We start from the raw sequence: 55744 nt of genomic DNA, 5'->3' as shown, positions 1-55744 counted from the left end.
AGGCTCTTCCAGACCACGGTGGCGATGGTGTCGTAGATCGGAATGCCGAGTTCGCGTTCCAATCCTTCCACCAGCGGGGCGGCGCGCAGGTTCGTGCAGACCACCGCGATGGCCTGAGGCCCCTGCGTCGCGACTTCGCGGATCATGGTCGAGATCTGATCGCTGGAGACGTCGGAGAACGAGAAATTATCCTGCAGGCCGAGATGCCGCTCGCCTTTGCAGGCATGGCCCAAGGCTGCGTAATTGCTCAGAATCCGGCTCTGTACCTCGTCCAGATAGGGGGTCACGAACCCGATGTCGCGGACCTCTTTGCGCTTCAGGATTTCGTTCAACGCCAGCATTGACGTTGTGGACTTGATGCCGGTCGCGGCGGTGATGCGCTCGCACAACCGCTCGTCCGCCTCGAAGCCGAGCCAGCCGGAGGATGTGCCGTTCCAGGCGATCACCTCCACTTTGGCATGCGCGAGAAGCTCCGCGGCGCGCAGGATCTCGTTATCGTCGAACTGGGCAAGGGCACTGTCCGACAACGCAATCTCGGTCACTTTGAAACGCCCGAAATGGGCTGATACCTCGGGCAGTCCGGCCACCATGGCCTGGGTCACCGGCTCCAACACCGTGTTAGACGAAGGGGTGAGCATGCCGAGGAGAACGCGTTGACTCATGATGGGTCCGCAGCTTCGAGGGGGAGGGAGGCGGCCGCCGGCTCATGCCGCAGGAGGTCGAGGATATGGCGCTTCACATCGTTGAAGCGCGGGCTGGTGATGTCGCGCGGGCGCGGTAGATCGAGCGGGATGATCTCGGCGATACGACCGGGGCGTGCCGACATGACGGCAACATGGGTGCCGAGCGTGAGCGCCTCGTCGATGCCGTGGGTGACGAAGACAATGGTACCCTTGTGACGCTCCCAGATCGAAATCAGCTCGTTCTGCATGTCCATGCGGGTCTGCTCGTCCAGCGCGCCGAACGGCTCGTCCATCAGGATCACGGCCGGGTTCATGAGCAGCGCGCGGGCGATGCCGACACGCTGGTTCATGCCTCCGGAAAGCTCGGCGGGAAAATGGTTCTCGAAACCGGTCAGCCCCACGAGGTCGATATAGCGCTGCGCCTCGTGGCGCCGCTGGGCCTTTTGAGCACCGCGCAGCTTGAGGTGGAACGCCACGTTTTCCCACACCGGAAGCCAGGGCATGAGGTTCGGCTGCTGGAACACCACGCCGCGGTCGGCCCCGGGCGCGGCGATAATCTGGCCGTCCACCTTCACAGTCCCCGTCGTCGGCTTATCGAAGCCGGCGATCATGTTCAGCAGCGTGGACTTGCCGCAGCCGCTGGGTCCCAGCAGGCAGAGAAGTTCGTTGCGATTGACCGAGAAGCTGACGTCGGAGAGCGCGGTGACGTCGGCCTTGCGCTTGGTATCCTTGAACACCTTGGAGACGCGGGAGATTTCAATGGTGGCCATGGTTATCCCTCCACGCCCTGGAGGGTCGTGCCTTGCTGCCACCGCAACATGTGCCGCGCTACCGCCTGGATCATGAGATCACTGAGAAAGCCGAGCAGGCCGATCGACGCCATGGCGGCGATGACGATGTCGTAGCGGAGGAAATAATAGGAATCCCAAAGGACGTAACCGACTCCGCTCTTCACCGCGACCATCTCGGCGGTCACTGTCAGCATCCAGGCCGAGCCGACGCCGATGCGCAGGCCAGCGAAGATGGAGGGCAGGGCGGCCGGCACCACGATGAACCGCAGCAATTGATGCTGACCGCCACCGACCATGGCGCCGGCGCGGATCAGATTGCGGTCGCACGTCTTCACGCCGTGGATGGTATTGAGAAGGATCGGGAAAAAGGCGCCGAGGAAGACCAGAAAAATTGCCGGCTTGTCGGCAATGCCGAACCATATGATCGCAAGCGGTATCCATGACACCGGCGGGATCGGGCGCAGGGTCTGGAGCGTTGGCTCGATCAGCACTTCGATGAGCCGGGACCAGCCGATGGCGACCCCCAGCATGACGCCCATTGCGGTGGCGATGCCGAAGCCGGCGGCGACCCGCCAGAAGCTGGCCATGACATCGAAAATCCAGCGGCCGCTATAGCTCTGTGTGTTGCCGTCGATGCCGAAGACCCAGTCGAGCCAGGCCCATGCCACCGCCGAGGGTGCCGGCAGCAAAGCCGGAGGCAGGGCGCCGGAGCGGGAAAAGGCTTCCCACCCGGCGAGGATCAGGACCGGAACGATGAACCGTTCCGGCCGAACCCGTCTCAGAATGCCGTGCATCCCACCGCCCTCAATAGCCGAGTTCGGTCTTGGGCTTGCCAGTGACCGCCTCAAGGAAGCGGTAGTCCATGTTCTTTTCAACCGCCGCGGTGACGTCGGTGTTGATATACTTGAGGTCTCGCATCATCACCGCAATGGCGACGGCCGAAGAACGGTACATCTTATAATCGGGATAGAGATTGCCGACCGCGCCTTCGGCGATCGCCTTGTCGAGACCTGTCACCTTGCTGATGACATCGACCCAGAGCTGCTTGTCGCCGGCGATCTTGTCGTCGACCTTGACGATGGCGCGCACCGTTTCTTCCACGGCTTTGGGGTTTGCGGCGATCACGTCCGAACGAGTGACGATGAGGTTGGTCAGCTTTCCAGCCGCCTGATCGTAGGGATAGGTGAAGAACTTGGCGGCCTTGGCCTGCAGGATCTGGGTGGCAAACGGCTCGGTGGTGCAGATCAGCTCAACCTCGTTCCGGCGCAGCGCCTGGATATGGTCCGAGGGGTTGGGAATATTGATGAACTGGACATCCTTGTTGACGTCGATGCCCTGCTTGGCGAAGGCGCCGCGCATATGGATGTCCTGCGCATTGCCGCGCGAGGCCGAAATCCGGAACGGCTTGCCCTGGGCCTTGTAATCCGCAATCAGCTTCTTCAGGCCGGCCCAATCGTCCGCGGCGAGCGGCAGGTCGTTCTGTATGACGCACGCGGACCCACCGTTCACCTGGCCGGAAATGGCAACGACGTCGAAGCCTTTGTCGAGGGCGGTGGCATAATGCAGGTAGGTTACCTGCGCCACGTCGATGCTTTTGGAGACCAGAGCCGTGAGGACATCATTACCGGTGTTGAAGCCGATGACATCCAGCTTGATCCCCTTGACGTAATCCGGGGTGAGCGTGAGGGGAGTGCAGTGTGCACACTTGGCAAAGCCGAGCTTGATGGTGGGCTCGGACTGAGCTGCCGCCGTCGATACGGCACCGGCGACGAGGGCCAGCGCCAGGGCGATGCCGGACAAAAATCTCTTCATGACCTTGCTCCTCTGGAAGACCATTTGAGCCGATCGCCTTTTCGCTGCAGGCTAGAAGCATTCGGTATGCAATATGGATTTTTGTGTTTATAAACAGTGTTATAAGTCATCATATAATGTTCTTGAAAGCCGATTTTGTAGGCACGGAGCGCAAATAAATGACAGAGTCGGGTGCGCCATTTGAAAAGGGGGGCGGGAGCAAGCCGCGCCCGCGCCTGGCGGCGCGCACCCGGTTCAAGCCGGCGCGGCTGAAACTATCCACGAGCGACGCCAAACAGCCGCTCAACACCGCGTCTCTGCACGACCAGCTTGTGCTTCGGCTGCGCGAAATGGTGCTCGTGGGCGAGCTTCGCCCGGGAAGCCCGCTGCCGGAACGCATGTTGTGCGAGACCTTCGGTGTTTCCCGCACGCCGATGCGCGAAGCGTTCAAGGTCCTGGCCTCCGAAGGCCTGATCGAGCTCAGGCCTCACCGCACGCCAATGGTGATGCCTGTTGACCGCCAAGACATCGCAGCGGTGTTCGAAGTCATGCTCGTACTCGACCATCTTGCCGCGGGCCTAGCCTGCCTCAGCGCCACGACCGCTGAAATCGATACCCTGGATGCGATGCATGCGCGGCTCGTCGGGTATCACCATTCCGGAGCACGCAGCGAATACTTCCGGCAGAACCAGGATATCCATGCCGAGATCACACGTCTGGCTGGAAACCCGGTGCTTCTTGCGACCTGGACCGCGCTCGCCGCAAAGATCTTTCGCGCTCGGGCCCAAGCCAATTACGACAGCCAAAGATGGGATGAATCCCTTCATGAGCACGAAGGCTTCATGGAGCTTCTGCGCCGCAGGGACGCGGAACGTTTCGCGACCGCCATCGCGGACCACACGCGCCGCACCGGCAAGGCCGTGCTTGCCTCGTTGGACCTGCTGGCAAAAGAGGCAGCCCAACCGGCTTGAGGGATCGAGAGCAGCATCGCCCGGTCCTGCTGATTGAAGAAAAAATCATAGAGGTGTCGGCATTGCCAAAGCCGGCACGTCCTTGCCCCTGACGGATCGCGCCGGGCGCGGCCGCCCGCGTCGGCCAGCCACGGCGGCGCGGAAACCCGGGGAGAATGTGATGCTGGTTCAGCCCTATCTGACCTTCGACGGCAAATGCGAAGAAGCGCTTGAGTTCTATAAGTCCGCCCTCGGCGCCGAAGTGATCCTGCTGATGCGCTACAGCGAAGCCCCTGAAGCTCCACCGCCGGACATGGTCGCCCCCGGCTCGGAGAACAAGATCATGCACGTGAGCTTCAAGATCGGGGAGAGCATCATCATGGCGTCCGACGGTGGATGCCGGAATGCAACCAGCTTCCAGGGCTTCTGCCTCTCCCTCGCGGTCGGCAGCGAAGAAGAAGCGCATCGCTTTTTCGATGCCCTGGGCGTGGGCGGCCAAGTGCAGATGCCCCTCTCCAAGACATTCTTCTCGCCCTGCTTCGGCATGGTCAATGATCGGTTCGGCATCGCCTGGATGGTCAATCTCATGGTGTGAGGGAGCCCCAGATTTTAGCAGCTTGGGGAGAAGACGATGACGCAGAAAATCCTTGTGTTGGTGGGTACGAAGAAGGGCGCCTTCATTGCGGAGAGCGATGCGAACCGCGAGGGCTGGGAGGTGCGCGGACCCTATTGTGAGACATGGCCGCTCAACCATGTGATCGGCGACCCGCGTTCGGGCGTGATCTATGCGGCGGGCGGCAACGAATGGTTCGGTCCTGCCGTATGGAAATCCACCGATCTCGGCGCGACCTGGACCCATTCGAGCCAAGGCCTTGCCTACGAGGAGGGCGACCAGCCGGTGAAGACCGCCTGGAGCCTCGCCCCGGCCGCCGACGCGCTCTACGTGGGCGTGGAGCCGGCAGGGCTATTTCGCAGCACCGACGGCGGGACAAGTTTCGTCCATCTGCCGGGGCTGCAGCGCCATCCCTCGCGGGCGGACTGGCATCCCGGCGGGGCCGGATTGATCCTGCACTCGCTGGTGTTGAACCCGCGCGACACTGCGCAGATCTGGGTAGGCATATCCGCAGCTGGCGTGTTTCATTCGGCGGATGGGGGAGAAACGTGGGAGCCGCGAAATCGTGGCACGCGGGCGGATTTTTTGCCGGAAGGCCAGAATTATCCGGAGTTCGGCCAATGCGTGCATTGTCTCGTGATGGCTCCGGGACGGCCGGAGCGGCTCTACCAGCAAAACCACTGCGGCATGTACCGTTCCGATGATGGAGGCCGTACCTGGGAGAGCATCGAGGCGGGCTTGCCCTCTTCGTTCGGCTTCCCGGCGGCGGTTCATCCGCGCAACGACGAGGTGCTCTACCTTATCCCGCTCAATGGCGACACGGCCGGCCGCTTCATGCCGGATGCGAAGGCTGCGGTATGGCGCACCGGTGACGGAGGGCGGACCTGGGACAAGACGATCCAGGGTCTGCCGCAGAAGGGCGCCTATTTCAATGTGCTCCGTCAGGCGATGGCGACGGATGTCATGGAACCAGCCGGTGTATACTTCGGCACCAATTCAGGGGCTCTCTATGGCAGCGCCGACGAAGGGGGGTGCTGGACTTGCATCGCAGAACATCTGCCCCTCATCACTTCAGTCGAGACATTGGTGGTCGAAACTTAGGCGAAGGGCGGAGACGGCTCATGGAAGACGCGCGGACCCACGCGGCGGGCCCCGGGGGTGACAAGGCGCCGGAAGTGTTGGTACGGCTTCCGGCGCATCTGGTCGCATTGTTTCCGGGGGCGGAACGTCGGCTGTGGCTGCAGGCCAACACCGTGGCGGAGATGGTCGACGCGCTCGACGCCATGTGGCCGGGAATGCGCGATCGCCTGTGCGACACGCGTCCTGCGGTGCGGCGGCATATCAATATTTTCGTTTCCGGCCGGCGGGCGACCCTGGCGACGCGACTGGCCTCCGGGCAGGACGTTTTCGTGCTCACGGCCATCAGTGGCGGCTAGGTTCGTTAACCTTGTTTCCCGTATAGTGTCCTATCGGTCGTACGAGGGCCTTTTTTGGAGGATCGGTTGGGCTTCAGCTTCGAGGACCGTCTCAGTATCCGTGAAGACTTTTACGCGCGCCCCCCGCGTTTCGTGCGGATGTCGAAGGGCGTCGTTTTGTTGTTCCTGTGCATCGCAATTCCCGCAGGCTGGGTCTATTTCAACGAGCAACTCAGGCAGCAGGACGTCGAGCGAACCATCCCCTATGCCGCCCGCGACATGGTTGGGCTATTGCGATCTCTCAAACATGACGTCCGCGTCGAACGCCTGAGTGACGGGAAGCTGATCTATGCGGTCGACGGGCAGGCTCCGGCGGATATCAAATCCCTGGCGCGTGCTTATCCCAAATACGAGCTTCTGCGCTTTTCGGAACAGCCGCCGTCCCGCTATCTCGGGCCGAATCGCCATTAATGCTGATAGTCAGATGTAATCCACGAACGATCCCAGTTGATCGTTCGAGAGGTCCCGCATCTGCGCCAGCGTGTAGGTGTCGAGAATAGTCCCGATGGCATCGCGGACGCGCACCATCAGCAGGCGCACCTCACACGTGGCGAGATCGCAGTCTTCGCAGGGCACATATGCGTTTCGGCTGGCACAGGGCAGTGCGGCGAGAGGGCCATCGAGCGCGCGGATCAGATCGCCGACAATGATGTCTTCGGCCGATTTTGCAAGGCGATAGCCGCCGGTGCGGCCCTTCTTGCTCGACAGCATGCCGGCGTTGCGCAACTCGCCGAGAATGACATCAAGGAACTTCTTGGGGATCTGGTTCGCCTCCGCGATATCGGCCACCTGCACCGATTCCCCGGGGGCAAGGCGCGCGAGGTGTACCGCCGCTTTCAACCCGTATTTTCCCTTTTTCGTCAGCATGCCCGCTCCCCTTGCCCCCTTTTGGGTCGTCCGTGCGCGGGGGTCAACCTTGCCGCCTCATGGCGCCGCATTTTGGGCGACAACATAAAGCCGGCACGGAGCGACCGAGCGGGGCGGCCGCCATCGTGGGATATTGGTCGCTTTCAGCGACGGCGTGCGGGGATGCGAACCGGCACCGGTTGCAGCACCGCCAGCCCTGATACATGCGCCTTGCTGCCGCCCCTCGGGGTCGGTTGCTGCGGCTCGTCTTCGGCGAGCAACATCACGGCGACGCCCATCTGCACGCTGGCGAAGGTGAGGCCCATCACAAAGGTCAGAATCGATGCTGGCAGCCAAGCGTCATGGCTCCCCGCGAGCAAAGCGCGCAGATGCCCAACGTCAAGCGCAACCAAGCCGCCGACGAATGCTGCTGCCATGACAAAACCAAGCGCCGCATGCTTGGCAAGGAAGATCACGAGCTTTGGCATGTGCCACTCCTCGGCCTGCCCGTAGCAAGCCCCAACTCATTTCAAGCACACAATTACGTAAGATAATCCTCCGTGGCTGGAATGCCAGCCCTGCCTTTAGCTGACGCAGCACCCATATTCAAAGGCATCGCCGGCAGCCAAAGCGGTTCTTACGCTGTGTCGAGGTGTGGTGTATAAGCCGCCATTCCGGCATCGCATCATGGGATTGGCCTTGTCCGCGACAGGCGGACAAGGCGCCGGACGACCAGATGGAGAGTATCATGACGACCCGCCTCGCATCCGACCGCAACCCTGGCGCCGAGATTTCCTCTCGCCGCGCCGAAGGCTGGCGTCCGGATTCCTGGCGATTTTATCCGGTCGTCCAGATGCCTCATTATGCGGACGCAGAAGGCCTGAAGGAGGTGGAGCGTAAGCTTGCCTCTTATCCGCCGCTCGTTTTTGCAGGTGAGGCGCGCCGCCTGAAGGCCGAATTGGCCAAGGTGGCAAAGGGAGAGGCCTTCCTTCTCCAGGGCGGCGATTGCGCCGAAAGCTTCGACGAGCATTCGGCCGACAATATTCGCGACTTCTTCCGCGTGTTCCTGCAGATGGCCGTGGTCACGGCATTCTCTGGCGGTGTGCCGGTGGTGAAAGTGGGCCGCATTGCCGGCCAGTTCGCCAAGCCGCGCTCCTCCGATATCGAGAGTGTGAACGGGGTCGATCTGCCGAGCTATCGCGGCGACATCGTCAATGACATCGCGTTCACGGCGGAAGCGCGCGCGCCCGATCCGCGTCGGCAGATTGAGGCCTACCGTCAGTCGGCGGCGACACTGAATCTGCTGCGTGCGTTTGCCACCGGCGGCTATGCCAATCTGTCCAACGCGCATCAATGGATGCTGGGGTTCGTGAAGGACAGCCCGCAGTCCCATCGCTACCAGGAACTGGCGAACCGCATCACCGAGGCGCTCGACTTCATGCGCGCCTGCGGGATCGATCCCCAGTCCCATCCCGAGATGCGGACCACGGACATCTTCACCAGCCACGAGGCGCTGCTGCTGGGCTACGAACAGGCGTTGACCCGTGTGGATTCCACCTCGGGCGACTGGTACGCCACTTCCGGTCACCTGCTGTGGATCGGTGATCGCACGCGCCAGCCGGACCATGCGCATGTCGAGTATTTCCGCGGCATCCGCAATCCGATCGGCATCAAGTGCGGGCCTTCGCTGACGCCGGACGGGCTGATCCGCCTCCTCGATATTCTCCAGCCGGATAACGAGGCCGGGCGCATCACGCTGATCTGTCGCTTCGGTGCGGACAAGGTGGGGGAACATCTCCCCGCCCTCATTCGTGCCGTGGAGAAGGAAGGCCGCACCGTGGTGTGGTCGTGCGATCCCATGCACGGCAACACCATCAAGGCCGGCTCGGGCTACAAGACCCGCCCGTTCGACCGCATCCTGTCGGAAATCAAATCCTTCTTCGACGTGCATGCAGCCGAAGGCACTGTCGCTGGCGGCGTGCATCTTGAGATGACCGGCAAGAACGTCACCGAATGCACCGGCGGCGCGCGGGCTATCTCGGACGAGGATCTGCGCGATCGGTACCACACCTATTGCGATCCCCGCCTCAATGCGGAGCAGTCGATCGAGCTGGCCTTCTTGGTGGCGGAATTGCTGAAGCGGGAGCGGCAGGCCCGTGCCCGCCCGGATGCCGCCGCCGCCGAATAGGTGAGGCTGACAGGTCCAATTGCAAAGTCGACGCCCTTGGAGAGATCCAGGGGCGTTTTCATTTGTGGATGTTTGTCTCGCCAAGCCAACCTTGCCGACCCAGAAGATCAGAGCGGCGCTCCGCGCGCCGGTCCGCTGACGCCTTCGAATGCGCCGGGCTGAAGCTCCGCCACCAGCAGGCGGCCCGGATCCACCGGACCGGGCAGGCTGACGCGGCCGTTCGCAACCGGCTTGAAGCCGAACCGCTCATAATAGGGCGCGTCCCCCACCAGCAGGACCAAGGTGTGTCCGGCGTCCCGTGCGGCCGACAGGGACACATCCATGAGCCGCGCCCCGATGCCAACCGACTGGAACGGCGGCTCAACCGTCAAGGGACCCAGCAGCAGAGCCGGTGTGTCGCCGATCGCGATGGGCGTGAGGCGCACCGATCCCACCATCATGGTGCCGAGATAGGCAACGAAGGACAGCGCCGGATCATGCTGCGCCTGCTCCCGCAGCCGGAAGGCGGTACGGGCGAAACGGCCGGGCCCGAAGGTGCGCCTGTGCAGCTTTTCGATCGCCTCGGCATCGGCGGGGGACTCGGACGCAACGGTGACGGGAAGTTCGGTCATGGAGATGGAACCAGGCAGATGCGAGGGGCCGTGCCGGCGGCGGGCCGGTCACGCAGGGCAGGCGTCAACGATCACGCGCCGGCGCGGCGCGCACCCAGGGATCGTCGTCGCTGCTGCATCTGCCTCATCGAATGCTGGCCTGACCAAAAGGAGGCCGGCGGATAGCACGGTCGGACCGCCCGGTCCAGCGTCGCCCCACGCTTCGTTCCTGCTTTGGCGCGCGGGGCCAACCCGATGGCAAACTCAGCTTGCATTCATGCAATGTGTTTGGCGTTGAAGAAAAATCGGCTTGTCCTATTTCAAGGAGGACAGAATTTTCGCTCACAGGAGCTGACCATGAGCACCCACGGTATTCACCACGTTACAGCGATCTCCGGCCCCGCCCAGCGCAACAAGATCTTCTATACCGACACGCTTGGGCTGCGACTGGTGAAGAAGACGGTCAATTTCGACGATCCCGGCACCTATCATTTCTATTATGGCGATGAGGCCGGCCAACCCGGCAGCATCCTCACCTTCTTCCCGTGGGAACACGCGGCGCAAGGCCGTCTCGGGGTGGGCGAGACGCAGGAGACCGTGTTCCGCGTTCCGGAAGGCGCGATCGGCTATTGGGCACATCGTTTTGTCGAGAAGGGCGTTGTCCACGACGCCCCCGCCAAGCGCTTCGGCGAGAGCGTGCTGAGCTTCCGCGACCCCGACGGCACCCGCCTCGCTCTTGTCGGCGTCCCGGGGGCCGAACGTGAGCCGGCTTGGACATCCGGGGAAATCCCCGCCGAGGTGGCCATTCGCGGCTTTCATAGCGTCAGCCTGCTGGTGGCGGATTCCGCGCCGACGGGTGCGATCCTCACCGACGTGTTCGGCTTCGCGGAAGCGGCCCGTGAGGGGAGCCTTGTGCGCTACAAGGCGGATGCTGCCATCGGCGGCATCGTGGATCTGCGTGTGGCGGGCGATTTCCTGCGTGGCCGCGCCGGTGCCGGCTCGGTGCACCATGTCGCCTTCCGTGCCGCGAATGATGACGCGCAGGCGCAGATGGTGAAGCGGCTGGCCGAGAACCACGGCATCGCGACGACGGAGCAGAAGGATCGCAACTACTTCCGCTCGGTCTATTTCCGCGAACCCGGTCACGTCCTGTTCGAGATCGCGACCGATGTCCCCGGCTTCGCCGTCGACGAGCCGGCGCAGACCCTCGGGGAGGCGCTCAAGCTGCCGGCCTTCCTGGAGCCGCGCCGCGAGGTCATCGAGCAGGTCCTGCCGGTTCTGGTTTGACCCAACCCCTTTCGCGCCCGCGCCGGTCCGGCGCGGGCTATTAAACGAGGTCTGACATGACCAATCCTGCACATCATTCCGCCGATGCCCTCGCTTATGTCCATCGTTTCGAGCCGGCTCTAAATCCCGGTGCTGCGCCGTTGCTTCTTCTCCATGGAACCGGGGGCGATGAGAGCGATCTGCTGCCGCTCGGGCGCATGCTCTCGCCCGATGCGGCCCTTTTGTCGCCGCGCGGAAACGTCCTGGAGGGCGGCATGCCGCGCTTCTTCCGCCGCCTCGCGGAAGGGGTTTTCGATCATGAGGATGTCCGGCGCCGGTCCGACGAACTGGCGGGTTTCGTCGTCGATGCCCGCAGCCGCTATGGCTTGGCAGCGCCGATGGCTGTTGGTTTCTCCAATGGCGCCAATATCGCCGCGGCCGTCCTGCTACGTCATCCCGGGGTGCTCGCGGGCGCCGTGCTGCTTCGGGCCATGGTGCCGCTTGAGGAGGCGGGCATCGGCGATCTCGCCGGGACGCCCGTGTTGATCCTTTCCGGCAGCATGGATCCCATCGTTCCGGCGGCCAATGCGGCGACCCTCGCCGGCATGCTGACGGCGGCAGGGGCAGCGGTGGAGCATGTCACGCTTCCGGCCGGTCACGGCTTGACCCAGGCGGATCTGGCCAAGGCGCAGGCGTGGTTCGGGGCTGTTCAAGCGCAGGGAAAAGTCGCCTGAGGCGCAAAAATGTTTCGTGTGAAACATCGGTTTGCGGAAGAAGAACAGCGGATTCAAACGGAGTCATTCCGAGTTTCCGGGGTGATTCCGCGAAATTCCGTCAAAATTCTCGCAACGATTTCGGGCCCGCGTCCGAACGGTCGGCGCACGCGCGCCCGACCTCAGGGCCGCAGTCCGGGGTCGCGTTGCGGGGGAGCAGCGGGGCAGGGGACCGGCGCCAGATCACCGATCCTCTGCGCCGGGACCGGGAGCACTTCCGGAAGGGTACCGGTTTCCGCTGGCGACTCGACTTCCGCCAGTGCCTCCCGGCCCCCGGCGATCATCATCGCGAAGGCGGAAGCAAAGAAGGCCTCGATGCCTGAACGCAAGGCAGGGGCGAGGAACACACCGCCATCCGGGCCCGGCTGACGGTATACGAGATTCTCCGCCTCGGCATCGCGCACCAGCTTCAGCACATGGGCCCGCGAGACGTGGCAACCACGTGCCAAGGCGGAGATCGAAATCGCGAACGGCCCCACCTCACCGCTGCCCTGGCCGTCGTTGGCGGACATTAGAAGAAGGAAGGCCAGCATCAGCCCGCCGTCGCGATCAGCGAACAGCGCCATCGCCGGAGCGGCGTCGGTGAGGCGGGTGCCGGAGATGAATCGCCGGCCCAGATGCCGCACCAGGGCGCCGAACACTTTCGGGTTGTCCAATTGTGTCAGCAGGCGGCTGCCGATGGGATCGATGATCGCCAGCGCCCCGCACATATTGGTCCAGCGCCGGGTCTGTTCGGCGATCAGGCGCTGGGTGGGGACGAGCGGACGGATGCGCCCGCTCGTCCCCAAGGGATGGGGCGGCCGCCCGGCCTCCAGGAAGCCGGCCCACTGCATCAGAAGGACCATTGCCTTGGCCCGGCCACGACTGCAGACCCCGGTTTCCTGGCACAGGTTGGCGAGGCGGGTCACGGTCAGGCCGACGCCGGTGGAATCAGGCGTGTGATGCAGATAGAGGGCGTACATCGCCAGCGCGAGACGGCCGCGATCGTTGAGGATGCGGTTGGGAAGCAAATGCCCACGATAAAGCGCCACAAGTCCGCGCGCGGCGCGGTCCACCGCATGGGCGAAACCCGCGCGCTGGCGCAGCTCCGACAGTCCGACGACCGCACCCTCGGCGGCCGCCGCAGGCGGCTTTGCCGGAGATCCGCCGATCGATGGTTCGGGAGAGTCCATTCCGCGTCTTGGCCCCAGGTGCCGGTCGTTTGGTGAAAGCTGCAATGTTTCCGCTGTTTATCACGTCTGTGTGGCGGGCTGACACCTTGTCCACGATCTCGTTCTCCCGGATGCCATTCCGAAAGGTCAAGAATCGCCATTGTGATGCGCAGACGCCACGCCTAACCCTTAGCGCCAATTTATCCGGGAGTTGAGACATGCCTCGCGTTGCCGTTACGCTTTCCGCCGCGGTCCTGGCGATGCTCGCCGCTTCCGCCCTGCCCACGCCCAGTCAGGCGGTGGTGTATTGCAACGGTCCGGGCGTGCCGGTCGGCTGCGTGGTGCGGCCGGCGCCGCGCGTCGTCTATTGCACCAAGCCGGGATATCCGGTTGGGTGTGTCGCCAACGGCACCGGTGTCGGGGTTCGCCCCGGAGTCGGGGCCGGCGCTGCCGGTGTCGGCGTCACGCCGGGTGTCGGTGTCGGTGCGCCGGGCTACGGCGCGAATGCGGGTGGTCCGGTAAACCGACTCGGCGTGCGCTGATTGGAAGCAACGCCATCATGATGGAGAAGCATGTGACCTTCAGAACGATTGCGGCTTTGAGCCTGTGCCTTGTCTCGACCTCGGTCTTCGCGGACCGTCCGGCGGCCAACAAGTGCGCGGCCGGCCTCACGACGGATTCCCAGGCCATCTATGCGGCCGTCGCCCCGCAGATGAAGCCGGGCGTCGATGCGCGCGCCGTCGTGACCGCGCAGACCAAGTCCCTTGCCATGTCCGGCAAGATCAACGGCGCCATGGCCCGTGATTCCGCCGAAGCCGCGGCGACCTGCCTGAAGATGATCAATTCCTGATCTCGACGGTCCCCCCGCCGAGGCCATCGGCGGCGGGCCATCGCGCGGCACGGCGCATTGCAAGCGCGGGCGCCGCGCGATAGAAGCGTTCGAACCTATGAAGCGCGCCGACGCGGCCGGTTGACGGCAAGCGCCGTCGCGGTCCGGGTCGGTATCTGGCAGGCGGGAAATTCGGGGCAGGCGAGCAATGGTGGCACGCATCTTCAAGCCGGCACGCAACGCGATGCAGTCGGGCGTCGGCAAGACCAAGCACTGGGTGCTTGAGTACGAGCCTGAGCATCCCCGCTCCGTCGAGCCGCTCATGGGCTATACCAGCTCGGCGGATATGAAGAGCCAGATCCATCTAAGCTTCGACTCCAAGGAAGAAGCGGTGGCTTATGCGGAGCGTCGGGGCATTCCCTACCAGGTGTTCGAGCCGCACGAGCCGGTGCGCCGGAAGATGGCTTATTCCGACAATTTCGCTTTCCGCCGTATCGGCCAGTGGACCCACTGAACGCGGTGATCGTGGATGAGGGCGCGGCGCGGGGCGAAACCTCCGCGCGTTCATGGTAGAACGGCCTCCGCCGGCCCCGTAGCTCAGCTGGATAGAGCAGCCGCCTTCTAAGCGGCAGGTCGCAGGTTCGAGCCCTGCCGGGGTCGCCAAGGCGATGCCCGTGGTACAGCCGATGCCCGTTGTGCACAGGCGTTGCGGGCGTCCCATATGACGAGCGCGGACACCTTCCGATGAAGATCCGGCACGGCAGCATCATCCATATCGGCTTCATAGGACCGGAACGACCTCGATCCAGCACGTGCTGGGCCAGAGCCGGAGCGATCTGCTGCGGGCGGGATGTGCCTTTTTTATTGGCCGCCACACGCCTGACAATCACGTCGAGCTACACGCAGCTGCGATGCGTGAACACAGGCTCTCGACCTTTCGCCTGAGCCACGGGGGGATCTTCGACGCAGCCCGGGCTTTTTCGACGCCCTCGCGTTACGCGCGGTGCTGACACCGGACCGATGGGCCGGGGTGTTCCTCAATGCGGGGGCGTGAGCGAAACGCTAGGATTGCCCGCAGTTCAGGCGCTATAATGGCGAATGATCTGTGCTGAATGCCCACGGTGCCGCCGCCGCTCCATCATCTCGTCTGAAACCCAACGCCTGCCTACGCCGGATCAGGCGGGGGAGGCGCAGGCCGTAAACCTGCGATGTGACCTGTGCGGCAGCAAGAATGTGCGGGTCTACAATTTCGCATCCCCGATCGAGGCGGTGCGCTTCATGGCCAACCGCGGCTGACGCGCCGCATGGCAGGCTCAGGCTGCAACGATATTCTCGTTTCCCGCCGGCCGTGACCAGGCCAGCGTGACCGGTTGCGGCGTCGACACGTCCACGCCCATGGTCATCAAGGGGAACTCGCTGAGAAGATTGCCGTCCTCGCCGAGGGCGAAGATCGCCACACCGGCCACGAAAGAACGATCATCGTTCGCCATCTGCAACGCAAGATCGATATCGAAGCAGACGGTGTCGGGCTCTAGCACCGTAGCTCCCGACGAGGTGCGCAGGCACGCCCTGACCAGGAAGGCATGGGCAGCGGAATGAGACGGCATGGGCTAAATCCATATTCGGCTGATCTGCCGCGCCCGGTCGTGTTGGCCACGGCTTCACTTGGGGGTTTTATACGCCCAGTGCCGCAATCGGGCTACATCCCACGCGAAATGCCTGCCGGGATGGTCTGGATGCAAGGATCCGCCTGCAGATGGAAGTGATTGGCCTCTCGAATCTGGTGCTGCTCGTTGGCGCCGCCTTGGTCGTGGTGGGCACGCTTTCGAGCCTGCTTGCGGCCCGCTTCGGCGCTCCGCTGCTGTTGATCTTTCTTCTGATCGGCGTGCTTGCGGGCGAAGATGGCCCGGGCGGGATTCACTTTAGCGATTACGGGGCGACCTATGTCGTCGGCTCCGCCGCGCTTGCCGTGATTCTGTTCGACGGCGGCCTGCGCATGCGGGCGACCACCATGCGCGGCGCGCTCGCCCCGGCGTTTCTGCTGTCCACGGCGGGGGTCATCATCACCGCTGCGTTGGTGGCCGGGGCGACCATGGTGCTGCTGGGGATAGGCTTTCTGGAAGGCTTGTTGGTCGGCGCAATCGTCGCCTCAACCGATGCCGCGGCCGTCCTGTTCCTGGTGCGTGCCCAAGGCCTGCGCCTCGGCCGCAGGGTGGGGGCGGTGATCGAGATCGAATCGGCCACCAATGATCCCGCCGCCGTCTTTCTCACCATCATCCTGGTGGAACTGCTCATGGCAGGCTCGACGCATGCGGGCTGGGGCATCCTGGCCGGTGCCGGGCAGGAGCTTGTCCTCGGCATCGTGTTCGGCGTCGCCGGTGGATTCCTGCTCACCTTCATGATCAACCGGGTGGATCTGCCTGCGGGCCTGCATCCCGTGTTCGTGGTCGCTTCCGCAATCGTGATCTTCGCCTTCACGTCCGTGCTGCACGGCTCCGGCTTCCTCGCGGTGTATCTGGCGGGCCTCGTGGTGGGAAACCGGCCGGTGCGGGCGCTCGCCGCCATCACCAGCTTTCACGACACCGTGACCTGGCTCTGCCAGATCGTGATGTTCGTGATGCTGGGCCTGCTGGTCTCGCCCCACAGCTTGATCGACGCGATTCTGCCCGGCCTCGGGGTGGCGGCCTTCCTGATTCTGCTGGGCCGGCCCGCCACGGTGTTCCTGTGCCTGTGGCCATTCGGCTTTTCGCTGCGGGAAAAGTTGTTCGTCTCCTGGGCCGGCCTGCGCGGCGCGGTCTCGATCTTCCTGGCCACCATCCCCATGCTGGCGGGGCTGCCGGGGGCGCACACCTATTTCAACATTGCCTTCATCGTCGTGGTGACATCGCTGCTGCTCCACGGCTGGACGCTCGCGCTTGCCGCGCGCCGGCTCGACGTGGCGCTCGCCGATCCGCTGCGCGAGCCGCAGCGCTTCGAAATCGACCTGCCGGGCCAGAGCGAGCACGAACTGGTGGCTTATCCGGTCGCCGCCGGCACGGTCGGTATCCGCGCCGATCTGCTGCCCGATTGGGCGCGCATGGTGCTGGTGGTGCGCGAGGGCAAGGTGCTCGGCCCCGAGGAGGCCGGCCTTCTGCTGGCCCGCGACTATGTCTATCTGCTGACCCCGCCGCAGCGCGTCCACCAATTGGACCGGTTGTTCATGCTGGAGGAACTGGTGTGGGGGCAAGATGCCGCATTCCCGTTCGCGGGCGAAATCCGGCTGGGCGATATCGGCGATCTCTACGGCCTGCCGATCCCGCCTCGCGACCGGGCGTTCACGGTCGCTGGCGCCTTTGCCGATCGTACCGACGACCGCCCCGCACCCGGCATGCGGATCGTGTTCGGCCATGCTGCCATCGAGGTGCGGCAGGTCGAGAACGGGCGGGTCACATTGGCTGCGCTGCGCTTGGAGCGAAGCGACGCGGGGCGCGGGACGGAATTCATCCAGGGGTTTTTGCGGCTGGCACGCAAAGGCCGCAATCGGCCGGACACTATGTAACAGCCGGCTTCGGCGCGCCGGTGGCGTGGCCGCCCGGCGGACCAAGGAGGCACCCTCATGGTGCGATTGTTCATGCGGGGACGTGGCGACGGGCAGGGCGCGCGCGATGCGGCCCGCACTCTCGCCGACAGTGTCCGGCGCATTCTGGAGCTGGATGAGGAGGCCTCGGTTTCGGTCAGCGAGATCGCCTGCGGCGATCCGGGCTGCGGCGGGGCTGAGACGGTGATCCTGGTGATGCGCGCGGGCCGGCGCACGGAAGCGGCCAAGCTGCTGAAGCCGCTTTCCACCGTCACCGACGCCGAACTTGTGGCCGCGCTCGCCCCGCTTTCGGCTCCGCAGGCGAAATCCGCATAGGCCGGATGCGGCCGGGCGACTTGACGGGCGCGCGGATTCCCGCTTCTGCCAGACGTATCGCCCGTTTCGTCCGTTCGAACTTCGCGTGCCGCCCATGTCCCAGTCCGCCATTGCCCCGCTTCGCCCCGGACGAAGCCTCAACCCGGTTTATTCCGGCCTCCCCACCACCATCTTCGAGGTGATGTCCGGCTTGGCCCGCACCCACCAGGCGGTGAACCTCGGCCAGGGCTTCCCGGACGATCCCGGCCCCCTGGATGTGCGGCAGAAGGCGGCCGAGGCGGTGCTGGACGGCTGGAACCAGTATCCCCCCATGATGGGCCTGCCGGAATTGCGGCAGGCGACGGCGGATCATTATCGCCACTGGCAGGGCCTCGACCTCGACCCTGACAACGAGATCATGATCACCTCTGGGGCCACCGAGGCTTTGGCGGGTGCGCTGTTCGCGCTGATCGAGCCGGGCGACGAGGTGGTGCTGTTCCAGCCGCTCTATGACGCCTATCTGCCGCTGGTGCTGCGGGCCGGCGGGGTGCCCCGCCTGGTGCGCCTGGAGCCGCCCGCATGGCGCATCACCGCCGAACAATTGGGCGCGGTGTTCAGCCCAAGGACCAAGCTGGTCCTGTTCAACAATCCGCAAAATCCCACCGGCGTGGTGCATTCGGCCGGCGAACTGCAATTGCTGGCCGATCATTGCATCGCCTTCGACGCGCTCGCGGTGTGCGACGACGTGTGGGAACACGTGGTGTTCGACGGGCGCCGGCACGTTCCGCTGATGGCGCTGCCGGGCATGCGCGAGCGGACGGTGAAAATCGGTTCCGCCGGCAAGATCTTCGGCATGACCGGCTGGAAGGTCGGCATGGTCTGCGCCGCGCCGGAGCTGATGCGGGTGCTGACCAAGGCCCATCAATTCCTCACCTTCACCACCCCGCCGAACCTCCAGGCGGCGGTCGCCTACGGGCTTGGCAAGGATGAGCGCTATTTCGAGGACATGCGCGCCCAGCTCCAGCGCGCCCGCGACCGGCTTGCGGGCGGATTGTCCGCGCTCGGCTTTCCGGTCCTGCCGAGCGCCGGCACCTATTTCCTCTCCATCGATCTTGCGGCGCTCGATCCCCAGCTCGACGACGAGGCATTCTGCCTCGATCTCGTGCGGACCTATGGCGTCGCCGCAATCCCGGTCTCGGCCTTTTATGCGCGCGACGCCGTCCGCTCGGTGGTGCGCTTCTGCTTCGCCAAGCGCGACGAAACGCTGGATGCCGCGCTCGACCGGCTGGAACGGGCGATTGCGGTATACAGGTAGCTGGCGTTTTTCGGTTTTTCATGTGATTTGAAGCGATCACGGATGCGTTAAGCGCGCATACATCTGCCAGATGGCGCTTTCCTCAAGGTCGTTTAGGCGTCAAATGGAGGTACGCTAAGGGAAGGCGGATCCGCGGCGACGCGGGTGGGCGAACGGTATTGCTGCGGTTGAGGTGTGCATGGGTGCGGGACGCAGTTCGAACGGACGCCGGTTTTTGATCGTCGTCCTTGGTCTCGCTGCCATCGGCGGCGGTGCCTATGCGTGGACCCATGGACTTTTCGCTAAGAGCAACGGCGCCAATGCCCAGGTTCAGCAGGAACGGCGGGTGCCGGTGCTGGTGGCGCCGGCGGTCGAAAAGGACATGCCGCTGCGCCTGGAGGCGCTCGGCACGGTCGAGCCCCTGGTGACGGTCGCGATCCGTGCCCGGGTGTCCAGCCGGGTGGAGCGGGTGCTGTTCGAGGATGGCGCCGCGGTGAAGCAGGGCGACGTGCTGCTGGTGCTCGACGCGCGTGAGGTGGATGCCCAGATCCGGCAGGCGCAGGCCACCCTCGCGAAGGATAAGGCGCAGCTCGAGAAGGCCCTGCGCGATGTGGAGCGCTATAGCGGCCTTCTGGCCCGTAGCGCCGTGTCCCAGGTGCAGCTCGACGATGCCAAGACCACCGCCGACATGCAGAAGGCCACCGTCGAGCAGGACGAGGCCAATCTCCAGAATCTCACGGTGCAGCGGACCTATTACGAGATTCCCGCGCCGGTGACCGGGCGCATCGGCATCTCCGGCGTTCGGCCGGGCGCGGTGATCCGGGTCGACGACACACTGGCCACCGTGCGCCAGTTCAAGCCGATCTACGTCACCTTCGGCGTGCCGGAACGCTATCTCGGCGAAATTCGCGCAGCCATGGGCAAGGCGGACGTGGACCTGCGCCTGCAAGGCAGCAATGAGCGGGTCGGCGGCGGTCGCGTGGTGGCGATCGACAATACCATCGATCCGCAGACCGGGACGCTGATGGTCCGGGCGCTATTCGACAATGATGACGAGCGGCTGTGGCCGGGCACGCTGGGCGATGTTTCCGTGACCCTGCGCATGGAGCCGGACGTCATCGCCATTCCCGCCGAGGCGGTGCAAAACGGCCAGAGCGGGCAGTTCGTGTTCGTGATCGAGAAGGGCCTCGCCCAGGTGCGGCCCATCACCGTGTCGCGCACCGTGGATGGCGAGGCGGTCGTCACCAAGGGCCTGTCGGACGGCGAGACGGTGGTGACCGAGGGCCAGCTTTCGCTTCGGGCCGGCAGTCGTGTGGATGTGAAATCGGTGGCGCCACAGCGGCCGGCCGGGAGCTGAGCTTATGTTCGCGGAACTCTGCATCCGCCGCCCGGTGCTGACGACGCTGATGATGCTGTCGTTGATCGTGGCGGGCCTGTTCGCCTATCGTCTGCTGCCGGTGGCGGCGTTGCCGCGGGTGGACTTTCCCACCATCAACATCACCGCGACGCTGCCGGGCGCAAGCCCGGAGACCATGGCCTCGGCGGTGGCGACGCCCATCGAGCGCCAGCTTTCCACCATCTCGGGCATCACCTCGCTGACCTCGTCGAGCACCCAGGGCTCGACCTCAATCACGATCCAGTTCGACCTGTCGCGCAGCATCGACGCGGCGGCGCTCGACGTTCAGTCCGCCCTGTCGGTGGCGCAGCGCCAATTGCCCGACGAGATGACCACGCCGCCGAGCTTTCGAAAGGTCAATCCGGCCGATGCGCCGGTGATCCTGCTGGCGGTCTCCTCCGATACCTTGCCGCTGTCGTCGGTGAACGAATATGCCGACACGATCATCGGCCAGCAGATCTCCCAATTGCCGGGCGTTGCCCAGGTGCAGATCTATGGCACGCAGAAATATGCGGTGCGCATCCGCGTCGATCCCGCCGCCGCGGCGACCCGCAATATTTCATCCTCCGACATCCAGGCCGCGATCGAGGCCGCCGCGTCCAACACGCCCATCGGGCAATTGTCCGGCCCCAAGCAATCGATCACCATCGACATGGGCATCCCCAAGGCGGATGCCGAGGTCTATCGCCGGCTGGTCGTGGCCTGGCGCAACGGCGCCCCGGTGCGGCTCGACGAAATCGCCCGCATTACCAACGGCGTGGAGAATGAGCGCATCGCATCCTGGTTCAACGACGAGCGCTCCATCGTGCTTGCCGTCGTGCGCCAGCCCGAGGCCAACACCGTGGCCGTGGTGGACCAGGTGCGCGCCCATCTCGACCAGTACCGGTCCCAGGTCCCCGCCTCGGTCAACATCCAGGTGCTGAACGACCGCTCGGTCTCGATCCGCGATGCGGTGGGGGACGTGCAGAAGACCCTGATGGAAGCCATCGTTCTGGTGGTGATGGTGATCTTCCTGTTCCTGCGCAACCTGCGGGCCACCATCATCCCGGCCCTGGCGCTGCCGATCTCCATCATCGCCACCTTCGCGGCCATGTGGGTGCTGAATTTCTCCATCAACAACATGACTTTGCTCGCGCTGACCTTGTGCGTGGGCTTCGTGGTGGATGACGCCATCGTGGTGCTGGAGAACATCTACCGCCACATCGAGAACGGCATGAAGCCGTTCGCCGCCGCGATCCTCGGCGCACGGGAAATCGGCTTCACCATCATCTCGATGACCGTGTCTCTGGTGGCGGTGTTCATCCCGGTCCTGTTCATGGGCGGCGTGGTGGGGCGCGTGTTCCGCGAATTCGCCGTCACCATCTCGGTCGCCATCCTGGTTTCCGGCTTCGTCTCGCTGACACTGACACCCATGCTCTGCGCGCGGGTGCTCAAATCCGTGGATCATCACAAGAAGCCGAGCGCCTTCTATCGCGTCACCGAGGCCATGTTCGAGGCGTGGCTCGGCGGCTATCGCCGCAGCCTGGACTTCGTGCTGCGCCATCGGCCGTTCATGCTGGTGGTGACGTTCGCGACCCTGTTCGCTTCGGTGGCGCTGTATATCGCCATTCCCAAGGGCTTCTTCCCCACCGAGGACACCGGCTTCATCACCGGCACCGTGGAGGCCGCCACCGACTCTTCCTTTGAGGCTATGGTGGAGCGGCAGAAGAAGGTGGCGGCCGCTGTGCGGGCCGATCCCAATGTGGCCTATCTCGTCTCCACCGCCGGCGCCACGGGCATCAGCCGCACCACCAACACCGGCCGCCTGTTCGTGGCGCTGAAGCCACGCGCCGAGCGCGCCAAGAGCGCAACCGGCGTCATTCAGGACCTGCGCAAGCGCGTCTCGGAAATCCCCGGCGTCAACGTGTTCTTCCAGCCGGTGCAGAACATCAATATCGGTGGTGTCGCCTCGAAGAGCCAATATCAATATACGCTGCAGAGCTCCGATACGGTGGCGCTCTATGCCGCGGCGCCGGCGCTGCTGGACCGGCTGGCGGAACTGCCTGGCCTGCGCGACGTGACCTCGGATCTGCAGATCTCCAATCCACAATTGACCATCGATCTCGACAAGGACAAGGCGGCGGCGCTGGGCATCACCGAGGCGCAATTGCGCGATGCGCTCTACACCCAGTTCGGCACCCGGCAGGTGGCGACGCTCTACACCTCCACCAACCAATACGCGATCATCGCCGAGGTTCAGCCGCGCTTCCAGCGCGACGCAAACGACCTCAGCAAAGTCTATCTGCGCACCTCCAAGGGGGGCGTGGTTCCATTGGAATCGGTGGCCAACATTCGGCGGACCGTCGGGCCGCTGCAGATCGCGCACCAGCAGCAGCAGCCCTCCGTCACCATTTCCTTCAATCTGGCGCCCGGCACCTCGCTCGGCCAGGCGGTGGAGCAGATCCGCGCGGCGGAGCAGGCGGCGAACCTGCCGGCGAGCGTGAACACCGGATTCCAGGGAACCGCCCAGGTGTTCCAGGATTCGCTCTCCAACCAGCCGCTGCTGATCCTGGCGGCGGTAGTCGTGATCTATATCGTGCTGGGCATTCTCTACGAGAGCTTCATTCACCCGCTGACGATCCTCTCGGGCCTGCCCTCCGCCGGCATCGGCGCGATCCTGACGCTGATGGCGTTCAACATGGAATTGTCGGTCATCGCGCTGATCGGCATCGTGATGCTGGTGGGGATCGTGAAGAAAAACGCGATCATGATGATCGACTTCGCGCTTGCTCGCAGGCGTGAGGGCGCCGATGCGCAGGACGCCATTCGCGAAGCCTGCCTGATGCGGTTTCGGCCCATCATGATGACCACGCTGGCGGCGATCTTCGGCGTACTCCCCATCGCAATCGGGGCCGGAGCGGGCTCGGAATTGCGTCAGCCCCTGGGCGTCGCCGTTGTGGGCGGCCTTTTGGTCTCCCAGCTTCTCACGCTCTACATCACCCCGGTGATCTATCTCTATCTCGACCGATTCGATCGGATCGTTAGCCGGGCCGTGTCGGGCGATGAGGAGCCTCAACCCGCATCGTCGCCGCCGGCACCGGCCGAATAGCTATTTTTCCAGCCATTTTTTGCGCCGATCCCTCTGCAGCGCCGCGTGCGCTGCAGAATACCCGTTCGCGTTTGCGTTGATTTGATGTCATTAATGTATTACTGAACGGTCATGCAGTGATTGCTAAATATTGAATGGTTCTAAAGAGCAGAACGTCTTGTCCTAAACCATTCTCAGTGAGATTTCGATTTGGAGTAATTCAAAATGGCCAAGCATGAGCATGACGGTTCGGCCTGGGGTGCGGAAAACAAGGCGCGGGCCATACCGATGATTGGGGCGCAGCTTGATAGCCGCGACCTGTTTTCTGCCGGCCGGGTGATCACCATTGCCCATGGCGAGCAAGTCTACCAATTGCGGCTGACGTCGCAGGGCAAGCTGATCCTGACAAAATAGTGCGCCGCAACACCAATTGACCCCCGTGTTGCTCCACTTTGGATGCATTGTTCGTTAAGAAGACTTCCGCCATATCTAAAAAGCCGGCTATCTTTGTCATGGGTCCTGGCGAAAACATGCTGGCTCCGATGACCGGGAGCGGAAGACATGAAGCTCATCGACGCGCGCGCCTTGCGGCGCGGTCTTCAGGACGCCGGCGGGCTGGATCTGGTGGATGCGTCGCTGCGTGTGCCGGATTGCGATACGCTCGCCGCTTGGCCGGCGCTTGGCGCGCAGGGCGCGGAACATGCTTCTCGCCTGCTGATGCAGCGGATGGATCGCTCCGGCCTTGCGGCGGCTATCGTGACGACGCCCATCCAGGCTCTGATTTCTGACGTGCTTTACATGGTGGCGCATGCCCCCTCGCGCCTGCGGGCGGTCATTCCCGGCCATCCCTGGCTTGATGCTGGCATCCTGGGCGACCTCGCCCGACGCGGCGCAACGGCGATCGCCATCAACGGGGGCGCTCTCGCCGCCGCCGGCGAGGGCGCAGCCGGCACCTTGATGCGTCGACTCGCAGCCTTCGGCCTCCATTTGCATCTGACCGGGGACGATGCGGCGCGCGCCCTGCCATTCGCCCTGGGCCACGGCGTTCCCGTTATGATCGATCATCACCTTCATGGCGCGGTCGGCGCCGAAAGCGTGCCCGACGGTTCGGCGCGGATCGCTGACTATTTTGGACATGCCGACCTCTGGCTATGCCTGCGTGTCGCTCATGAGGCCACGGCCGGCGTGCTGGCCCGGGCGCGGGCGCACCTGCGCCCGCATCCGCCGCAGCGGATGGTCTGGGGCGGTGGGGCCGCAGGACCCGGTGCCGTCCTGTCCGCGCTGTCCACCCTGATTCCCGATGGGGCTGCCCTTGCCGGCGTTCTCGGCGGCAATGCGCGCTGGTTGGCCTTTGGCGCGGACCTCGATCGCGATACGTTCGGCGACGCCGCCTGACGCTGACTGCCGACGCGCGGGCATGACGTGCCTTTCTTCCGCCCATCTGCTCGGTCAGTGCAGGCGCAAGGGATGATGGCGGTGGCGAAGCGGGGAAGGGGCACTTTCCGGCGCGGGCGTTTCTGCTATGGTCCCGCGCCCTGAACGACCGGACCCGACTGAACGCATGGCCATCACCGAGCCCGCCGGCGCGCGCCGCCCCTGGGCCCTCGATATTGGGACGTCGCTGAGCGCGGCCCTCGATCGCGCAGCGGCGAGTCACGCGCGCGCCGTGTTCGCGCTGGTGGTGGTGGCTCTGCTCGCCTTCGTGCCTGGCATTTCCAGCATTTCTCCCATCGACCGCGACGAGGCCCGCTTCGCCCAGGCGACGAAGCAGATGCTGGAGAGCGGAAATTACGTGGACATCCGGTTCCACGATCAGGTCCGCTACAAGAAGCCGGCCGGCATCCACTGGCTGCAGGCCGCGAGCGTGACGCTCGGCGAGGCGGTGGTCGGACCCTCGGCCCGCTCTTCCATCGTCTTCTATCGCCTGCCGTCGCTGTTCGCCGCGATCGGCGCCGTGCTGCTGACCTATTGGGCGGCGCTCAACTTCGTCTCCCGGCGCGGCGCGCTGCTGGCGGGACTGATGATGGCGAGCTGCGTCCTTCTCGGCGTGGAAGCCCGCCTCGCCAAGACCGACGCGGTGCTTTTGTTCACCACGCTGTGCTCCATGGCGGTGCTGGCGCGCGTCTACATCCGGCCCGACAGCGACACCAAAGGCGATTTCGCCCGCGCCGCCGCGTTCTGGACCGGCCTCGGCGTCGGCATCATGGTGAAGGGGCCGATGGCCCCGCTGTTCCTCGGCCTGCCCATTCTCACCCTCGTGATCATCGAGCGCTCGGGTGGCTTCCTGCGCCGCCTCAAGCCGCTGCCGGGCCTGCTTTGGTGCGCGCTGATCTGCCTGCCTTGGTTCGTCGCGATCTATTTCGTCACCAACGGCGCCTTCTACAAGCTGGCGGTCGGGGTGGACATGCTGGGCAAGGTCACCGACGGCCAGGAAGGCCATTGGGGGCCGCCGGGCACCTATCTGCTTGCCATGTGGGGCACGTTCTGGCCGGCCATTGCCCTGGTCGCCATGGCGGTGCCGTTCGTCTGGCGCGCGCGCAAGGAACGCGCGGTGCGGTTCCTGCTGGCCTGGGTGGTTCCGGCCTGGATCGTGTTCGAGATCACCGCCACCAAGCTGCCGCACTATGTGCTTCCGCTTTATCCTGGCCTCGCCATCCTGGCCGCCCTCGCCATCGAGCGCGGCGCGCTGGTGGGGCAGGGCCGGCGGATGCGCGACTTCGCCAATCTCTGGCCGATCCTCGGCGGCCTGCTGCTGATCGCGCTCGTGGTCGGGTTTCATTATCTCGGCAGCGGGCTTGGCCTTGCCGCATGGCCGCTGCTGGCGCTGGCGCTGGTGCTGGTGCTGCTGGTGATCGCCGCGCGCAGCATCGCCGTCCCAGGTCCGCAAGGCGCGTTCCTGGTCGCCGTTGCCGGAGCGCTGTTGCTCTATTGGGGCGTCTATGGCGTCCTGCTGCCGCAGATGCGCGGCGTGTGGATTTCCCAGCGCCTGGCGGAGATCGTCCGCGTCAGCGGCTGTCCGGCGGCCAATGTGGCGACCGTGCCCTACCAGGAACCGAGCCTGGTGTTCCTGGTGGGCACCGACATCAAGTTCACCGATCCGCACCAGGCGGGGGATCTGCTGAAGAAGGGCGGCTGCGCCATCGCCTTCATCGGCGCTGACATGAAGCCGCTGTTCGAGGCCCATGCCCGCGACATCGGGCTCGCCTACCGGGCCACCGAAACCGTCGATGGATTCACCTATAACGGTGGGCGCAAGGTCAGCATCACCGTCTATCGGCCGGCGGAGGGCAAGCCGTGAGCGCCCCTTCGCCCGATGCCGGCGCGGCCCGCGGCCGCATGGCGCGTTTCGCCGTCGATGCCGGCATGACGCTGGCCGGCCTCCTGGCCTCCTGGCGCTATCTCTGGCAGCGGCGGGTGCGCGGCCCGCGCCCCCGGGTGGGGCTCGCGGGCGGCGTGGAGGGACTTGCCCTGGCCATCCTGGCGGTGAGCCTGATCGCCGCCTCCATGATCCTCCTCGACCCGCTGATTCCGGGCCTGCGGCTGCGCACGCCGATGTGGATCGTGCATTTCTTCGAGCGCATCACGGCGCTCGGCCTCGGTGGCGTGATCCTGTGGCCGCTCGGGCTGGCTCTGCTGGCGGTGCTGGCGGTCAAGCCGCATCTCGACGACATGGGCCGGCGCGTCGCCGCCGCCATGGTGGCGCGGCTCGGGTTCGTGTTCTTCAATGTCGCGGGCATCGGGCTGTTCGTTCTAGTGCTTAAATACCTTCTAGGCCGCGCGCGGCCCTATATGGCACTCCACCTTGCCGGGCCGAACGCCCAGCTCACGTTCGACTGGTTCGCGCTGCGCGCAGGGTTTTCCAGCTTTCCGTCCGGGCATAGCACGGTGGTGTTCGCCACTGCCCTCGCTCTGGCCGCGCTCTATCCACGCGCGCGGATCGCCTTGGTTGCCGTCGCGACGCTGGTCGCCGCGTCGCGCGTGGTGCTCGGTTCGCATTATCCCAGCGACGTGCTCGCCGGCGCCGCGCTGGCCTGCGTCTTCACCATCCTGACGGTCAAGCTGTTCGCGGCCCGCCGTCTGGTCTTCGCCGTGGCCGGGGACGGCGCCATTCGCCCCATGACGGGGCCGGGCGCACGCCGGCTGTCCCACCTTATCCCAACATCCGCTCGCGCATCGGCGCTTGAAGAGGCGAGATCTTGAATTCCCCCGTCCCCCTTTCCCCCGTGAACCCGCGCCTGTCCGTCGTCATCTCCGTGAAGGACGAGGCGGAGAACATCGCACCGCTGGTCGCCGAGATCGACGCCGCCCTGAAGGAGCCGTTCGAGCTGATCTTCGTGGACGATGGCTCGACCGACGCCACGCTTGCCGAATTGCACAAGGTTGCAGAGGGGCGGCCGTATCTGCGCATCCTGCGCCACGCCAAGGCCTGCGGGAAATCGGCCGGCGTCAACACCGGGGCCTGGGCGGCCACGGGAGAGATCCTGATGCTTCTGGACGGCGACGGGCAGAACAATCCGGTCCACCTGCCGGAGCTGCTGCGCCGCCTCGATGAGGGCGGCCCGCGGGTCGGCATGGCGCAGGGCGAGCGGCAGGGGCGCAAGGACACGGCCTTCAAGCGCGTCCAGTCGCGGATCGCGAATGCGGTGCGCGGGGGATTGCTGCAGGACGGAACCAAGGATACAGGGTGCGGCCTGAAAGTCGTGCGGCGCGAACTTTATCTGCGTCTGCCGGTCTTTGACGGGCTTCACCGCTTCACGCCCGCGCTGGTCGCGCGCGAAGGGTATGGCATCGTGACATGTCCGGTGGTGGACCGGCCGCGCTGGCACGGTAAATCCAAATACGGCTTCTTCGATCGCCTGTGGGTCGGCATCGCCGATCTGTTGGGGGTCTGGTGGCTGATCCGGCGCCGCCGCGTGCCGGAACTGGTGAAGGTTGATCCGAATGCTCGTTGAACTGGTCCAGGCCGCCGGGGATTATCTGCACGACGTGTTCGTCACGCAGCTGGACTGGTGGGTTGTCCTCGGGTTCGTCGCCCAGATCCTGTTCACCATGCGCTTTGTGGTGCAATGGCTTGCGAGCGAACGGGCAGGGCGGTCGGTGATCCCCTTCGCGTTCTGGACCTTCTCCCTCGGCGGCGGCACGCTGCTGCTGGTTTATGCGCTGTACCGCAAGGACCCTGTGTTCATCGCCGGGCAGGCGCTCTCCACCTTCATCTATATCCGCAACTTGCAGTTCGCCCTGCGCGAACGCCGGGCCGATCGCGCCTCGACCTGAGGGCGTTCCCCCCTCCCTAACCCTCCCCCGCACGCGGGAGAGGGGATGGAACGTATAGGGGAGGGGTTTTCGAAGCCCTGTTAAGAGGCCACGCCCCGCCCTATACCGACGCCATCTTGGCGAAGGCCTGATCGAGGTCCGCCATCAGGTCCGCCGGGCTTTCGAGCCCGATGTGGAGGCGCACTCCCGGCCCTTCGGCCTGCCATTTGGTCGCGGTGCGATAGGTGGAGCAGTCGAACGCGATGATCAGGCTTTCGTATCCACCCCAGGAATAGCCCATGCCGAACAGCTCGAGTGCATCGAAGAAGGCCGCGAGCGCCTGATCCGACACCGGCTTGAGGATGATGCTGAACAGGCCGGACGACCCCTTGAAATCGCGGGCCCAGATGGCGTGGCCGGGGTCGCTCTCCAGCCCAGGATGCAGCACCCGCGACACCTCGGGGCGGCCCTGCATCCAGCGGGCGATCGTCAGCGCCGAAGCTTGGTGCCGTTCCAGCCGAACGGCCATGGTGCGCAAGCCGCGCGAACCGAGGGCGGCGTCATCGGGGCTGATGCAGATTCCCATGTCGCCATGGGTATCGTGCACGCGCTTCCAACTCGCCCCGACTGCGGAAATAGTGCCGAGATTGAGGTCGGCATGCCCGCCGATATATTTCGTGCCGGCCTGGATCGAGATATTCACACCGAAATCGTGCGGCCTAAAGAACAGCGGCGTTGCCCAAGTATTGTCGATCAGCGTGGTGATGCCGCGCGCCCGCGCCACCGCCGTGATCGCCGGCACGTCCTGCATTTCGAAGCTTTGGGAGCCTGGAGCCTCAAGGAATATGGCGCGGGTGTTTTCCCGCACCAGTTGTGCGATCCCTGCCCCGGCGAGAGGGTCGTAATAGCTGACCTCCACGCCCATCCGCGCGAGTACGGTGTCGCAGAAACGCCGCGTCGGATAATAGGCCGTGTCGACCATCAACAAATGATCACCCGCGCCCACACTGCTCAGCAGGGCGATGGACACCGCCGAAAGGCCGGAAGGCGTGAGGACGACCCCATCGGAGCCTTCGAGGGATTTCAAAGCCGTTTCAAGGGCTTCGGTGGTGGGATTGCCACGCCGGCCGTAGCTGTAGCGCGCCCGGTGTGCCGCAAGGTCGGCATAGGTGGGATAGAGCACCGTGGAGCCCCGCACCACCGGCGGATTGACGAAGCCGTCGAAGCGGAAGGGATCGCGACCGAGGCGGACCACCTCGGTGTCTGGCTCGAAACTTGCTTTAGGTTGGGTGGGCGCCATCGGGTGCTCCGAATTGCCTAATCCTGCATCTGCCCACGCACGCGGCATGCTATTGACCACCCGGTCGCGAGGGATTGAGATGTATCCCATACGACGTCCAGGACGACGGCGTCGATCCCGAACCGCGGGACGTTGTCCGATTGGCTTCAGGTGCAACAAGAGAAGGGACCTTCCGTGAAACGCATCCTGTGTGCAGTGGCTGGATTGATCGCGCTTGGCGTCGGCGCGGGGCATGCCGCGACGCTTGAAGACGTAAAGGCACGCGGCTCTCTCAATTGCGGCGTGACGCAAGGACTTCCGGGATTCTCCAATCCCGACGACAAGGGCAATTGGACCGGCATCGACGTGGACTTCTGCCGCGCGGTGGCGGCGGCCATCTTCGGCGATGCCACCAAGGTGAAATACTCCCCGCTCTCGGCCAAGGATCGCTTCACCGCGCTCCAGTCGGGCGGCATCGACGTGCTCTCGCGCAACACCACCTGGACCATGTCGCGCGACACCACCCTCGGCTTCAACTTCGCCGGCGTGATGTATTACGACGGCCAGGGCTTCCTGGTGCGCAAGTCGCTGAACCTGAAGTCGGTCAAGGACTTGGCGGGCGCCTCCATCTGCGTGCAGACCGGCACCACCAATGAGCTGAACGTCGGCGACTATTTCCGCACCAACAATCTCAAGTATGAACTGATCGCGTTCGCCACCATCGACGAGACGGTGAAGGCCTATGATTCCGGCCGTTGCGACGCCTTCACCTCCGACCAGTCGCAGCTCTATTCGGTGCGGCTGAAGCTGACCAACGCCAATGACCACATGGTGTTGCCGGAAGTGATCTCCAAGGAGCCCCTCGGCCCCCTGGTGCGCCATGGTGACGACCAGTGGTTCGACCTCATCAAGTGGACCTATTTCGCCCTGCTGAATGCCGAGGAACTCGGCGTGACCAGCAAGAATGTGGACGAAATGGTCAATTCCCCCAATCCCGAGATCAAGCGTCTGCTGGGCTCGGACGGCAAGTATGGCGAGGCGATCGGCGTCCCCAACGACTGGGTCGTCAAGATCGTGAAGCAGGTTGGCAATTACGGCGAGATCTTCGACCGCAATCTCGGCCCCTCGACTCCCCTCGGCATCAATCGCGGCCTCAACAAGCTCTGGAACCAGGGCGGCCTGCAATACGGCATGCCCGTTCGCTGATCGCAACCGACCCGGCGCCGCGAGGCGCCGGGTCCCTCCGGTCCGGTTGGCCGGGCCGGTAGCGCCACGGCTGGGGGGCGGGACCTTCCTTCGACATTCACATCTTCCAAAAAGGGGCCGCAGAGTCCCGGATCTTGAGGGGCTAGATGACAGACGCACGCTGGTCGGAGCCCGCTCCGACGCGCCGGAAATGGTCGTGGACCGATCCGGCGCTCCGTTCCGCAGTGATCCAGATCACATTGGGCATCGCGCTCATCTGGCTGGTCTGGTCGTTCTTCGCCAATGCCCAGGCCAATCTGGCCCGGCAGGGCATCGCCTCCGGCTTCGGCTTCCTCGACAATTCCGCCGGCTTCGGCATTACGCAGACGCTCATCCCCTATTCGGAATCCATGAGCTATGGCCGCGCCTTCCTGGTGGGCCTGCTCAACACGCTGCTGGTGGCCGTTCTCGGCATCATCCTCGCCACCGTCATCGGCTTCCTCGTGGGCGTGGCGCGGCTCTCGGAAAACGTGGTCATCAAGGCGCTCGCGTCCGCATACGTGGAAGTCACGCGCAATCTGCCGCCGCTGTTCCAGATCCTGTTCTGGTACCTCGCGGTGCTTGCCACCATGCCGAACCCGCGCCAGAGCTGGGGCTTCGGCCTTCAGCCATTCCTCAATTCCATCGGTGATGCGTTCGGCGGGCTCGGCCTCGCCGGCGTGGCCACGAGCCTGCATGCGCTCGCAGCCAATGTGTCGCCGCCCGGCGTGTTCATCAACAATCGCGGCCTCGTGGTGCCGCGGCCTCTGTTCGAAAGCGGCTTCGGCTGGGTGGTGGTGGCCTTCTTAGCGGCCATCGTCGCCACTTTCCTGATCTCGCGATGGTCAAGGGCGCGCCAATTGGCGACCGGGCAGCAATTCCCGGTGTTCTGGACCGCGCTCGGCCTGATCGTGCTGTTACCGCTGGCGGTGTGCCTAGCGCTTGGCGTGCCGGTGACGCTGGAAACCCCGCACCTCCAAGGGTTCAACTTCGTTGGTGGCGTGCGGGTGATCCCGGAATTCGTGGCGCTGTTGCTGGCCCTGTCGATCTACACCGCCGGCTTCATCGCCGAGATCGTGCGCGCCGGCATCCTGGCGGTGTCGAAGGGACAGACCGAGGCGGCCAAATCGCTCGGCCTGCGCTCGGGGCCGACCTTGCGGCTGGTGGTCATTCCCCAGGCCATGCGGGTGATCGTTCCTCCGCTTACCAGCCAGTATCTCAACATCACCAAGAATTCGACGTTGGGCGTCGCGGTTGGCTATCCTGACCTGTTCGCCATCTTCGCCGGCACCACGCTGAACCAGACCGGCCAGGCGATCGAAATCATCGCCATCACCATGGCGGTCTATCTCACCATCTCCATCCTCACCTCGGCGCTGATGGGCTGGTACAACAAGCGCGTCGCGCTGGTGGAACGGTGAGGGCGCCATGAACACCGCAATCCCCTCCGCCCAGCAAATCGCCTATGTGGCTCCCAAGGACCTGCGCCCGCAGGAGCCGGCGCCGGTTTCCAATCGGGGCATCTACGGCTGGTCCCGCGCCCATCTGTTCGGCTCGGTCGGGCAGGTGCTGCTGACCCTGCTCGGCATCATCGTCATCTATGTCACCATCCCGCCGCTGCTGAAGTTCTTCATCTTCGACGCGGTGTGGACCGGCGCCGGCCGCGACGCGTGCCTGCCGGAGAAGATCGGCCGCCCCGTGGGGGCGTGCTGGCCGTTCATCTATGCCAAGTTCAACCAGATCCTCTACGGCTTCTATCCCGAGAGCGAACGCTGGCGGGTGAACATCGTCTATTTCCTCGGCGCTGCCCTGCTGGCCCCGCTGCTGTTCCCCAAGGTGCCGTACAAGCGGCTGAACGCGCTTGCTTTCTTCGGCATCTACCCGGTGATCTGCTTCGTCTTGCTCACCGGCGGCAACCTTTCGCTTAACAATTTCCTGCTGGGCGGCACCGGCCTCGATAACCTGCGCGGTTCGTTCGCCGGGCTGCGCCTGTCCTATTGGGTGCAGTTTGTCGTCGTGACCGGCATCGCCACCGGCATTGCAGCCCTGGCAGCCCCACTGTTCGGCGGCAGCCGCGGCGGTGCGGCACGGGGCACGCTCACCACGTTCGGCATTCTCGCCCTCGTGCTGCTGGCGGTGGACCTCGACTTCGGCCTGCAGGAGGTGGAAACCCGGCAATGGGGCGGGCTGCTCGTGACCCTCGTCATCGCGGTGACGGGCATCGTGGTCTCGCTGCCGCTCGGCATCCTGCTGGCGCTTGGGCGGCGCTCCAACCTGCCGCTCGTGAAGATCAGCTCGATCGTCTTCATCGAGTTCTGGCGCGGCGTGCCGCTCATCACGGTGCTGTTCTTCGCCACCTACATGCTGCCGCTGTTCCTGCCCGGTCGCTTCACCATCGACGGTCTGCTGCGCGCGCTGGTGGGCGTGGCGCTGTTCGCCTCGGCCTATATGGCGGAGGTGGTGCGCGGCGGCCTGCAGGCAATCCCCAAGGGCCAATATGAAGGCGCGCAGGCCATGGGGCTGCGCTCCGGCCTGATGATGCGGCTCGTCGTCCTGCCTCAGGCGCTGAAGCTGGTGATCCCGGGCATCGTCAACAACTTCATCGGCCTGTTCAAGGACACCACGCTGGTCCTGATCGTCTCGATCTTCGACCTGCTGGGCATCCTGCGCGCCTCGTTCACCGATCCGTCATGGGCGACGCCCACGACGCTGTTCACCGGCTTCGGCTTCGCCGGGATCGTCTATTTCGTCTTTTGCTACGGCATGTCCCGGTATTCGATGGCGCTTGAAAAGCGGCTCGACCGGTCCAACCGTCATTGAGGGAGAGTGTCATGTCGTCTTCCGTGTCTCCCACCCCAGATCCCCTCATCGCCGAGGTCGAGGCGAGCGCGCCCGCCATCGCCGTGGAACTGGTCTCCGTCAACAAATGGTACGGCGATTTCCACGTGCTGCGGGACATCAACCTCACCGTGAAACGCGGCGAGCGGATTGTGGTCTGCGGGCCCTCCGGCTCCGGCAAATCCACCATGATCCGCTGCATCAACCGCCTGGAAGAACATCAGAAAGGCCGGATCGTCGTCGACGGCATCGAGCTGACCAACGACCTCAAGCGCATCGACGAGGTGCGCCGCGAGGTGGGCATGGTGTTCCAGCACTTCAACCTGTTCCCGCACCTCACCATCCTGGAAAACTGCACCCTCGCCCCCATGTGGGTTCGCAAGATGCCGAAGCGGGAAGCGGACGAAGTGGCGATGCACTTCCTCACGAAGGTGAAGATCCCCGAGCAGGCGAACAAATATCCCGGCCAGCTCTCCGGCGGCCAGCAGCAGCGCGTGGCCATCGCCCGCGCGCTGTGCATGCGCCCGCGCATCATGTTGTTCGACGAGCCCACCTCGGCCCTCGACCCGGAAATGGTGAAGGAGGTTCTCGACACCATGGTGAGCCTCGCCGAGGAAGGCATGACCATGCTGTGTGTGACCCACGAAATGGGCTTCGCGCGGCAGGTGGCGGACCGGGTGATCTTCATGGATGCTGGCCAGATCATCGAGATGAACGAACCGAACACGTTCTTCTCCAATCCCCAGCACGAGCGCACCAAGCTGTTTCTCTCGCAGATTCTGCACTGAGGACGGCGAAAGGCCGGGCGCGACGAACCTTACGCCGCGTCCGGCGTTACATCTCCGAGTAGAAACGGAGACGTGACATGGAAGACCAGACAGAACGCCGTGAAGAAGCCGCCTTCCGCGCGCCCGACCAGCGCGGGGGCGATGGGCAGGTCGTGAAGACCGCGACCAAGGCAAGGCAGGGCCTTTCCTCAGGCCGCATCGTCACCATCCTCGCCGTCGGGCTGGTGCTGGTGATTATCGGCTTCGCCGCGAGCTACATGACCTCGGTGTGATGACGCCCCGGTGCGCCCGGCCCAGTCTGGCGCACCGCTCCTGCCGTGCTAAGAAGGGGCGCACCGGCGCTCCCTTCCGTGCGTCGTGACGCGCACGAGGCACGCGAACCATGGCTCGGGTCTATCTTGCAGGGCCGGACGTGTTCCGGCTGGATGCCGGTTCCCATTACCAGGAGCTGGTGGCTCTGTGCGCCGCCCATGGCTTGCAGGCCCTGCATCCCTTCGACGCCAGTGATCAGGCGCAAGAGATGTCCTCGGCGGCCATCCGCGCCCGCTGCATCGCCCAGATCCACCGCTCGGATGCGATCATCGCCAATATCACACCGTTTCGTGGCGCCCATATGGACCCCGGCACCGCGTGGGAGCTGGGCTATGGGGAAGCCCGGGGCCTGCAGGTGTTCCTCTGGACCGAGGATGCCCGCCCCATGACGGAGCGGATCTCTGCCTCGGCGGGTGAAAATGGCCTGCGCGATGCCGACGGCCATCTGGTGGAGGATTTCGGCCACCCGGAAAACCTCATGATCGCCCACCCCGGCGTGCCCGTTGCTCACCACCCCCGCGAGGCGATTGCGGCGGCGGCGGAGTATCTCCACCGCATGGAGCGCGCACGCGCGCTGCGCCTCGGGCTCGGATCGAAGATCGCCATCGCCCTCGTCGCCTCGTTCGTGATCCGCTTCGTCGTCAACCGCCTCGTCGGCTGGTAGGACAAGCCCTGCGTCAGCTCTTGCGCTGGCCCACGAGCGCGAACATGGCGCCCTGCGGATCGAGCGCCTGCAGGATGAACGCGCCGCCGGGAACTTCCATGGGGCCGTTGACGATCTGTCCACCGCCCGCCTTCACCCGCTCCAGCGCCGCGTCGATGTCCACCACGTTAAAATAATAGAGCCAGAACGGCATGGGCACCGCATCCGGCTTGGTGAACATGCCGCCGAAGGCGCGGCCATCCAGGCCGAACAATTGGTAGATGCCGATGGGGCCCATATCGACCGGCTGGTCCTTCTGCCAGCCGAACAGTTCGGCATAGAAGGGCAGGGCGGTCTGCCACTCCTTGGCGAGCAGTTCGTGCCACCCGATCAGGCCCGGGGCGAACGGCTCGGCGGGCAGGGGATGGGCGCCTTGATCCGCCCATGTGAACAGGGAAAGCACTGCGCCCTGGGGATCCGCGATGACCGCGAACCGGCCGACGCCGGGCACGTCCTTGGGCGAGACATGGACCGCCCCGCCGAGCTTCTTCGCCTGTTCGACCGTCGCCTCCAGATCGTCCACATGAACGTAGCCGATCCAGTTCGGCGGCACCCCCATGTCACTCACCTCCTGGGGCAAGGTCATGAGGCCGCTCACCGGCCGTTCCGCGTTGGTGAACAAGGTATAGGGCATCTGCGGCATGTCCTGCTTGCGGGCACCCCAGCCGACGACCGCGCTATAGAAGGCGGTGGCCGCCTCCATGTCGGTGGTCATCAGTTCGTACCAGACGAAGTGGCCGTTCAGCGAAGCCATGGGCGGTCCTCCTTTGGCGCCGCATTCGGCGGCGCTTGGTGTTGTTTCAGTCTACGTCCGGGCGACGGTGGCTTTATGACTTGCGCCGGGCGCATGGTTCACGACTTGCGGATGCGGCACTTGGTGGGCGCGTGCTCCAGCATCAGCCCGGTGGCTGCGGCGAGTTCGTCGAACGCCCTGCGGACGCCGGGAAAATGCCCGTCGAGCCGGTAATCGTCGCCGATCAGAATGCCGCCAGGCTCCAGCAGCGGCCACCATTGGTTCAGGTCGGAGCTTACCGAACGATAATCATGCCCGGCATCGATATGCAGCATCTGGGCGCTGATCTTGCGGGCCCGCAGCAGAACGCCGGCATTGACGCTGTCGAGCGGGAGCGGCAGCACATAAGGCTCAAGACCCTCGCGGATGATATTGGCCATGAAGGTGCGATAGAGGCTCGGATAGCCTTGCGCGATGCGCAGGCTCGCGAACATCGCGGGGTCGGCCCAGTGCTCGGCGCTGCCGAGCCAGGTATCCACAGCCAGCACAACCCCGTTCAGCCCGAGGTCGCGGATCGCCTTGGCCAGGGTTATGACGGAGCCTCCCTTCCAGGCGCCGATCTCGATGACCAGCGCCGGCTGCACCTCGCGCACGCTCTGCGCGAGATAGGGGTGGGTCGAACCCCAGCCCTGGGTATCCACGGGGATGCCGCTTGGGTCAAAGCTCGAGAAGGGGTCGTTGCCGTGCCACAATTTTTGCACCAGTTCGGCTCGTACGTCGCTCATTCCCGGCCTTGTCTCCTGTTGCAATGCGCCAGCTTACAGGAAGACGGCGTCCTTCAGGACTCCGGCGATGAGACGTTCCGGCGCTCTCGACGCGGATGGTCCGCTTGAGGTAAGAGGCACGAATGCGTCGCGCGCCGGTTCAGTCCTGCCGCCGCATGCGCCTGGCACAACCGCGGGCGAGCAGCCCCTATGCGTTGGCTCGCACCGGGGCAGGGAAGGGTGGCCGAGTGGTTTAAGGCAGCGGTCTTGAAAACCGCCGTGGGGGCAACCCCACCGTGGGTTCGAATCCCACCCCTTCCGCCAGCCCCGCCGATTCTACGCTGTGGCGCGATACTCTACGCCATGGACGCCTAATCGCCGCCGATTGCCGTATAGCGTGTCAAGGCGCATGTCGTTCATTTCAAACCTCCCGGTTGAGACAGAAGAACGAGAGCGCAGCGCCAAGAAACAACAGCACCACCGCGACAATGACCGAGAGATGCATGCCATGCATGAACGCGGACGGTGCTGTCTCGCGCACGAAATAGCCGCACGCCGCGACGCCGAGCATGCCGCCCACTTGCCGCGCCGTGTTGAGAACACCCGACGCGATGCCAGCCCGTGATGGATCGACTGAGGAGAGCGTCACATTCGTCATCGTCGGCACCATCAGCGCGATGCCGCTCGCCGCCATCAGCATCGGCACGGCCAGTTGCCAATAGGAACCGCTGACACTGACCGGGAGCAACAGAAGATATCCGACCGCTGCCAGAAGGAGGCCGAACACCATGAGCCGGCGCGCGCCAAGGCGTGTGATCAATCGGCCTGCGATGATGTTCATGACCATAAGGACAATGGTCATCGGCAGGAAGGCGATGCCGGTTTCCTGCGGTGACAGGTGTTGTTCCAGTTGAAAGAACAGGCTGAAGACGAAGATCAGGCCATAATAGGCGAAGTTGACGATGACGCCGGTGATCGAGGCGATCGAGAAGGCCGAACTGGAGAAGAATGACAGTGGCAGCATCGGTGCGCGGCTGCGCGCCTCGATCAGGAGGAAGCATGTTGCGGCGAGGATGGCTACGGTAAGGGTCACGAGAATCCGTGGGTGCGTCCAACCAAGGTGCGCCGCGTCCGTCAGCGCTGTTGTCAGCGATGCGAGTGCAATGATGGCGGCGGCCTGCCCAGGCAGATCGAGCGAGCGGCCCTCGTTCTTGGGACTTGGCGCGGAATAGCGCAGGACCAGGACCAAGCCGGCCAGCCCGACCGGAATATTGATCAGGAAAACGCTGCGCCAGCCAAAATGCGTCACCAGAAAGCCACCGACCACCGGGCCGGCCGCCAGCGCAATGCCGCCTGCGGCCCCCCACCAGCCGACCGCGCGGTTCCGCTGTTCCTTGTCGGGAAATGCTTGCTGCAGCAACGACAATGAGTTCGGAACCAGCAGCGCGGCGCCAACACCTTGCGCGAGCCGCGCCCCGACCAGCGTCGCCAGCGTCGGCGCCAGACCGCAAGCAAGCGACGCGAGCGTGAAGAGAACGAAGCCGGTAATAAAGACAGTGCGCGCGCCGAAGCGGTCGCCCAGGGCTCCTGCCATCAGCAGCAGGGCTGCAAAGATCAGCGTATAGGCATTGACGACCCATTGGAGGCCGGCGACGTCGGTGGAGAAGCTTGTGCGCAAGGCTTCGAGCGCGACGTTGACAACACTGACGTCGAGAAGAACGACCACGAAGCCAAGCGCAGCGGCTGCGAGCGTGATGCGTGGGTGCATGGGGTGAGAGACAGACATCGAGACAACCTTGAGATGATTTGTCTCGAAACTACGCTTGCGATTTCTGTGCGAAAATTCGGTATATATGCCAGTGACACCTGAGAAATCGCACAGATGGCTGATTGGGAAAATCTTCGGCATTTCCTTGCGGTGGCGCGCAGCGGCACCCTGTCAGGCGCGGCGCGCGCCTTGAAGGTGGACCACGCCACGGTCAGCCGACGGCTGGCGGCGCTCGAAGCCGAACTGGATGTGGTGCTGGTCGATCGTCTGCCGCGATCCTGTCGCCTGACGACGATTGGCCAGCAGGTCTTCGATCAAGCTGTCACGATGGAAAGCGCTGCGGACGGCGTTGCCCGGATCGCCCAGGCTGCGCATACGCCGCTTATCGGCAAGGTCACGCTCAGCGCTCCACCTGTGCTGGCGGCGCATCTGCTGGCGCAGCATCTCGCGCACTTCCGATCTCGCTATCCGGATATCCGTCTTTCTCTCGCGGCGCAGGCGCAGCAGGTTTCGCTCAGCCGCAGGGAAGCGGATGTGGCTCTCCGGTTGGTACGGCCCGAGGAAACCGGCAGCTTCGCACGAAAACTCGGGACGATGGCCTTCGGTCTCTACGCGCGCCGCGACTATGCGCATCGCGATGTGCCTGATCGATGGCAGTTCATCGCTTACGACGAGAGTTTTGAGGACATGCCGCAGCAGAAATGGTTGCTCGGCATTGCCGGCGCACGGCCGGTCGCGTGCGAGTTGAACGACATCAGCGGGCATCTCATTGCAGCGCGGGCCGGCGCAGGCATCGCCGGGCTGCCCTGCTTTTTGGGAGACACCGACCCGGACCTCATACGGATCGGGGAGGATGTTCCATCCTTCTCTCGGGACATCTGGCTCGTCGTCCATCGGGATTTGCGCAAGACGCCTTCCGTCCGCGCCGTGATGGATTTCGTCGCCGCGCTGATCGCTCAGCATGGCGGCTTTTTCGCGCGATGAGGGCCGCCCTTGCTCGTATGACAGCAGGTATCGGGGCGGCAGCCCCGTCTTCGGGTCTATCATCATCGGATCTCCGGTCGGGTTCGAGCGGGCTACCGGCGTCGGCAGCGGGCTATGGCGAACCGTGGCGGAGAAACGGCGGCTTGCAGCGTGCCGGAATCAGGGGGGTACGATTCCGGCACTCCGCCATCGGATCATGGGGTGATTCCTGGAGGTGAACGCGACGCCGGAAGAATGAGGCGTAAGATGATCGGTCGGCACTGCAACTCAGACCCCCGGAGGGAGTTTGGAGCGCATCATCTCCCTGCGATTGAGCTTGCGGCCGTCCACAATGAAAGTGCCGTCGCCAACGGCGTGCAGCATGCGCTTCTCCTTGCGCGCTTCGTCAAAATAGGCTGCGACGCCCTCCATCACGACAATGTTGTGTCGCTCAATGATGTCTGCGACGCGACATTCGATATTCGCCAGACATTCCTTGATGAGCGGGGCTCCAACATGCTTTCCGGGTAGAGCCGTGAGGCCGAACTTCTGAAACTTGTCGGTGTCCTCGCCAGAGCAGGTTCCGATTCCGACGACGATGTCGATCATGTCCACTGTCGGGATCGAGATCACGCATTCCCGTGACGATTGCAAAGCGGCGTAGGAATAGTTCCATGCACCTGTGGTAATTGCGAATTCCGCTGAAAATCCCATGACCATGGTCCATGTTATGGTCATGACATTGTTTTTTCCGCCGTCATTCGTCGTCACGAGAACAACAGGTCCAGGCTCGATCAAGGTGAAGGCTTTTTCAAGCGCAAGAGTATGCATGTCGTGATCCTTCGCCGTGGCGCAACAACACTATACACGCTCTCGCCGGATGCTCATTTCCGGTTTTGTCGTCCGCTAGGCTGCGGCAGGCGAACTGGGTAGCGCAACAGGTCACGATAGCCGCCGCGCATGTAATGGAGACCGTCGGCGACCAGACGTCGAATCTGGTTCTTGCGCGGGTCGGTTTCCCAATCCGCCTTGCGTCCGTGGAAGCCGAGAAGCGCTTCGGCTATCTGACGATAGCTGGCGCTATCAAGCTTTCCGTCCAGCGCCCGCAATGTGAGAACATGGTGGCCGCGGGTCTGTGGCGGAAAGTCGGTGCGCCAGTCGCCAGGCCGGCGGCGCCCGAGCGCACGCCAGAAGCGCAACGGCGCTGCAATGCGTAGCTCCAGCAGCATGTCGAGCGGAAGCACGACGCAGAAGGTGCCATGACCATGCCATGCATCGTCCGCGGCGCTACGGAGATCGAGACCGGGAAACTCTGCCAGATCGGCCGCGTATCCTTCATTCCCTCCGTCGCGTCGACCAGGCGCGGACGTGACGGTAACGGGTTTCGTTGTCGAGGGCTTCACGCCCGCTGATCTGGTGAGAGTTGCCAAGCAACCCCCCCGGCGTGAGCGGCAGCGGGAGACGGGCGAACAATATCTGACCGGGATACGCAAAGCCGCAAGGTCCGAAAGCAGTAATCCCGATCTCGAGTTGCGCGGCATAAGACAGCCTTTCGGCACAAGGAAGGGAGTGCCGCTCGTGCAGCACCCGCCCTCATGGGTTAGATGGTCTGGCCGCCGGACACCTCGATGCGCTGGCCGTTGACCCAGCGGTTGTCCGGGCCGAGCAGGCTTGCCACCATCGGGCCGATATCATCGGGCAGGCCGACGCGGCCGAGCGCGGTCATGCCGGAGAAAGTCGTGTTGTAATCAGGAATGTCGCGGACTGCGCCGCCCAGGAAGTCGGTCTCGATCGCGCCCGGCGCCACGGTGTTGGCGGTGATGCCGCGGGCACCCAGTTCCTTCGCCATGTAGACCGTGAGGATCTCCACCGCGCCCTTGGCGGCGGAATAGGCCGAGAAGCCGGGGAACGACACGCGGGTCAGTCCTGTCGAGAAATTGATGATGCGGCCACCGTCGGCCAGCACTGGCAGCAGTGCCTGCGTCAGGAAGAATACGCCCTTGACGTGTACGGCGAACAGCTTGTCGAACTGCTCCTCGGTGGTGGCGGCGAAGTCCGCCATCTCACCATGGCCGGCATTGTTGACGAGGTGGTCGAGCGCGTCCCGGCCCCAGGTGGCGGACAGAGCGCCGTGTAGCGCTTCCACGAAGGCAGGGAAGGTCGAGACGTTCCCGGTGTCGAGCTGCAACGCGACGGCCTTGCGGCCCAGCGCCTCGATCTCGGCAACGACTGCATCCGCGTTGTCCTTGCCGCGGCGATAGGTGAGGATCACGTCGCCGCCGTGGCGGGCGACGCTGATGGCGGTGTTGCGGCCGAGGCCGCGACTGCCGCCGGTCACGAGAGAAATAGTGGTCATGGGTGCCTCCGGTTGGTGTCGCAGCGTTATGCATCACTCGCACCGGATGATGTTGCGCGATCGTCCCTAAAACTTGCCTGATTGTCCTAGAGCGTTGTCGCGGTCGTCGGTTTCCCCTACCATTGTCGCATGAACGATCAGCTTCTCGACCATGCCCGCCGCTACGCCGATGCGCATGTCGATCGCAATGGGATCGCGGCAACGCCGGTCGACGGCTTCGTGATCCTGCGCGAAACAGCACCGACGATGCTGCAATATGCCGTGTCGAAGCCTTTGGTGGCGTTGGTCCTGCAAGGCCGCAAGTGCGTGACCATGGGTAGTCGAACCCTCGACTTCGGCGCGGGTGACTCCCTTCTCATCACGACCGACGTGCCCACCGTGAGCCAGATCACGACCGCCAGCAGGGTCTTGCCTTATTATTCTCTGGTCCTTGAACTCGACCCCACCATCATCGCCGGCCTGGTGAGCCAGATAGGCCCTGTGCCGTTTGAAGCGGATCAGCCGGTACGGGTCGATCCGACCGAAGCGGAGGTGGCCGATGCGGCGCTGCGCCTGCTGCGGCTGCTCGACCGGCCGGGTACGCTCGCGGTGCTGGGCTCGCAGCTCAGTCGCGAGTTGCACTACTGGTTGCTCAGCGGGCGACATGGTGGTGGCATTCGCGCGCTGGGTGTTACCGACAGCCATGCTCAACGGGTCGCACGAGCCGTCGCGATCCTTCGCCGTCATTATGCCCAGCCCATCAAGATTGAGGCATTGGCCGAGGCTGCCGGCATGAGCTTGTCCGCCTTCCACGTTCACTTCCGCGGCATCACCTCGCTATCGCCGCTGCAGTTTCAGAAGCAGCTCCGCCTCATAGAAGCTCGGCGCCGGATGCTCGCGCAGGGCGAGGCGATCAGTGATGCTGCTTACGGTGTCGGATACGAGAGCGTGCCGCAGTTCACGCGCGAATATGGCCGCATGTTCGGGCAACCCCCAGCCCGCGATATCCGACAGGCGCGCGCGCTGATGGACGCCGCCGCATAGTCTTTCCCAAAACTCGATCCCAAACGGGAAAAGTTGGAACGTCAGACAACGGCAGCTATCGCCCACCACGTCCCCGAAAGCAGCCCGTCCGCTCCCCACTAGGCCGGCCATTCAGAGATGGCCCAAACCGCTGACAAACTGCGCCGGTTCGCACTGGAAGTCGCATTGTGCGGCGTTAGAGGGCGATAGCGTAGACATAGTACTCATCTACGTCGGGTGCGGCCCGCCATTCCCGCCATTGTCACGCCACCGCGCGATATTGTGCGAGATGGCTACTCAATCGCGGTCGTTTGCCATGCTCCTACGTCACGATGACCGCATCGACCGGCCGGCGTGGCGACCAAGGCAGCGTCGGACCATAACCGAACCGCATCACGATATCCGGCCGCCTGCCAGGCAAGCCGATCAGCGTGGCCAGTTCGGGACGCAGCTGAGGAACCTCGACCGGCTGGTTGATGAAGGCGTGCTTCAATCCCAGCGCCGTCGCCTGAAGGGCAAAGCGCTGACAGGCCTGCCCGACCGCCACCCAATGTGCGGGGGTTTCCCCGGCTCCGACAAACACGGCGATCCCAGACGAAGATCGGATCTGGCGGGCGTATACGTCATTCTCCGCTTTTGCCGTCGATAGCCAGTCGAACGCATGTGGCCCGAGCCAGTCCGGCAGCGCGGGGTTGCCACTCGCCACGCTATAGAGGCCATCGCCGGTTCGCAGCGCCTGTCGCGGGTTGAACCGAAGCCACGATTTCAGTTCGCTCACGAAGGCAGCGTCGGCCATCTGCGTGCTGTTGCCCGTAAGGACGAGGTCGCGCAGTTGGTCGACCCGGCCGCGATCGGTGAGCAAAACGAGATCTACGCCGGGCACGACCGCCGCCTTGGCGAGCGTGTCGAGATCGGCTGTGGTGACCATGCGACCGTCATAGTTGGCGCGCGTCGATTGCCGCTTGGTTATGGCATCGAATATGGGGGACGGGATCGGTCGCGCCTGCTCGAAGTCGAAGATGACCGAGCCTTTGTCGCCTGGATCAAATCGGACGGCACCGGGCCCGCCGCGCGCGGCAGACGCCAGCGACAGTGTCTCGGCGGCAGCCCCGAGACTGACAAAGACATGATGGTCGTCAGGATCGACGACCGGCGTCCGCCTCGAAAAGTCGGGCAGGATTTCGATCCTCTTGTCGCCGATGCGGAAGAGCCATGGCTGCGTGTTATGGCCATTGGGCGCCAGCGTGGCATAGCGGATAAGATCGCGCGCGGATGGCGTATCCGCCAAGCCCTTTCGCAGAGCAGCGATCCCCTCGGCGTAGTCCGATGACGACCCCATAGCAGATATCGTGAGATAGGCCGCTCCTCCACCAAATACGGCGGTCGCTGCCGCCCCGATCATCATCTGTCGTCGGTTCACGAGCGGTTCCTTCGTCGGAGTATATTTTTGCATATCTGCGCAGGCATCATGTGTCTTCCCATTCGGCCTTTATGAGCGTCGGAAACTACTCAAAAATGCGGCAAAGTCACATGATGCGACGAGTTGAGTAAGATAGCGTAGACATAGTGCTCATCATCATCGGGCACTGCCCGCCAGAACCGCCATTTGTGCGCGATGGCGCGATATTCTGTGAGATGGCTACTCCAATCGCGGGTTGGATGGCGTCCTGAAGCGGATCAATGGTCATCGTCCGGCTTTTAGCTTCCTTGCGATCAAAGAAGCGCAAATCTCGAGCGCACCAGCGCGGAAGCGGCGATACCCGCTTCCCACATGGGATCGTCCACACCAACTCACCAAACAGCCAGCTGCCCATATATGAAGGCAAACTTTACAGTTCACCTTTCTTATGTGATCATGTGCCATGTCCACGACCTCGGATGACTCCCAGACGGCGCGCGCCTCCGCCCTTGCGACAGAGATCCGTGCCCTTATCGGCAAGCTCAAGCGCCGGCTGCGCGAACAGGCGACTCCCGGCGACCTGACGCCGTCGCAGATATCGGTCCTGCTGCGGCTGGAACGCGAGGGACCTGCGACAACCTCGAATCTCGCCCGGCTTGAGGGCATGCGGCCGCAATCAATGGGCGCAGTGATCGCTCCAATCGAGGCGGCGGGCCTGGTGTGCGGTGCCCCGGACCCACTGGACGGGCGCCAGACCATCCTGTCGCTCACCGACGCTTGCCGAAAATGGATCGAGGACGGCCGGGCGGCGCGGCAGGACTGGCTGACCCGCACGCTCCAGGCGCGGCTGTCGCCCGAGGAGCAGGGCAAGCTTCTGGAAGCCGTCGAGCTGCTCAAGCGGCTCGTCGACGATTGATGGCGTTCCACGGGCCGACGCCCGACCGGAACTTTCTGGAAATGTGGGAGGACCCTCACATGGCACTGACCACGCTCGACCCGAACACCGCCCTGATCGTCGTCGACCTGCAGAAGGGGATCGTCGGCTTGCCGGGCCTCCCGGCAATCGACGCTGTCATCGGGCGTGCCCGCGCGCTCGCGGACGCCTTTCGCGCCCACGGCCTGCCGGTGGTGCTCGTCAACGTCGCCGGCGGCGCGCCAGGCCGGACGGAACAGCCGCCCCGTCAGACCGGCGGTTTTCCGGACGGCTGGACCGACCTTATCCCCGAGCTTGACCGCCAACCCGGCGATATCGTGGTGACGAAACGGAGCTGGGGTGCGTTCGCGACCACCGATCTCGAAGCTCGATTGAAAGCGCGGGGCGTCACCCAGGTCGTGATCGCGGGCGTTGCGACGGGAACCGGCGTCGAGGCGACCGCGCGCCAAGCCTATGAGCACGGGTTCAACGTTACCCTCGCCACCGACGCCATGACCGACACGCGGCCGGAGGCGCACGACTACAGCATCGGCAACGTCTTCCCACGGCTCGGCGAAACCGGCGCGGCGCGGGAGATCATCGACCTTCTGCCGACAAGGAGCGCATGACATGCCTTGGTTTTCTCTCCTGTCCTACTTCTTCGGCGGCGCCTTTCTGGCGAACGCGGTCCCCCATTTCGCCAGCGGCATGATGGGCAGGCCGTTCCAGAGCCCGTTCGCCAAGCCGCCAGGCCAAGGACTTTCCTCGTCGGCCGTCAATGTGCTCTGGGGCTCTTTCAATATCGTCGTCGGCTATGTCCTCGTCTGCCGCGTCGGCGATTTCGGATTGAGGAACACGGCCGACGTCCTTGCATGCGGCGCCGGTGCGCTCCTGATCGCGCTTTTCTGCGCCCGGCACTTCGGCCGCTTCCATGGCGGGAATCAGCCGGAGCACCCATGAAGGCGCCGTTTGCGGGCGTCTTCCGATCGCTACGAGGCTTCAATTATCGGGTCTGGGCATGCGGCGCCTTCGCCTCCAACGTCGGCACCTGGGTCCAGCGGACGGCGCAGGACTGGCTGGTGTTCACCCAGCTCACCCAACACGACGCTTCCGCCGTTGGCCTGGTCATGGCGCTGCAGTTCGCGCCGCAGTTCCTTCTGCTGCCCTGGACCGGCGCCGCAGCCGATCGTTTCAATCAGCGCAGGCTGCTGATCGCGACACAGGCAACGATGGGCGGCCTCTCGCTGGCGCTGGGGATTCTTACCGTCGCCGGCGTCGTACAGCTCTGGCACGTCTATGTCTTCGCGTTCCTGTTCGGCAGCGCCGCGGCTTTCGATGCACCCGTGCGCCAGACCTTCGTCGCGGAACTGGTCGGGGATGAGGATCTCCACAATGCCGTGGCGCTCAACTCGACGTCGTTCAACGCAGCGCGCATGATCGGGCCCGGCGTATCCGGCATCCTCATCTCCGCCACCGGGACAGGTTGGGCCTTCCTGCTCAACGGCCTCTCCTTCATTGCGGTGCTGATCTCGCTCGCGTTCCTTCGCATCTCCGACCTGCGTCCGAACGCGAGGGCGCCCCGCACCAAGGGGAGCTTTGTCGAAGGGCTACGCTACGCGTGGGGACGTCCGGACCTCAAGGCGATCCTGGTCATGCTTTTCCTGATCGGGACGTTCGGCCTGAACTTCCCGATTTTCATATCGACCATGGCGGTGGGCGTCTTCCATGCCGACGCCCGCGGATATGGGCTGCTGTCATCGATCATGGCGATTGGGACGATGGTGGGCGCACTGCTGAGCGCCGGCCGTGACAGGCCACGGTTCGGCTTGCTGCTGGTTGGCGCCGGGGTGTTCGGGCTCGGCTGCACCTTCGCCGCGATCGCCCCGAGCTACTGGTTATTCGCCATTGCGCTGGTTGTCATCGGCGTTGCCGCCCTGACTTTTACCAACACAACGAACAGCTTGATGCAGCTTTCCACGGAGCCCACCATGCGGGGGCGAGTGATGGCGCTACGTGTCGGCATCGCGCTTGGGGGCACGCCGATCGGCGCCCCCATCGTGGGGTGGGTGGCGAATATGTTCGGGCCGCGCTGGGCGCTGGGGGTTGGCGCCGTTTCGGGGTTCGCCGCCGCGATCCTTGGCCTATATGCTCTGAGATGCGGGCTTACGAAAACGGAGACCCGTCGTCCGCGCGGCTAGAAGGCGGATCGTCTTTTGCCATGGACCCGCTTGACCACAATTCTGGGGCAGGCTAAAAAGTTGTATGATACAACCTTTTGCGCTTATGCGCCGATGTCAATAACGCATTCCACCGTCGACCAAATCCGCGCAGCATCTCGGCAGCTTGTCCGAGAACTCGGCTTCATGGGGGGCACTTTCGCTGGGACCGACCTGCCGCCTTCCGCCGTCCATGCCCTGATCGAAATCGACGCCAGCGAGGGGATCTCGGCGCGCGATCTCGGCGGGATTCTCCACCTTGAAAAGTCGAGTATCAGCCGGCTGCTGCGTAAGCTCGTCATCTCAGGCGATGTCCTGGAGGAGCCGGACGAGGAGGATGCGCGCACCAAGAAGCTCGCCCTGAGCCCGGACGGACGCAAGCGCGTCGCCGCAATCCATGCCTTTGCTCGCGCACAGGTCGCGGGCGCGCTGGAACAGCTTCCTTCCGAACACCACCGCACCGTCCTTAATGGCCTGTGCCTCTATGCCGATGCGCTGGCTGCAAAGCTGGCCGCCCCAAGGACGGCTCCGCAGACCGAAATCCTCGCCGGCTACCGGCTTGGCCTCGTGGCCCGCATCTCCGAGATGCACGCGCTCTATTATGCGCGGGAAGCCGGCTTCGGCAGGCGCTTTGAAACCGTCGTCGCCGGTGGCCTCGCGGCCTTCTGTGACCATCTCGACTCGCCGGTTAACGGGATCTGGGTTGCCCTTCGCGACGAACGAATTGTTGGCTCGATCGCCATCGACGGTGAGGATTTGGGCCCGGGGATCGCGCACCTGCGCTGGTTCATCGTCGACGATGAGATGCGAGGCACGGGCGTGGGGCGGCGGCTGCTTGAGACCGCGCTCGACTTTTCGGACGGGCAACGCTTCGCCGAGACCCATCTGTGGACCTTCGCCGGCCTTCATGCTGCACGTGATCTCTATGAAAAGAATGGCTTCGCGCTGGTTGAGGAGCGTCTCGGCAGCCAGTGGGGCAAGGAGGTGCTCGAACAGCGCTTTGTGAGGAGACGGCCATGATGTCCACAGAGATGACAGCGCCTTCCATCGCCGAACTGGCGGGCCCGTCTCCTTGCTACACGCCGGCACGTCGGCTCGCCGGGAAGATCTGTCTCGTGGTCGGCGCGACCAGCGGGATCGGTCGTGCAACGGCGCTCCGCATGGCCGAGGAAGGGGCGGCGGCCGTGGTCATCTCGGGACGGCGACAGGCGCTCGGCGAGGAGGTCGCCGAGGCTCTGTGCCGCACGGGCACGAAAGGCGTGTTCGTCACAGCCGACGTCACCTGCGAGGCACATCTGGCTGACCTCGTGGCGCAGACGATGACCCGCTTCGGCCGTCTCAACGTCGTCTTCAATAATGCCGGGTTCCAGGAGCGCCGGGCGCCGCTGGCGGTCCAAACGGATGGTGTTTATGGGCAGGTCTTCGACACCAATGTGCGCGCGGTCTTTCATGCCATGCGTCATGAAATCCCCGCGCTGATCGCCTCGGGTGGCGGAGCGATCGTCAACAACACCAGCGTCAGCGGGATGCGCAACCCCAATCCCGGCCTGTCGCTCTACGGCGCCTCCAAGGCCGCGGCCATCGCGCTGACGCGCGCGGCGGCGATGGAATATGCCCCGCAAGGCGTGCGGATCAATGCGGTCGCCCCAGGGCGCGTCGTCACGGACATGATGCTGTCCTCCGGCATCGCCGACATGCGCACCGTCGCTGGCAACTTGCCGCTCCGGCGCATGGGCCATCCGGACGAAGTGGCCGCGGCGGTCGTCTGGCTGCTTTCGGCTGAGGCAAGCTACATCGTCGGCCACGTGCTTGCCGCCGATGGCGGTTTCCTCGCTGGATGAGCCGGCGAACGCTGTCTACGCAGACGAACCCGCTTCACGCGCGGCGCATACCGATCGCCGTCGGCCTTCGCCTGGGCGCGGGCTCTAGCGACGCTCGGACCGGCTGAAATTGCTGAGGTGGCCCTCGCGTGCCGCCTGGGCGCGGGCGGACTTGACGATGCCGGCGCTTTTGCCCTCGGGCGCGACCCGCGACATCAGGCGCTGCATGTTGGTGCTGCCGCACGCCGGGCACACGGGCGTGTCGGAAAATCCAATCAGCAATTCGACATCCTTGTCGCATTGGCCACAATGAAAGCTGTAGAGCGGCATGTCCGCGCCTCCGCATTTCCGCCGGGGATCCGAGGGATCGCCGGAAGTTCAACCGCGTGCAGAGGCATTTTCAGCGTATGTGCCGAAGAAATGCGCCGCCACGAACCCGCAATTCGCGCGGGTCGCCGATCCGTTGCAGAAACCGCGCCAGTTCCGGGTGCTGATGCGCGGGGCGTAAAACCACAGGTTCGCCCGCCCCGCGCTGCGGTCACAGAACCTGGTCGTGCGCGGTCGGGAGGAAATCCAGCTTCACGACGAGGTCGTTGAAGTCGGTGTCGCCGCCGCCGTACAGATCCTCCCATCCCCAAGTGTTGAGCCCGTAGCTCCAGAGATGGGCGACATGGGCGTCGTTCACCACCTCATTGCCATTGGCGAAGGCGTAGAACGTCGTCTCTCCATTGGACAACTTCATTGCGATGAGGTCACCCGCGTCGACATCGGTGAGATTGGCTTCGGAATACTTTCCGTAGCCCCCTCCCGAAACCCATGTCATTCCGGTGTCGGTCTTGTAGGCGTGGGCGGTGCTGGCCGCATCGTATCCGGCCTCGCCGGGTTTGAAACCGCCGACGGTCCCGGAGAGATCGTCCACCTTGTAGAACATGACCGATAGATCCTTGGTGCCAGACTGGCGCATGCGGACCATTGCGGTCTGATCGTCCGCGGCGGCGGCCGTTTCAGCGATGGCTACAGAACGGGCCACCTCGACGGCGCTGGTGCCGTCGGCCGAGACAAATTCCGCCCCGTAGGGGTTGGCGAGGACGGACTTCGAAGCGGAAGTCTGAATTCCGTCCAGCTTGACGGAAAGCGCCGCGTCTTTTTCGACGATGGCCTCTATCAGCTTGGCCTGGGACTGGTGATCGAACGATGTGACTTCATCGGCGGAAATATCCGCGTTCAGGACCTTTTGGGCAAATGCCTTCGACCAAGCATTCTGAGCCGAGGCCGTGCCGGCATAAGCCGTCGCGGTTTCCCCCTGATCGAGGTCGATGACCATGTCGCTCTTCAGATAGATCTGAAACAGCAGGCTCTGGTCGTCCGCGCTCTTGTAGGCACCCGCGCCGTCTGCGGACAGAGGGGCCGGCGTGTTGAAATAGGTCTTTCCGTTGATCAGAGTGGCGAGCGCGTCGGTAAGAAGGTCGACATCCGGCGTCGCGGTCGTCAGGTCGAGGTCGTATCCCGCTGCGGCGTGATAGCCGCCCATGCCAGCGGTCCCGGCGCCGGCGGCTGAAACCGCCCCCGGTGCGAGGAAGCTGGCGGCGGCGAGCAGGTCGTTGAGGTCATTCGGCTTTGCGAGGCCGAATTCGTTCAGCACCTTATCGAGCTCCCTACCGAAGTTCGCCCAGGCTTCGACCGCCTTCACCTGACCCGAAAGCACGGCGGTGCTGGTTCCTCCCTGGTCGTCGGAGAGCATGTAGGAGAAGCGGGTCTGGCCGGAGAAGGTGGCAAGGGGAGTGAAGAGCAGGTTTCCGTCAGCCGTAAGGGAGACCGTGCCTCCCGCGACCGCAACGGACGTGCCCGCGGCGATGGCCTTGCCATCGATCTGGGCGATGCGGATCGTGTCGCCATCGGCATCCTTGCCGCCGGCACCGACCTCTATGCGCTGGGACTTGGTGCCCGCCTCAACGGTGAAGCCTGTGTCGACGGAGACGGGGATGTCGTTTACGGCCGCGATGCTTCCGACTGCGCGGCCCGTGGTCTCGGCGCCGCTGGGATCGGAGAGGGTGAAAGTGAAGCTCGCGTCGCCGTTGAAATCCTTCGCGGGTGTGAAGCGCAGGGTGCCATCTTCCGCGAGCGTGAGACTTCCGCCCGCAGCCTGCAGGGGGGCGCCCGATGATATCGCGACGCCGTTGATCCGCGTCACCTTGAGCGCATCGCCGTCGCGGTCCACCGCCCCCTCGCGCAGATCAATGATGGCCTCCCGGTCCTCCCGGCCGGCGAAGGTGACATCTGTTGCCACCGGCACGTCGTTGACCGGCGTCACCGTTCCGGTGGCGCGGCCAAATGTGCGGCCCCCCCGACCATCGACGGCGGTGTAGGTGAAGGCGATGTCGCCGTTGAAATCGGCCGCCGCCGTGAACACCACCCTCCCGTCTCCGGCCCGGCTCAGCGTACCGCCGTCGATCGCGACGGACGTTCCGACCGCGAAGGCGATACCGTTGATCTCAACAAGCGAAAGGCTGTCGCCGTCGACGTCGACATCGTTGGCCAGCAGGTCCAGCATCACGCTGCCGTCCTCGGCAACGGTGAAGCTGTCGTCGGCCGGGGACGGCCCGTCATTGATGGCGGTCACTGTGCCGTCCATGTGGCCGATGGCCGTGCCGCCCTGGCCATCGCTGAGCGCGTAGGTGAAGGAGACGGTTCCGTTGAAATCGGCTCTGGGTGTGAATACCACCTCGCCGGCATCGTCGAGGATGACCACGCCCCCCAATACAGCAATACCCGTTCCATCCGCCGGCCAGGCCTTGCCGTCGATTGCCGAGACCGTGAGGGTATCTCCGTCAATGTCCACGTGCGGCACCTTGAGGGTGAGGCTTGTGTCCTCGCTGACAGCAAAGTTGTAGTCCGGGGCACGGGGCGTATCGTTCACCGGGATGATCGTCCCTTCGACCGTGCCCGTGGCTGTTGCCCCCTGGCTGTCGCTGAGCGTGTAGGTGAAGGAGACCGGCCCGTTGAAGTTGACGGTGGACGTGAAGACAATCAGGCCGTCGCTGCCACGGGCAAAAGTGCCTTCGGCGAAGACCAGCGCGGTGCCGTCGGCCGGAAAATCCGTTCCGTTGATCTGCGTCACCAGCAGGCTGTCGCGATCCCTGTCACTGTCGTTGGCCAGCAGGTCGAACCGGGCCGTGCCATCCTCGGCAACGGAGAACCTGTCGTTTGCCGCAATCGGTGCGTCGTTCACCGGCGTCACGGTCACATGGACGGTTGCCGACCGGGTTCCACCGTTGCCGTCGGAGACCGTGTAGGTGAAGCTGGTCTCGCCGTTGAAGTCGGCATCCGGGGTGAAGGACAAGGTGCCGTCGTCGAGCAAGGTGACGGTGCCATGGGTGGCCTTTATGGAGGGACCCTGGACTGTAGCGCCTGGAACGGCGGCATCGTCTTCCTGATTTTCCGCACTGCCGAATTTGATCCCGTCGATCGCCACGACGCGCAGGGTGTCAGCCTCGATATCGGAATCGTTGATACGAACATCGATGGTGAAGCTCGTATCTTCCGCCACCACAATCGAGTCGTCTGCCGGGGCAGGGGCGTCGTTCACGGCGGTCACGGTGCCGGTTATCCGACCCGTCGCGGTGCCGCCGTGGCCGTCGCTCAAGGTGTAGGCGAAGGAGATCGGCCCGTTGAAGTTCGCATCGGGCGTGAAGACGAGGTTGCCCGCCGGGTTCAGCGTGACGACACCGCCCGCAACCTGGATCCCTTCCCCGTTCGCGGGCCAGCCCTGACCGTCGACCTGCGAGACCGCGACGGTGTCGCCGTCCACGTCCGAGTGGGGTGCCGAAATCACTTTGCCGGTGTCTTCGGTCGTTGAGAAAGATGCGAGGACAGGGGCGACCGGAGCGTCGTTCACGGCTGTCACATTGCCTGACACCTGACCGACGGCGGTACGTCCATGGCTTTCCCGGACGGTGTAGGCGATGGTGACAGGTCCATTGAAGTCGGCGTCGGGGGTGAAGAGAAACGTGCCGCCCGGCGTGCGGGAAACCGTGCCGCCATCAATCTTGACGGCGAAGGACACGCCCGATGCGGGGAGGTCTATCCCATCAATCTGGGTAACGGTAAGGCTGTCACCTTCGGGATCGACGGCCGAGGACAAGAGGTCCAGTTCGACCGCGTCATCCTCGCCGATGATGAAATGCGACGGGGAGACGACCGGGCCGTCGTTTGCCGGGGCCACCTGGACGGTGACGCGCGCCCCTCCGATGGCCGCGCCATCGCTGACCGAATAATCGAACGTGCTCGTGCCATTGAAATTCGTGTCGGGGGTAAACAGAAGTTTCCCATCGGTGCCGAGGGTTACCGTGCCACCGACGACCTTAACCCCGCCGTCCGCGAGCACCACGCCGTCGATCGTGGTGACCGTCAGCGCATCACCCTCGGTGTCCGTATCATTGACACGCACGTCGATGACGACGGGCGTGTCTTCCATCGTCTCCCCGGTATCGAGCTTCGCAACCGGCGCGTCATTCACCGCGACCACGGTGCCCGAGACCATGCCGGACACGACATTGCCCATGGTATCGGCGACCTCGTAGGTGAAAGAGATCGGCCCGTTGAAATTGGGCAGTGGCGTGAAGGTCAGTACGCCACCCGCGTCCATGGAGACGGCGCCGTTCGCCACCTCCACCGGTCCGCTGAAGGCCGAGATGGCGTGGCCGTTCACGCTCACAATCCGTAGCGCCTCCCCATCAGGCTCCATGTCGTTGGCGCTTACGTCGATCCGGGCGGCGAGATCCTCGGACACGGTGAAACTGTCCGCCGTCGCCACCGGGGCATCGTCCACCGAAGCGACGTCCACATGGACGCGCGCGGTGCTGGTGCCGCCGCGCCCGTCGCTCAAAGTGTAAGTGAAGCTGGTCGTCCCGTTGAAATTCGCATCGGGCGTAAACGTCAGGGTACCATCTGCATTCAGGCTGACCCTGCCGTGCGCGACCGCCATCTGCTCCGCATTGCCAACCGGCGCGTGAACGGCGATCCCGTCGATCGCGACGATGCTCAACTGGTCGCCATCGCCATCGATATCGTTGGCGACGACGTCGATGCGCGCCGCTGTGTCTTCGGTCGTCACCCCTGCATCGTCCGCGAGCACCGGCAGGTCGTTGACCGAACGCACGGTCCCGTCGATCCGGCCGGTCGCTACGCCACCGGCCCCATCGCTGATCTGGTAGGAGAAGGAAACCGTGCCATTGAAGTCGGCATCCGGCGTGAACACTAGGTTTCCAGCGGCATTGCGCGAAACTGTTCCGCCGGCCACTGCAATCCCGGTCCCGACGGCGGGCCATTCCATGCCGTCGATCGCGACAATGCTGACGCTGTCCCCGTCGACGTCGCTGAGCGGGAGGCTGATGAGCGCAGACACATCCTCATCGACGGTAAAACCGAGGTCAGGGGCGGCCGGCAGGTCGTTGACGGCAAGGACCTTGCCGGCCACGGTTCCGGTGCTCGGAAGGCCGCGGGCATCGTCCATGGTATAGGTGAAGGTAACGTCGCCGCTGAAGTCGGCATTGGGCGTGAAGACGATCTTGTCCGCGCCGCTGCGGGTCAGGACTCCGCCCGTGATGGCAAACTGGGGGACATTGGTGGCCCACGCAATGCCATCGATCTTGGTGAGCGTGACAGCGTCACCATCCACGTCGCGCGTTGCCAGGCTCAGCGACCAGTCATTGTCTTCATCGATTTCGAAAGTCGCGTTTGGCGCGGAGGGCGCATCGTTCGCCGCGACGATGGTACCATTCACCGTGTTGATCGAGGTGAGACCGTGACCATCATCGAGTGTATAGGTGAATGTATAAGG

The 55744-nt window shown here is 64.4% G+C and carries 55 protein-coding genes and 2 tRNA genes (1 of these 57 cut by a window edge); 38 read left to right on the top strand and 19 right to left on the bottom strand.

From position 1 onward, the window contains the following. The 4 genes in view from V5F77_RS21305 to V5F77_RS21290 are tightly spaced (at most 10 nt apart) and all read right to left on the bottom strand, a layout consistent with a single transcriptional unit that may run on beyond the window. Positions 1-662, bottom strand: the 5' portion of a protein-coding gene (locus V5F77_RS21305; RefSeq protein WP_429007357.1) for a maleate cis-trans isomerase family protein. The gene continues 67 nt to the left of window position 1, outside the view; only the first 662 of its 729 coding nucleotides appear in the window; its start codon is at positions 660-662; its stop codon lies off the left edge, out of view. Further along, positions 659-1453, bottom strand: a complete 795-nt coding sequence (locus V5F77_RS21300; RefSeq protein WP_429007356.1) for an ABC transporter ATP-binding protein — start codon at positions 1451-1453, stop codon at positions 659-661. Before V5F77_RS21300 ends, V5F77_RS21305 begins: the two co-directional genes overlap by 4 nt. A gap of 2 nt (positions 1454-1455) precedes the next feature. Beyond that, positions 1456-2268, bottom strand: a complete 813-nt coding sequence (locus tag V5F77_RS21295; RefSeq protein ID WP_429007355.1) for an ABC transporter permease — start codon at positions 2266-2268, stop codon at positions 1456-1458. A 10-nt stretch (positions 2269-2278) separates the two neighbouring features. After that, positions 2279-3286 (bottom strand): ABC transporter substrate-binding protein, encoded by a 1008-nt coding sequence (locus V5F77_RS21290; RefSeq protein WP_429007354.1) that lies wholly within the window; start codon positions 3284-3286, stop codon positions 2279-2281. A 158-nt stretch (positions 3287-3444) separates the two neighbouring features. Between V5F77_RS21290 and V5F77_RS21285 the strand changes: the two genes are divergently transcribed. The 5 genes from V5F77_RS21285 to V5F77_RS21265 all read left to right on the top strand — a co-directional run bounded on the left by V5F77_RS21285 (position 3445) and on the right by V5F77_RS21265 (position 6714). Beyond that, a complete protein-coding gene (locus V5F77_RS21285; protein WP_429007353.1) occupies positions 3445-4236 on the top strand; it encodes a GntR family transcriptional regulator in 792 nt (263 codons plus the stop codon). A gap of 160 nt (positions 4237-4396) precedes the next feature. After that, a complete protein-coding gene (locus V5F77_RS21280; RefSeq protein ID WP_429007352.1) occupies positions 4397-4810 on the top strand; it encodes a VOC family protein in 414 nt (137 codons plus the stop codon). A 36-nt stretch (positions 4811-4846) separates the two neighbouring features. Continuing rightward, positions 4847-5929: a WD40/YVTN/BNR-like repeat-containing protein gene (locus V5F77_RS21275; RefSeq protein WP_429007351.1), complete on the top strand. Its 1083-nt coding sequence runs from the start codon at positions 4847-4849 to the stop codon at positions 5927-5929. A gap of 20 nt (positions 5930-5949) precedes the next feature. Further along, positions 5950-6264, top strand: a complete 315-nt coding sequence (locus V5F77_RS21270; protein WP_429007350.1) for a MoaD/ThiS family protein — start codon at positions 5950-5952, stop codon at positions 6262-6264. Between the two features lie 66 nt (positions 6265-6330). Then, complete coding sequence (locus V5F77_RS21265; RefSeq protein WP_429007349.1) at positions 6331-6714, top strand: hypothetical protein; 384 nt, start codon at positions 6331-6333, stop codon at positions 6712-6714. Between the two features lie 9 nt (positions 6715-6723). On the opposite strand, the gene V5F77_RS21260 is transcribed toward V5F77_RS21265, so the two are convergent. Beyond that, on the bottom strand, positions 6724-7170 hold the full coding sequence (locus V5F77_RS21260) for an RrF2 family transcriptional regulator (RefSeq protein WP_429007348.1): 447 nt from the start codon (positions 7168-7170) through the stop codon (positions 6724-6726). A gap of 143 nt (positions 7171-7313) precedes the next feature. Next, positions 7314-7637: a hypothetical protein gene (locus V5F77_RS21255; protein ID WP_429007347.1), complete on the bottom strand. Its 324-nt coding sequence runs from the start codon at positions 7635-7637 to the stop codon at positions 7314-7316. Positions 7638-7897: 260 nt separating this feature from the next. Between V5F77_RS21255 and V5F77_RS21250 the strand changes: the two genes are divergently transcribed. After that, complete coding sequence (locus V5F77_RS21250) at positions 7898-9337, top strand: class II 3-deoxy-7-phosphoheptulonate synthase (protein WP_429007346.1); 1440 nt, start codon at positions 7898-7900, stop codon at positions 9335-9337. A gap of 107 nt (positions 9338-9444) precedes the next feature. Here V5F77_RS21250 and V5F77_RS21245 read toward each other — a convergent pair whose 3' ends face one another. Then, positions 9445-9948: a GNAT family N-acetyltransferase gene (locus tag V5F77_RS21245; protein ID WP_429007345.1), complete on the bottom strand. Its 504-nt coding sequence runs from the start codon at positions 9946-9948 to the stop codon at positions 9445-9447. 336 nt (positions 9949-10284) lie between these two features. Between V5F77_RS21245 and V5F77_RS21240 the strand changes: the two genes are divergently transcribed. Beyond that, complete coding sequence (locus V5F77_RS21240) at positions 10285-11214, top strand: ring-cleaving dioxygenase (protein WP_429007344.1); 930 nt, start codon at positions 10285-10287, stop codon at positions 11212-11214. 56 nt (positions 11215-11270) lie between these two features. Next, positions 11271-11927, top strand: a complete 657-nt coding sequence (locus V5F77_RS21235; RefSeq protein WP_429007343.1) for an alpha/beta hydrolase — start codon at positions 11271-11273, stop codon at positions 11925-11927. 161 nt (positions 11928-12088) lie between these two features. Here the strand turns inward: V5F77_RS21235 and V5F77_RS21230 are convergent, their stop codons facing one another. Next, entirely contained in the window at positions 12089-13138 is a 1050-nt protein-coding gene (locus tag V5F77_RS21230; RefSeq protein WP_429007342.1) for a hypothetical protein, read from the bottom strand. A gap of 197 nt (positions 13139-13335) precedes the next feature. Between V5F77_RS21230 and V5F77_RS21225 the strand changes: the two genes are divergently transcribed. The 4 genes from V5F77_RS21225 (at position 13336) to V5F77_RS21210 (ending at position 14609) form a co-directional block, all read left to right on the top strand. Next, entirely contained in the window at positions 13336-13659 is a 324-nt protein-coding gene (locus tag V5F77_RS21225) for a hypothetical protein (protein WP_429007341.1), read from the top strand. Positions 13660-13676: 17 nt separating this feature from the next. After that, the gene (locus tag V5F77_RS21220) at positions 13677-13967 is read left to right on the top strand and encodes a hypothetical protein (protein ID WP_429007340.1); all 291 of its coding nucleotides are present in this window, start codon (positions 13677-13679) and stop codon (positions 13965-13967) included. A 187-nt stretch (positions 13968-14154) separates the two neighbouring features. Beyond that, positions 14155-14460: an ETC complex I subunit gene (locus V5F77_RS21215; protein WP_429007339.1), complete on the top strand. Its 306-nt coding sequence runs from the start codon at positions 14155-14157 to the stop codon at positions 14458-14460. 72 nt (positions 14461-14532) lie between these two features. Next, positions 14533-14609, top strand: a tRNA-Arg gene (locus tag V5F77_RS21210). 650 nt (positions 14610-15259) lie between these two features. Here V5F77_RS21210 and V5F77_RS21205 read toward each other — a convergent pair. Continuing rightward, entirely contained in the window at positions 15260-15553 is a 294-nt protein-coding gene (locus V5F77_RS21205) for a hypothetical protein (protein WP_429007338.1), read from the bottom strand. Between the two features lie 149 nt (positions 15554-15702). On the opposite strand from V5F77_RS21205, the gene V5F77_RS21200 reads away from it, so the two are divergent. From V5F77_RS21200 to V5F77_RS21150, 11 genes are all read left to right on the top strand, one after another. After that, entirely contained in the window at positions 15703-17484 is a 1782-nt protein-coding gene (locus V5F77_RS21200) for a potassium/proton antiporter (protein WP_429007337.1), read from the top strand. A 57-nt stretch (positions 17485-17541) separates the two neighbouring features. Then, positions 17542-17838: a hypothetical protein gene (locus tag V5F77_RS21195; protein WP_429007336.1), complete on the top strand. Its 297-nt coding sequence runs from the start codon at positions 17542-17544 to the stop codon at positions 17836-17838. 94 nt (positions 17839-17932) lie between these two features. After that, on the top strand, positions 17933-19132 hold the full coding sequence (locus V5F77_RS21190; RefSeq protein WP_429007335.1) for an aminotransferase: 1200 nt from the start codon (positions 17933-17935) through the stop codon (positions 19130-19132). A 178-nt stretch (positions 19133-19310) separates the two neighbouring features. Then, positions 19311-20468, top strand: coding sequence for an efflux RND transporter periplasmic adaptor subunit (locus V5F77_RS21185; protein ID WP_429007334.1), 1158 nt, complete (start codon positions 19311-19313; stop codon positions 20466-20468). A 4-nt stretch (positions 20469-20472) separates the two neighbouring features. After that, positions 20473-23595 carry an efflux RND transporter permease subunit gene (locus V5F77_RS21180; RefSeq protein WP_429007333.1) on the top strand — a complete coding sequence of 1041 codons (3123 nt, stop codon included), beginning with the start codon at positions 20473-20475 and terminating at the stop codon, positions 23593-23595. Between the two features lie 204 nt (positions 23596-23799). After that, positions 23800-23988 (top strand): hemin uptake protein HemP, encoded by a 189-nt coding sequence (hemP, locus tag V5F77_RS21175; protein WP_429007332.1) that lies wholly within the window; start codon positions 23800-23802, stop codon positions 23986-23988. Positions 23989-24135: 147 nt separating this feature from the next. After that, positions 24136-24969, top strand: coding sequence for a hypothetical protein (locus tag V5F77_RS21170; protein ID WP_429007331.1), 834 nt, complete (start codon positions 24136-24138; stop codon positions 24967-24969). A 166-nt stretch (positions 24970-25135) separates the two neighbouring features. Continuing rightward, on the top strand, positions 25136-26872 hold the full coding sequence (locus V5F77_RS21165; protein ID WP_429007330.1) for an ArnT family glycosyltransferase: 1737 nt from the start codon (positions 25136-25138) through the stop codon (positions 26870-26872). Next, the gene (locus V5F77_RS21160; protein ID WP_429007329.1) at positions 26869-27774 is read left to right on the top strand and encodes a phosphatase PAP2 family protein; all 906 of its coding nucleotides are present in this window, start codon (positions 26869-26871) and stop codon (positions 27772-27774) included. Before V5F77_RS21165 ends, V5F77_RS21160 begins: the two co-directional genes overlap by 4 nt. Beyond that, a complete protein-coding gene (locus tag V5F77_RS21155) occupies positions 27771-28526 on the top strand; it encodes a glycosyltransferase family 2 protein (RefSeq protein ID WP_429007328.1) in 756 nt (251 codons plus the stop codon). Before V5F77_RS21160 ends, V5F77_RS21155 begins: the two co-directional genes overlap by 4 nt. Then, on the top strand, positions 28516-28848 hold the full coding sequence (locus V5F77_RS21150; RefSeq protein WP_429007327.1) for a lipid-A-disaccharide synthase N-terminal domain-containing protein: 333 nt from the start codon (positions 28516-28518) through the stop codon (positions 28846-28848). The genes V5F77_RS21155 and V5F77_RS21150 overlap by 11 nt, the downstream gene beginning before the upstream one ends. A 100-nt stretch (positions 28849-28948) precedes the next feature. Here V5F77_RS21150 and metC read toward each other — a convergent pair whose 3' ends face one another. Beyond that, positions 28949-30127 carry a cystathionine beta-lyase gene (gene metC / locus V5F77_RS21145; protein ID WP_429007326.1) on the bottom strand — a complete coding sequence of 393 codons (1179 nt, stop codon included), beginning with the start codon at positions 30125-30127 and terminating at the stop codon, positions 28949-28951. A gap of 174 nt (positions 30128-30301) precedes the next feature. On the opposite strand from metC, the gene V5F77_RS21140 reads away from it, so the two are divergent. The 6 genes from V5F77_RS21140 (at position 30302) to V5F77_RS21115 (ending at position 35932) form a co-directional block, all read left to right on the top strand. After that, on the top strand, positions 30302-31312 hold the full coding sequence (locus tag V5F77_RS21140; protein ID WP_429007325.1) for an amino acid ABC transporter substrate-binding protein: 1011 nt from the start codon (positions 30302-30304) through the stop codon (positions 31310-31312). Positions 31313-31458: 146 nt separating this feature from the next. Then, positions 31459-32751: an amino acid ABC transporter permease gene (locus V5F77_RS21135; RefSeq protein WP_429007324.1), complete on the top strand. Its 1293-nt coding sequence runs from the start codon at positions 31459-31461 to the stop codon at positions 32749-32751. A gap of 7 nt (positions 32752-32758) precedes the next feature. Next, positions 32759-34150, top strand: coding sequence for an amino acid ABC transporter permease (locus V5F77_RS21130; RefSeq protein ID WP_429007323.1), 1392 nt, complete (start codon positions 32759-32761; stop codon positions 34148-34150). 11 nt (positions 34151-34161) lie between these two features. Beyond that, positions 34162-34956, top strand: a complete 795-nt coding sequence (locus V5F77_RS21125; protein WP_429007322.1) for an amino acid ABC transporter ATP-binding protein — start codon at positions 34162-34164, stop codon at positions 34954-34956. Positions 34957-35033: 77 nt separating this feature from the next. Continuing rightward, complete coding sequence (locus V5F77_RS21120) at positions 35034-35228, top strand: hypothetical protein (RefSeq protein WP_429007321.1); 195 nt, start codon at positions 35034-35036, stop codon at positions 35226-35228. A 110-nt stretch (positions 35229-35338) separates the two neighbouring features. Continuing rightward, positions 35339-35932 carry a nucleoside 2-deoxyribosyltransferase gene (locus V5F77_RS21115; RefSeq protein ID WP_429007320.1) on the top strand — a complete coding sequence of 198 codons (594 nt, stop codon included), beginning with the start codon at positions 35339-35341 and terminating at the stop codon, positions 35930-35932. A gap of 13 nt (positions 35933-35945) precedes the next feature. Here V5F77_RS21115 and V5F77_RS21110 read toward each other — a convergent pair whose 3' ends face one another. Both V5F77_RS21110 and V5F77_RS21105 read right to left on the bottom strand, forming a co-directional pair. Beyond that, positions 35946-36725: a VOC family protein gene (locus tag V5F77_RS21110; protein ID WP_429007319.1), complete on the bottom strand. Its 780-nt coding sequence runs from the start codon at positions 36723-36725 to the stop codon at positions 35946-35948. Positions 36726-36823: 98 nt separating this feature from the next. Then, positions 36824-37489 carry a class I SAM-dependent methyltransferase gene (locus V5F77_RS21105; protein ID WP_429007318.1) on the bottom strand — a complete coding sequence of 222 codons (666 nt, stop codon included), beginning with the start codon at positions 37487-37489 and terminating at the stop codon, positions 36824-36826. Between the two features lie 213 nt (positions 37490-37702). On the opposite strand from V5F77_RS21105, the gene V5F77_RS21100 reads away from it, so the two are divergent. Continuing rightward, a tRNA-Ser gene (locus tag V5F77_RS21100) sits at positions 37703-37792 on the top strand. A gap of 97 nt (positions 37793-37889) precedes the next feature. Here V5F77_RS21100 and V5F77_RS21095 read toward each other — a convergent pair. Then, on the bottom strand, positions 37890-39377 hold the full coding sequence (locus tag V5F77_RS21095; RefSeq protein WP_429007317.1) for an MFS transporter: 1488 nt from the start codon (positions 39375-39377) through the stop codon (positions 37890-37892). Here V5F77_RS21095 and V5F77_RS21090 point away from each other — a divergent pair. Next, on the top strand, positions 39351-40220 hold the full coding sequence (locus V5F77_RS21090) for a LysR family transcriptional regulator (protein ID WP_429007316.1): 870 nt from the start codon (positions 39351-39353) through the stop codon (positions 40218-40220). The two genes, V5F77_RS21095 and V5F77_RS21090, sit on opposite strands and share 27 nt — an antisense overlap. A gap of 267 nt (positions 40221-40487) precedes the next feature. Here V5F77_RS21090 and V5F77_RS21085 read toward each other — a convergent pair whose 3' ends face one another. From V5F77_RS21085 to V5F77_RS21075, 3 genes are all read right to left on the bottom strand, one after another. Then, positions 40488-41030, bottom strand: coding sequence for a flavin reductase family protein (locus V5F77_RS21085; protein WP_429007315.1), 543 nt, complete (start codon positions 41028-41030; stop codon positions 40488-40490). Positions 41031-41083: 53 nt separating this feature from the next. Beyond that, complete coding sequence (locus V5F77_RS21080) at positions 41084-41629, bottom strand: DUF2285 domain-containing protein (protein WP_429007314.1); 546 nt, start codon at positions 41627-41629, stop codon at positions 41084-41086. Between the two features lie 170 nt (positions 41630-41799). Next, complete coding sequence (locus V5F77_RS21075) at positions 41800-42555, bottom strand: SDR family NAD(P)-dependent oxidoreductase (protein WP_429007313.1); 756 nt, start codon at positions 42553-42555, stop codon at positions 41800-41802. A gap of 129 nt (positions 42556-42684) precedes the next feature. Here V5F77_RS21075 and V5F77_RS21070 point away from each other — a divergent pair, with 129 nt between their 5' ends. Then, the gene (locus V5F77_RS21070) at positions 42685-43578 is read left to right on the top strand and encodes an AraC family transcriptional regulator (RefSeq protein WP_429007312.1); all 894 of its coding nucleotides are present in this window, start codon (positions 42685-42687) and stop codon (positions 43576-43578) included. A 301-nt stretch (positions 43579-43879) separates the two neighbouring features. Here the strand turns inward: V5F77_RS21070 and V5F77_RS21065 are convergent, their stop codons facing one another. Then, on the bottom strand, positions 43880-44977 hold the full coding sequence (locus V5F77_RS21065) for an Acg family FMN-binding oxidoreductase (protein WP_429007311.1): 1098 nt from the start codon (positions 44975-44977) through the stop codon (positions 43880-43882). Positions 44978-45419: 442 nt separating this feature from the next. On the opposite strand from V5F77_RS21065, the gene V5F77_RS21060 reads away from it, so the two are divergent. The 6 genes from V5F77_RS21060 to V5F77_RS21035 all read left to right on the top strand — a co-directional run bounded on the left by V5F77_RS21060 (position 45420) and on the right by V5F77_RS21035 (position 49926). After that, positions 45420-45872, top strand: a complete 453-nt coding sequence (locus V5F77_RS21060; protein WP_429007310.1) for a MarR family winged helix-turn-helix transcriptional regulator — start codon at positions 45420-45422, stop codon at positions 45870-45872. 59 nt (positions 45873-45931) lie between these two features. After that, the gene (locus tag V5F77_RS21055; RefSeq protein ID WP_429007309.1) at positions 45932-46498 is read left to right on the top strand and encodes an isochorismatase family protein; all 567 of its coding nucleotides are present in this window, start codon (positions 45932-45934) and stop codon (positions 46496-46498) included. 1 nt (position 46499) lies between these two features. Further along, the gene (locus V5F77_RS21050) at positions 46500-46829 is read left to right on the top strand and encodes a hypothetical protein (RefSeq protein WP_429007308.1); all 330 of its coding nucleotides are present in this window, start codon (positions 46500-46502) and stop codon (positions 46827-46829) included. Beyond that, entirely contained in the window at positions 46826-48067 is a 1242-nt protein-coding gene (locus tag V5F77_RS21045; RefSeq protein ID WP_429007307.1) for an MFS transporter, read from the top strand. The genes V5F77_RS21050 and V5F77_RS21045 overlap by 4 nt, the downstream gene beginning before the upstream one ends. 93 nt (positions 48068-48160) lie before the next feature. Further along, positions 48161-49105, top strand: coding sequence for a bifunctional helix-turn-helix transcriptional regulator/GNAT family N-acetyltransferase (locus V5F77_RS21040; protein ID WP_429007372.1), 945 nt, complete (start codon positions 48161-48163; stop codon positions 49103-49105). An 11-nt stretch (positions 49106-49116) separates the two neighbouring features. Beyond that, complete coding sequence (locus tag V5F77_RS21035; protein WP_429007371.1) at positions 49117-49926, top strand: SDR family NAD(P)-dependent oxidoreductase; 810 nt, start codon at positions 49117-49119, stop codon at positions 49924-49926. Between the two features lie 84 nt (positions 49927-50010). On the opposite strand, the gene V5F77_RS21030 is transcribed toward V5F77_RS21035, so the two are convergent. Continuing rightward, entirely contained in the window at positions 50011-50235 is a 225-nt protein-coding gene (locus V5F77_RS21030; protein WP_429007306.1) for an FmdB family zinc ribbon protein, read from the bottom strand. A gap of 208 nt (positions 50236-50443) precedes the next feature. Next, a complete protein-coding gene (locus tag V5F77_RS21025) occupies positions 50444-55687 on the bottom strand; it encodes an Ig-like domain-containing protein (RefSeq protein ID WP_429007305.1) in 5244 nt (1747 codons plus the stop codon). Positions 55688-55744 lie beyond the last annotated feature (57 nt).

This window comes from Roseixanthobacter psychrophilus, from assembly GCF_043195195.1.
Lineage (GTDB): Bacteria > Pseudomonadota > Alphaproteobacteria > Rhizobiales > Xanthobacteraceae > NCEH01.
Note: the sequence above shows the minus strand (reverse complement) of the source record. Positions and strands in the feature narration are given on the sequence as shown.

Excerpts from the sequence above, each read along its gene's own strand:
- V5F77_RS21120 (WP_429007321.1), top strand. The coding sequence starts at position 35,034 with ATGGAAGACCAGACAGAACGCCGTGAAGAAGCCGCCTTCCGCGCGCCC.
- V5F77_RS21170 (WP_429007331.1), top strand. The coding sequence starts at position 24,136 with ATGAAGCTCATCGACGCGCGCGCCTTGCGGCGCGGTCTTCAGGACGCC.
- V5F77_RS21040 (WP_429007372.1), top strand. The coding sequence starts at position 48,161 with ATGTCAATAACGCATTCCACCGTCGACCAAATCCGCGCAGCATCTCGG.
- V5F77_RS21060 (WP_429007310.1), top strand. The coding sequence starts at position 45,420 with ATGTCCACGACCTCGGATGACTCCCAGACGGCGCGCGCCTCCGCCCTT.
- V5F77_RS21235 (WP_429007343.1), top strand. The coding sequence starts at position 11,271 with ATGACCAATCCTGCACATCATTCCGCCGATGCCCTCGCTTATGTCCAT.
- V5F77_RS21275 (WP_429007351.1), top strand. The coding sequence starts at position 4,847 with ATGACGCAGAAAATCCTTGTGTTGGTGGGTACGAAGAAGGGCGCCTTC.
- V5F77_RS21280 (WP_429007352.1), top strand. The coding sequence starts at position 4,397 with ATGCTGGTTCAGCCCTATCTGACCTTCGACGGCAAATGCGAAGAAGCG.
- V5F77_RS21190 (WP_429007335.1), top strand. The coding sequence starts at position 17,933 with ATGTCCCAGTCCGCCATTGCCCCGCTTCGCCCCGGACGAAGCCTCAAC.
- V5F77_RS21115 (WP_429007320.1), top strand. The coding sequence starts at position 35,339 with ATGGCTCGGGTCTATCTTGCAGGGCCGGACGTGTTCCGGCTGGATGCC.
- V5F77_RS21260 (WP_429007348.1), bottom strand. The coding sequence starts at position 7,170 with ATGCTGACGAAAAAGGGAAAATACGGGTTGAAAGCGGCGGTACACCTC.
- V5F77_RS21270 (WP_429007350.1), top strand. The coding sequence starts at position 5,950 with ATGGAAGACGCGCGGACCCACGCGGCGGGCCCCGGGGGTGACAAGGCG.
- V5F77_RS21030 (WP_429007306.1), bottom strand. The coding sequence starts at position 50,235 with ATGCCGCTCTACAGCTTTCATTGTGGCCAATGCGACAAGGATGTCGAA.
- V5F77_RS21205 (WP_429007338.1), bottom strand. The coding sequence starts at position 15,553 with ATGCCGTCTCATTCCGCTGCCCATGCCTTCCTGGTCAGGGCGTGCCTG.
- V5F77_RS21070 (WP_429007312.1), top strand. The coding sequence starts at position 42,685 with ATGAACGATCAGCTTCTCGACCATGCCCGCCGCTACGCCGATGCGCAT.
- V5F77_RS21240 (WP_429007344.1), top strand. The coding sequence starts at position 10,285 with ATGAGCACCCACGGTATTCACCACGTTACAGCGATCTCCGGCCCCGCC.
- V5F77_RS21200 (WP_429007337.1), top strand. The coding sequence starts at position 15,703 with ATGGAAGTGATTGGCCTCTCGAATCTGGTGCTGCTCGTTGGCGCCGCC.
- V5F77_RS21130 (WP_429007323.1), top strand. The coding sequence starts at position 32,759 with ATGAACACCGCAATCCCCTCCGCCCAGCAAATCGCCTATGTGGCTCCC.
- V5F77_RS21215 (WP_429007339.1), top strand. The coding sequence starts at position 14,155 with ATGGTGGCACGCATCTTCAAGCCGGCACGCAACGCGATGCAGTCGGGC.
- V5F77_RS21035 (WP_429007371.1), top strand. The coding sequence starts at position 49,117 with ATGACAGCGCCTTCCATCGCCGAACTGGCGGGCCCGTCTCCTTGCTAC.
- V5F77_RS21250 (WP_429007346.1), top strand. The coding sequence starts at position 7,898 with ATGACGACCCGCCTCGCATCCGACCGCAACCCTGGCGCCGAGATTTCC.
- V5F77_RS21050 (WP_429007308.1), top strand. The coding sequence starts at position 46,500 with ATGCCTTGGTTTTCTCTCCTGTCCTACTTCTTCGGCGGCGCCTTTCTG.
- V5F77_RS21110 (WP_429007319.1), bottom strand. The coding sequence starts at position 36,725 with ATGGCTTCGCTGAACGGCCACTTCGTCTGGTACGAACTGATGACCACC.
- V5F77_RS21150 (WP_429007327.1), top strand. The coding sequence starts at position 28,516 with ATGCTCGTTGAACTGGTCCAGGCCGCCGGGGATTATCTGCACGACGTG.
- V5F77_RS21255 (WP_429007347.1), bottom strand. The coding sequence starts at position 7,637 with ATGCCAAAGCTCGTGATCTTCCTTGCCAAGCATGCGGCGCTTGGTTTT.
- V5F77_RS21085 (WP_429007315.1), bottom strand. The coding sequence starts at position 41,030 with ATGCATACTCTTGCGCTTGAAAAAGCCTTCACCTTGATCGAGCCTGGA.
- V5F77_RS21245 (WP_429007345.1), bottom strand. The coding sequence starts at position 9,948 with ATGACCGAACTTCCCGTCACCGTTGCGTCCGAGTCCCCCGCCGATGCC.
- V5F77_RS21285 (WP_429007353.1), top strand. The coding sequence starts at position 3,445 with ATGACAGAGTCGGGTGCGCCATTTGAAAAGGGGGGCGGGAGCAAGCCG.
- V5F77_RS21220 (WP_429007340.1), top strand. The coding sequence starts at position 13,677 with ATGATGGAGAAGCATGTGACCTTCAGAACGATTGCGGCTTTGAGCCTG.
- V5F77_RS21295 (WP_429007355.1), bottom strand. The coding sequence starts at position 2,268 with ATGCACGGCATTCTGAGACGGGTTCGGCCGGAACGGTTCATCGTTCCG.
- V5F77_RS21195 (WP_429007336.1), top strand. The coding sequence starts at position 17,542 with ATGGTGCGATTGTTCATGCGGGGACGTGGCGACGGGCAGGGCGCGCGC.
- V5F77_RS21290 (WP_429007354.1), bottom strand. The coding sequence starts at position 3,286 with ATGAAGAGATTTTTGTCCGGCATCGCCCTGGCGCTGGCCCTCGTCGCC.
- V5F77_RS21125 (WP_429007322.1), top strand. The coding sequence starts at position 34,162 with ATGTCGTCTTCCGTGTCTCCCACCCCAGATCCCCTCATCGCCGAGGTC.
- V5F77_RS21225 (WP_429007341.1), top strand. The coding sequence starts at position 13,336 with ATGCCTCGCGTTGCCGTTACGCTTTCCGCCGCGGTCCTGGCGATGCTC.
- V5F77_RS21180 (WP_429007333.1), top strand. The coding sequence starts at position 20,473 with ATGTTCGCGGAACTCTGCATCCGCCGCCCGGTGCTGACGACGCTGATG.
- V5F77_RS21300 (WP_429007356.1), bottom strand. The coding sequence starts at position 1,453 with ATGGCCACCATTGAAATCTCCCGCGTCTCCAAGGTGTTCAAGGATACC.
- V5F77_RS21095 (WP_429007317.1), bottom strand. The coding sequence starts at position 39,377 with ATGCCGAAGATTTTCCCAATCAGCCATCTGTGCGATTTCTCAGGTGTC.
- V5F77_RS21165 (WP_429007330.1), top strand. The coding sequence starts at position 25,136 with ATGGCCATCACCGAGCCCGCCGGCGCGCGCCGCCCCTGGGCCCTCGAT.
- V5F77_RS21075 (WP_429007313.1), bottom strand. The coding sequence starts at position 42,555 with ATGACCACTATTTCTCTCGTGACCGGCGGCAGTCGCGGCCTCGGCCGC.
- V5F77_RS21185 (WP_429007334.1), top strand. The coding sequence starts at position 19,311 with ATGGGTGCGGGACGCAGTTCGAACGGACGCCGGTTTTTGATCGTCGTC.
- metC (WP_429007326.1), bottom strand. The coding sequence starts at position 30,127 with ATGGCGCCCACCCAACCTAAAGCAAGTTTCGAGCCAGACACCGAGGTG.
- V5F77_RS21135 (WP_429007324.1), top strand. The coding sequence starts at position 31,459 with ATGACAGACGCACGCTGGTCGGAGCCCGCTCCGACGCGCCGGAAATGG.
- V5F77_RS21105 (WP_429007318.1), bottom strand. The coding sequence starts at position 37,489 with ATGAGCGACGTACGAGCCGAACTGGTGCAAAAATTGTGGCACGGCAAC.
- V5F77_RS21055 (WP_429007309.1), top strand. The coding sequence starts at position 45,932 with ATGGCACTGACCACGCTCGACCCGAACACCGCCCTGATCGTCGTCGAC.
- V5F77_RS21230 (WP_429007342.1), bottom strand. The coding sequence starts at position 13,138 with ATGGACTCTCCCGAACCATCGATCGGCGGATCTCCGGCAAAGCCGCCT.
- V5F77_RS21045 (WP_429007307.1), top strand. The coding sequence starts at position 46,826 with ATGAAGGCGCCGTTTGCGGGCGTCTTCCGATCGCTACGAGGCTTCAAT.
- V5F77_RS21090 (WP_429007316.1), top strand. The coding sequence starts at position 39,351 with ATGGCTGATTGGGAAAATCTTCGGCATTTCCTTGCGGTGGCGCGCAGC.
- hemP (WP_429007332.1), top strand. The coding sequence starts at position 23,800 with ATGGCCAAGCATGAGCATGACGGTTCGGCCTGGGGTGCGGAAAACAAG.